This window comes from Aeromonas sp. QDB68 (genome assembly GCF_027707405.1).
GTDB classification, from domain to species: Bacteria; Pseudomonadota; Gammaproteobacteria; order Enterobacterales; family Aeromonadaceae; genus Aeromonas; species Aeromonas caviae.
Genome location: NZ_JAPCIQ010000025.1, coordinates 1 through 47,300 on the forward strand (window position 1 = coordinate 1; position 47,300 = coordinate 47,300).

The 47,300-nt window shown below is 60.5% G+C and carries 58 protein-coding genes and 1 rRNA gene; 45 read left to right on the top strand and 14 right to left on the bottom strand.

The annotated features are described in order from the left end of the window. The first annotated feature begins 272 nt into the window (after positions 1–272). On the top strand, positions 273–1,145 hold the full coding sequence (locus PG892_RS09915; protein WP_160837838.1) for a virulence factor BrkB family protein: 873 nt from the start codon (positions 273–275) through the stop codon (positions 1,143–1,145). Between the two features lie 126 nt (positions 1,146–1,271). Continuing rightward, entirely contained in the window at positions 1,272–1,709 is a 438-nt protein-coding gene (gene dtd, locus PG892_RS09920) for a D-aminoacyl-tRNA deacylase (protein WP_039039510.1), read from the top strand. 65 nt (positions 1,710–1,774) lie between these two features. Here dtd and PG892_RS09925 read toward each other — a convergent pair whose 3' ends face one another. Then, positions 1,775–2,455, bottom strand: coding sequence for a methyltransferase domain-containing protein (locus PG892_RS09925; protein ID WP_160837840.1), 681 nt, complete (start codon positions 2,453–2,455; stop codon positions 1,775–1,777). A 173-nt stretch (positions 2,456–2,628) separates the two neighbouring features. Between PG892_RS09925 and PG892_RS09930 the strand changes: the two genes are divergently transcribed. Further along, entirely contained in the window at positions 2,629–3,537 is a 909-nt protein-coding gene (locus PG892_RS09930) for a bifunctional GNAT family N-acetyltransferase/hotdog fold thioesterase (RefSeq protein WP_010672532.1), read from the top strand. 46 nt (positions 3,538–3,583) lie between these two features. On the opposite strand, the gene PG892_RS09935 is transcribed toward PG892_RS09930, so the two are convergent. The 4 genes from PG892_RS09935 to PG892_RS09950 form a co-directional block, all read right to left on the bottom strand. Then, the gene (locus PG892_RS09935) at positions 3,584–5,644 is read right to left on the bottom strand and encodes an AsmA-like C-terminal region-containing protein (protein ID WP_270825380.1); all 2,061 of its coding nucleotides are present in this window, start codon (positions 5,642–5,644) and stop codon (positions 3,584–3,586) included. Between the two features lie 254 nt (positions 5,645–5,898). After that, on the bottom strand, positions 5,899–7,968 hold the full coding sequence (gene recG, locus PG892_RS09940) for an ATP-dependent DNA helicase RecG (RefSeq protein ID WP_201934772.1): 2,070 nt from the start codon (positions 7,966–7,968) through the stop codon (positions 5,899–5,901). A 176-nt stretch (positions 7,969–8,144) separates the two neighbouring features. After that, a complete protein-coding gene (gene pssA / locus PG892_RS09945) occupies positions 8,145–9,494 on the bottom strand; it encodes a CDP-diacylglycerol--serine O-phosphatidyltransferase (RefSeq protein ID WP_182976165.1) in 1,350 nt (449 codons plus the stop codon). Positions 9,495–9,646: 152 nt separating this feature from the next. Next, positions 9,647–11,008, bottom strand: coding sequence for a GntP family permease (locus tag PG892_RS09950; protein WP_223918078.1), 1,362 nt, complete (start codon positions 11,006–11,008; stop codon positions 9,647–9,649). 165 nt (positions 11,009–11,173) lie between these two features. On the opposite strand from PG892_RS09950, the gene PG892_RS09955 reads away from it, so the two are divergent. The 4 genes from PG892_RS09955 (at position 11,174) to PG892_RS09970 (ending at position 15,022) form a co-directional block, all read left to right on the top strand. Further along, positions 11,174–11,683 (top strand): gluconokinase, encoded by a 510-nt coding sequence (locus tag PG892_RS09955; protein ID WP_270825382.1) that lies wholly within the window; start codon positions 11,174–11,176, stop codon positions 11,681–11,683. Between the two features lie 60 nt (positions 11,684–11,743). Beyond that, positions 11,744–13,540, top strand: a complete 1,797-nt coding sequence (gene edd, locus PG892_RS09960; RefSeq protein ID WP_270825383.1) for a phosphogluconate dehydratase — start codon at positions 11,744–11,746, stop codon at positions 13,538–13,540. Between the two features lie 9 nt (positions 13,541–13,549). After that, positions 13,550–14,191 carry a bifunctional 4-hydroxy-2-oxoglutarate aldolase/2-dehydro-3-deoxy-phosphogluconate aldolase gene (locus PG892_RS09965; protein ID WP_039039502.1) on the top strand — a complete coding sequence of 214 codons (642 nt, stop codon included), beginning with the start codon at positions 13,550–13,552 and terminating at the stop codon, positions 14,189–14,191. A 138-nt stretch (positions 14,192–14,329) separates the two neighbouring features. Further along, positions 14,330–15,022: a helix-turn-helix domain-containing protein gene (locus PG892_RS09970; RefSeq protein ID WP_104452033.1), complete on the top strand. Its 693-nt coding sequence runs from the start codon at positions 14,330–14,332 to the stop codon at positions 15,020–15,022. A 55-nt stretch (positions 15,023–15,077) separates the two neighbouring features. Here the strand turns inward: PG892_RS09970 and PG892_RS09975 are convergent, their stop codons facing one another. Further along, entirely contained in the window at positions 15,078–15,467 is a 390-nt protein-coding gene (locus PG892_RS09975; protein ID WP_104452032.1) for a nuclear transport factor 2 family protein, read from the bottom strand. Positions 15,468–15,576: 109 nt separating this feature from the next. Then, complete coding sequence (locus PG892_RS09980) at positions 15,577–16,584, bottom strand: substrate-binding domain-containing protein (protein WP_039039499.1); 1,008 nt, start codon at positions 16,582–16,584, stop codon at positions 15,577–15,579. Between the two features lie 88 nt (positions 16,585–16,672). Here PG892_RS09980 and PG892_RS09985 point away from each other — a divergent pair, with 88 nt between their 5' ends. Continuing rightward, the gene (locus tag PG892_RS09985) at positions 16,673–17,323 is read left to right on the top strand and encodes a Qnr family pentapeptide repeat protein (RefSeq protein ID WP_270825384.1); all 651 of its coding nucleotides are present in this window, start codon (positions 16,673–16,675) and stop codon (positions 17,321–17,323) included. Between the two features lie 205 nt (positions 17,324–17,528). Here the strand turns inward: PG892_RS09985 and PG892_RS09990 are convergent, their stop codons facing one another. Together PG892_RS09990 and gpmM are read right to left on the bottom strand one after the other, a co-directional pair. Next, positions 17,529–18,932, bottom strand: coding sequence for a peptidoglycan DD-metalloendopeptidase family protein (locus tag PG892_RS09990; RefSeq protein WP_039039497.1), 1,404 nt, complete (start codon positions 18,930–18,932; stop codon positions 17,529–17,531). Positions 18,933–18,941: 9 nt separating this feature from the next. Then, positions 18,942–20,471 carry a 2,3-bisphosphoglycerate-independent phosphoglycerate mutase gene (gene gpmM, locus PG892_RS09995; protein ID WP_052816405.1) on the bottom strand — a complete coding sequence of 510 codons (1,530 nt, stop codon included), beginning with the start codon at positions 20,469–20,471 and terminating at the stop codon, positions 18,942–18,944. A gap of 348 nt (positions 20,472–20,819) precedes the next feature. On the opposite strand from gpmM, the gene PG892_RS10000 reads away from it, so the two are divergent. The 3 genes from PG892_RS10000 to gpsA are packed head-to-tail and all read left to right on the top strand — an operon-like array spanning position 20,820 to position 22,776. Then, a complete protein-coding gene (locus tag PG892_RS10000) occupies positions 20,820–21,251 on the top strand; it encodes a rhodanese-like domain-containing protein (protein WP_010672546.1) in 432 nt (143 codons plus the stop codon). A 47-nt stretch (positions 21,252–21,298) separates the two neighbouring features. Then, entirely contained in the window at positions 21,299–21,769 is a 471-nt protein-coding gene (gene secB, locus PG892_RS10005; protein WP_010672547.1) for a protein-export chaperone SecB, read from the top strand. A 2-nt stretch (positions 21,770–21,771) separates the two neighbouring features. Then, positions 21,772–22,776, top strand: coding sequence for an NAD(P)H-dependent glycerol-3-phosphate dehydrogenase (gene gpsA, locus PG892_RS10010; RefSeq protein ID WP_010672548.1), 1,005 nt, complete (start codon positions 21,772–21,774; stop codon positions 22,774–22,776). 69 nt (positions 22,777–22,845) lie between these two features. Here gpsA and nfuA read toward each other — a convergent pair whose 3' ends face one another. Both nfuA and PG892_RS10020 read right to left on the bottom strand, forming a co-directional pair. Beyond that, on the bottom strand, positions 22,846–23,424 hold the full coding sequence (gene nfuA, locus PG892_RS10015) for a Fe-S biogenesis protein NfuA (RefSeq protein WP_010672549.1): 579 nt from the start codon (positions 23,422–23,424) through the stop codon (positions 22,846–22,848). Positions 23,425–23,572: 148 nt separating this feature from the next. Next, the gene (locus PG892_RS10020) at positions 23,573–24,301 is read right to left on the bottom strand and encodes a ComF family protein (RefSeq protein ID WP_202211730.1); all 729 of its coding nucleotides are present in this window, start codon (positions 24,299–24,301) and stop codon (positions 23,573–23,575) included. Positions 24,302–24,339: 38 nt separating this feature from the next. On the opposite strand from PG892_RS10020, the gene bioH reads away from it, so the two are divergent. From bioH to PG892_RS10035, 3 genes are all read left to right on the top strand, one after another. Further along, on the top strand, positions 24,340–25,104 hold the full coding sequence (bioH, locus tag PG892_RS10025; protein ID WP_202211731.1) for a pimeloyl-ACP methyl ester esterase BioH: 765 nt from the start codon (positions 24,340–24,342) through the stop codon (positions 25,102–25,104). Positions 25,105–25,176: 72 nt separating this feature from the next. Continuing rightward, the gene (locus PG892_RS10030) at positions 25,177–25,410 is read left to right on the top strand and encodes a hypothetical protein (RefSeq protein WP_010672552.1); all 234 of its coding nucleotides are present in this window, start codon (positions 25,177–25,179) and stop codon (positions 25,408–25,410) included. A 1-nt stretch (position 25,411) separates the two neighbouring features. Then, positions 25,412–26,173: a putative metalloprotease CJM1_0395 family protein gene (locus PG892_RS10035; protein ID WP_042877962.1), complete on the top strand. Its 762-nt coding sequence runs from the start codon at positions 25,412–25,414 to the stop codon at positions 26,171–26,173. Between the two features lie 58 nt (positions 26,174–26,231). Here the strand turns inward: PG892_RS10035 and PG892_RS10040 are convergent, their stop codons facing one another. Beyond that, on the bottom strand, positions 26,232–28,538 hold the full coding sequence (locus tag PG892_RS10040; protein WP_202211733.1) for a Tex family protein: 2,307 nt from the start codon (positions 28,536–28,538) through the stop codon (positions 26,232–26,234). Positions 28,539–28,806: 268 nt separating this feature from the next. Then, positions 28,807–29,280, bottom strand: coding sequence for a transcription elongation factor GreB (gene greB, locus PG892_RS10045; RefSeq protein ID WP_039039492.1), 474 nt, complete (start codon positions 29,278–29,280; stop codon positions 28,807–28,809). A gap of 202 nt (positions 29,281–29,482) precedes the next feature. Here greB and ompR point away from each other — a divergent pair, with 202 nt between their 5' ends. Together ompR and envZ are read left to right on the top strand one after the other, a co-directional pair. Continuing rightward, positions 29,483–30,202, top strand: coding sequence for an osmolarity response regulator transcription factor OmpR (gene ompR, locus PG892_RS10050; protein ID WP_010672556.1), 720 nt, complete (start codon positions 29,483–29,485; stop codon positions 30,200–30,202). Continuing rightward, a complete protein-coding gene (envZ, locus tag PG892_RS10055; RefSeq protein ID WP_202211734.1) occupies positions 30,199–31,509 on the top strand; it encodes a two-component system sensor histidine kinase EnvZ in 1,311 nt (436 codons plus the stop codon). The genes ompR and envZ overlap by 4 nt, the downstream gene beginning before the upstream one ends. Before the next feature lie 35 nt (positions 31,510–31,544). On the opposite strand, the gene PG892_RS10060 is transcribed toward envZ, so the two are convergent. Next, positions 31,545–32,459 (bottom strand): DMT family transporter, encoded by a 915-nt coding sequence (locus PG892_RS10060; RefSeq protein WP_041214072.1) that lies wholly within the window; start codon positions 32,457–32,459, stop codon positions 31,545–31,547. Between the two features lie 355 nt (positions 32,460–32,814). On the opposite strand from PG892_RS10060, the gene rpsJ reads away from it, so the two are divergent. From rpsJ to PG892_RS10205, 29 genes are all read left to right on the top strand, one after another. Beyond that, positions 32,815–33,126, top strand: coding sequence for a 30S ribosomal protein S10 (rpsJ, locus tag PG892_RS10065; RefSeq protein ID WP_005307944.1), 312 nt, complete (start codon positions 32,815–32,817; stop codon positions 33,124–33,126). 22 nt (positions 33,127–33,148) lie between these two features. Further along, complete coding sequence (gene rplC, locus PG892_RS10070; RefSeq protein WP_010672559.1) at positions 33,149–33,781, top strand: 50S ribosomal protein L3; 633 nt, start codon at positions 33,149–33,151, stop codon at positions 33,779–33,781. 17 nt (positions 33,782–33,798) lie between these two features. Then, positions 33,799–34,404 (top strand): 50S ribosomal protein L4, encoded by a 606-nt coding sequence (rplD, locus tag PG892_RS10075; RefSeq protein WP_005340616.1) that lies wholly within the window; start codon positions 33,799–33,801, stop codon positions 34,402–34,404. Next, complete coding sequence (gene rplW, locus PG892_RS10080; RefSeq protein WP_005307955.1) at positions 34,401–34,703, top strand: 50S ribosomal protein L23; 303 nt, start codon at positions 34,401–34,403, stop codon at positions 34,701–34,703. The genes rplD and rplW overlap by 4 nt, the downstream gene beginning before the upstream one ends. 15 nt (positions 34,704–34,718) lie before the next feature. Next, positions 34,719–35,540, top strand: coding sequence for a 50S ribosomal protein L2 (gene rplB / locus PG892_RS10085; protein ID WP_244053341.1), 822 nt, complete (start codon positions 34,719–34,721; stop codon positions 35,538–35,540). A 22-nt stretch (positions 35,541–35,562) separates the two neighbouring features. Beyond that, the gene (rpsS, locus tag PG892_RS10090) at positions 35,563–35,841 is read left to right on the top strand and encodes a 30S ribosomal protein S19 (RefSeq protein WP_005307960.1); all 279 of its coding nucleotides are present in this window, start codon (positions 35,563–35,565) and stop codon (positions 35,839–35,841) included. Between the two features lie 10 nt (positions 35,842–35,851). After that, positions 35,852–36,196: a 50S ribosomal protein L22 gene (gene rplV / locus PG892_RS10095; RefSeq protein ID WP_010672561.1), complete on the top strand. Its 345-nt coding sequence runs from the start codon at positions 35,852–35,854 to the stop codon at positions 36,194–36,196. A gap of 3 nt (positions 36,197–36,199) precedes the next feature. Further along, positions 36,200–36,913 carry a 30S ribosomal protein S3 gene (rpsC, locus tag PG892_RS10100; protein WP_005331168.1) on the top strand — a complete coding sequence of 238 codons (714 nt, stop codon included), beginning with the start codon at positions 36,200–36,202 and terminating at the stop codon, positions 36,911–36,913. 13 nt (positions 36,914–36,926) lie between these two features. After that, positions 36,927–37,340 carry a 50S ribosomal protein L16 gene (gene rplP / locus PG892_RS10105; protein ID WP_010672562.1) on the top strand — a complete coding sequence of 138 codons (414 nt, stop codon included), beginning with the start codon at positions 36,927–36,929 and terminating at the stop codon, positions 37,338–37,340. Further along, positions 37,340–37,531 (top strand): 50S ribosomal protein L29, encoded by a 192-nt coding sequence (rpmC, locus tag PG892_RS10110; protein WP_005307965.1) that lies wholly within the window; start codon positions 37,340–37,342, stop codon positions 37,529–37,531. Before rplP ends, rpmC begins: the two co-directional genes overlap by 1 nt. Next, complete coding sequence (rpsQ, locus tag PG892_RS10115) at positions 37,531–37,779, top strand: 30S ribosomal protein S17 (protein WP_005307966.1); 249 nt, start codon at positions 37,531–37,533, stop codon at positions 37,777–37,779. Before rpmC ends, rpsQ begins: the two co-directional genes overlap by 1 nt. Before the next feature lie 148 nt (positions 37,780–37,927). Beyond that, the gene (rplN, locus tag PG892_RS10120) at positions 37,928–38,296 is read left to right on the top strand and encodes a 50S ribosomal protein L14 (protein ID WP_005307975.1); all 369 of its coding nucleotides are present in this window, start codon (positions 37,928–37,930) and stop codon (positions 38,294–38,296) included. Between the two features lie 11 nt (positions 38,297–38,307). Continuing rightward, positions 38,308–38,625, top strand: a complete 318-nt coding sequence (rplX, locus tag PG892_RS10125; protein ID WP_005307977.1) for a 50S ribosomal protein L24 — start codon at positions 38,308–38,310, stop codon at positions 38,623–38,625. Between the two features lie 13 nt (positions 38,626–38,638). Further along, complete coding sequence (gene rplE, locus PG892_RS10130) at positions 38,639–39,178, top strand: 50S ribosomal protein L5 (RefSeq protein ID WP_005331162.1); 540 nt, start codon at positions 38,639–38,641, stop codon at positions 39,176–39,178. Between the two features lie 10 nt (positions 39,179–39,188). Next, positions 39,189–39,494 (top strand): 30S ribosomal protein S14, encoded by a 306-nt coding sequence (gene rpsN / locus PG892_RS10135; protein ID WP_005331161.1) that lies wholly within the window; start codon positions 39,189–39,191, stop codon positions 39,492–39,494. A gap of 19 nt (positions 39,495–39,513) precedes the next feature. Then, complete coding sequence (gene rpsH, locus PG892_RS10140; protein WP_010672564.1) at positions 39,514–39,906, top strand: 30S ribosomal protein S8; 393 nt, start codon at positions 39,514–39,516, stop codon at positions 39,904–39,906. 13 nt (positions 39,907–39,919) lie between these two features. Next, positions 39,920–40,453 carry a 50S ribosomal protein L6 gene (rplF, locus tag PG892_RS10145; protein WP_010672565.1) on the top strand — a complete coding sequence of 178 codons (534 nt, stop codon included), beginning with the start codon at positions 39,920–39,922 and terminating at the stop codon, positions 40,451–40,453. 9 nt (positions 40,454–40,462) lie between these two features. Then, complete coding sequence (gene rplR, locus PG892_RS10150) at positions 40,463–40,816, top strand: 50S ribosomal protein L18 (protein WP_010672566.1); 354 nt, start codon at positions 40,463–40,465, stop codon at positions 40,814–40,816. Positions 40,817–40,830: 14 nt separating this feature from the next. Beyond that, positions 40,831–41,331: a 30S ribosomal protein S5 gene (rpsE, locus tag PG892_RS10155; RefSeq protein ID WP_005340605.1), complete on the top strand. Its 501-nt coding sequence runs from the start codon at positions 40,831–40,833 to the stop codon at positions 41,329–41,331. Positions 41,332–41,337: 6 nt separating this feature from the next. Beyond that, positions 41,338–41,517 carry a 50S ribosomal protein L30 gene (gene rpmD / locus PG892_RS10160; protein ID WP_005307985.1) on the top strand — a complete coding sequence of 60 codons (180 nt, stop codon included), beginning with the start codon at positions 41,338–41,340 and terminating at the stop codon, positions 41,515–41,517. A gap of 2 nt (positions 41,518–41,519) precedes the next feature. Further along, the gene (gene rplO / locus PG892_RS10165) at positions 41,520–41,957 is read left to right on the top strand and encodes a 50S ribosomal protein L15 (protein ID WP_005307987.1); all 438 of its coding nucleotides are present in this window, start codon (positions 41,520–41,522) and stop codon (positions 41,955–41,957) included. A gap of 8 nt (positions 41,958–41,965) precedes the next feature. Next, positions 41,966–43,294, top strand: a complete 1,329-nt coding sequence (gene secY / locus PG892_RS10170; protein ID WP_010672567.1) for a preprotein translocase subunit SecY — start codon at positions 41,966–41,968, stop codon at positions 43,292–43,294. Between the two features lie 27 nt (positions 43,295–43,321). Then, positions 43,322–43,435 carry a 50S ribosomal protein L36 gene (rpmJ, locus tag PG892_RS10175; protein ID WP_005319705.1) on the top strand — a complete coding sequence of 38 codons (114 nt, stop codon included), beginning with the start codon at positions 43,322–43,324 and terminating at the stop codon, positions 43,433–43,435. 139 nt (positions 43,436–43,574) lie between these two features. Further along, a complete protein-coding gene (gene rpsM / locus PG892_RS10180) occupies positions 43,575–43,931 on the top strand; it encodes a 30S ribosomal protein S13 (RefSeq protein ID WP_005307991.1) in 357 nt (118 codons plus the stop codon). 14 nt (positions 43,932–43,945) lie between these two features. Beyond that, positions 43,946–44,335, top strand: a complete 390-nt coding sequence (gene rpsK, locus PG892_RS10185; protein ID WP_005319702.1) for a 30S ribosomal protein S11 — start codon at positions 43,946–43,948, stop codon at positions 44,333–44,335. Positions 44,336–44,374: 39 nt separating this feature from the next. After that, positions 44,375–44,995, top strand: coding sequence for a 30S ribosomal protein S4 (rpsD, locus tag PG892_RS10190; RefSeq protein WP_010672568.1), 621 nt, complete (start codon positions 44,375–44,377; stop codon positions 44,993–44,995). A gap of 25 nt (positions 44,996–45,020) precedes the next feature. After that, positions 45,021–46,010: a DNA-directed RNA polymerase subunit alpha gene (locus PG892_RS10195; protein ID WP_005307997.1), complete on the top strand. Its 990-nt coding sequence runs from the start codon at positions 45,021–45,023 to the stop codon at positions 46,008–46,010. Positions 46,011–46,053: 43 nt separating this feature from the next. Then, on the top strand, positions 46,054–46,437 hold the full coding sequence (rplQ, locus tag PG892_RS10200; protein ID WP_005307999.1) for a 50S ribosomal protein L17: 384 nt from the start codon (positions 46,054–46,056) through the stop codon (positions 46,435–46,437). 798 nt (positions 46,438–47,235) lie between these two features. After that, a 16S ribosomal RNA gene (locus PG892_RS10205) occupies positions 47,236–47,300 on the top strand; the annotation flags it as partial.

Here is a 47,300-nt window from a genome sequence, read left to right on the forward strand (position 1 = left end):
CGGTATAACCTGGCCAGAAGGAGGCAATATCAATATGATGCACGGCGACAGCAGGGTGATGGTGGTGGTGTGTTTGGCGACAACCAGTTTACCAGCACCCTGTCTGTCAACTTCCACTTTCCCAGGATCCCGCGAAGAACCTTTTTTATGGGCTCGACATGAGGGTGCATGGGGCCTTAGTTCGATGGAGGCGCATCCGGCCGGTCTGCGGGTGGCCAAATGACCACCCTATCTGACACAATGTCTGCATGATCACGCTTACGAGAAACAAGATGCAGCAGCAGATCCGCGGCCGTCTGGCCCATGCACTCTCCTTCTTGCGCCACGATGGTGCCCACTTCGCCCAGTTTGTCTGGGGCCGCTTCCAGCAGGACAGATTGACGGTGACCGCCGGTTACCTGGCCTATGTCACCCTGCTCTCCCTGGTGCCCATGATCGCCGTGGTGTTCGGCATGATGTCGGCCTTTCCGGTGTTCCAGAGCCTGAAGCAGGCGATGGAGCAGTTCGTCTATCACAACTTCGTCCCCACCGCCGGCGAGATGCTCAAGGAGTACATCGACGGCTTCGTGGCCAACGCCACCAACACCACGGCCGTCGGTATCGGTGCCCTGATCGTGGTGGCCCTGATGCTCATCTCGGCCATCGACAAGAACCTCAACTACATCTGGCGATCCACCCGAAGCCGGCCCTTGGCCCAGGCATTCGCCATGTACTGGATGATCCTGACCCTGGGCCCCGTGCTCATCGGGGCCAGCATCGCCATCTCCTCCTACATTCTCTCGCTCAAGTTGTTCGCGGCTGACAGCCTGTTCGGTATCGGCTATCTGCTGCTGCGCAGCCTGCCGTTCCTCTTCTCCGTGCTCACCTTCCTGCTGATCTATACCGTGGTGCCCAACTGCCGCGTGCGGCTGACCCACGCCTTCATCGGTGCCCTGGTGGCGGCCACCCTGTTCGAGCTTGCCAAGCGCGGCTTTGCCATCTACATCACCAACTTCCCCTCCTACCAGGCCATCTATGGCGCCCTGGCGACCATTCCCATCCTGTTCGTCTGGGTGTATCTGAGCTGGCTGGTGGTGTTGCTGGGGGCCGAGACCACCGCCTGTCTCGGGGAGTACGAGAAGCCCGGTGCAGAGGAGCTGGCCTGACGCCGGTCGGCCATCACACCGGATCCCGACACAAAGACGTTAGCCCGGGCAGGGCATTTATTGGTAGCATCGACGACCGCTCATCCCGCAGGATGGGCGGTCGTGCTGTTTTGAGAGGAGAGGGATGTGATTGCACTGATTCAGCGGGTCAGCGAGGCCAGCGTAACGGTAGAGGGAGAGGTGACTGGGGCCATCGGCCAGGGGTTGCTGGTGCTGCTCGGGGTGGAGCAGGGGGATGACGAGGCCAAGGCGGACAAGCTGCTGCACAAGGTGAGCGGCTATCGCATCTTCTCTGACGAGAACGGCAAGATGAACCTCAACGTGAGTCAGGTGGGTGGCAGCCTGCTGGTGGTCTCCCAGTTCACCCTGGCGGCGGATACCGGCAAGGGGATGAGACCCAGCTTCTCCGGTGGCGCCCATCCCGCAGATGCCGAGCGACTCTATGAGTACTTCGTGGCCCGCGCCAGGGAGAGCGGCGTGCCGACCGAAACCGGCCGCTTCGCCGCCGACATGAAGGTCAGGCTGCTCAACGACGGCCCCGTCACCTTCTGGCTGCAGGTATAAGGGTGGCAGGCAGGTCAGGATTCACCGGAGGGCAGGACGCGATGCCTGCACACTTCGCAGGTTCTTCACCCTGCCGGTGCTCGCCCGCCTAGGCTAAGCTGACGGGTCGCGTGCAGGATGACGTTGCGGTAGCCGGGCACGTCGTGGACGTGGGTCGGGCCTATCCACTCCTCTGCCAATCGTAGAGCCTGTGCCTGTTCGAGCCGGGTGCGGGGCAGCAGATTGATGATGAGGGTGCCGCTCAGGCGGCTGGCCAGCGCCTGATAGAGCGGGGCCTGGAACAGCAGCAGGGGGTTGCCGTCCTGGCTGAACAAGTCCAGCAGCACCAGATCGTAGCTCTCCTGGCGCTGGTGCAGGAAGTGCAGCGCATCGGCGTGATGCAGCCGAGGCGAGCCCCCTGACGAGGGGAGGAAGAACTGCTGGAACAGGGTGAGGATCTCGGCATCCAGATCCACGCAGTCGTGGTGGGCATCGGGCCAGCGTGCCGCCAGGTGACGGGTGAGATCCCCTCCGCCCAACCCCAGCTCCAGGATCCTGCTTGCCTGCTTTGGCAACTGCTCCGCGATGCTCCGTTGATGAGGCAGACAGAGGCGGGCCGGTTGGTGGAGGCTCATGGCGGATTGCACCACGCCGTCCATTTCCAGCCAGCGATGACGGGCATTTTCAAGCACCGAAACGCGGCGTTCGGGTTTGGCGCTGAGGTGCAATAAGTGATCGGCTTGGTACGCTTGCAGATTGAAGTCCATGAATTTGCACGGCAAGATGGCTTTCGACCAGTGTAACTCAAGGATGTTGTTATGTACCGGGTGGTCACCCCCCAAACGGCAGCCGAGCTGGATACCTACTACAGGCTGCGCCGGGAGAAATGGTTGCGTCAGTCCTTCCATCTGCCAGTCGGCGCACACTCAAGGATCGCTTTATGTACCGGGTAGTCACCCCAGAAACACCAGCGGAGCTGGATGCTTACTATCAGTTGCGCTGGGAACTGCTGCGCAAACCCTTCAATCTGCCCCTTGGCTCCGAGCGTGACGAGTACGATACCGTCGCCATTCACCGGCTGATGCTCTCACCCGACGGAACGCCCATCGCCGTGGGTCGCCTCTTTGTGGGCGGCGATGAAGCCCAGATCCGCTTTATGGCGCTGCGACCCGAATTTCGCGGCCAGGGGCTGGGCGCCCGCATGGTGGAAGATCTCGAGCAGCTTGCCCGCGACGAGAAGGTGAAACGGCTGGTGATGAACGCCCGCCAGGAGGCAGTGGAGTTCTATCGCCGCTGCGGCTTCCTCGAGGTAGGGGAAGGCCCCGTCTCCTTCGGCCGCATCCCTCACCGCCAGATGATCAAGTCCCTGAGTCCCATGCAGACCATCCAGTACCGTCCGGAGTGGTGCCAGGATCTCACCACCCGCTGGTCGCGGGGTATTCCCATCAGCGAGAAGATGGGGGTGCACATCACCCACTACGATGGCCAGACCTTCCACCTCAAGGCCAACCTGGCGGCCAATCTCAACGTCCACGACACCATGTTCGCCGGCAGCATCTACAGCCAGTGCGTGCTGGCGGGCTGGGGTCTCATCTGGTTGCAGCTCAAGGAGGCAGGGCTGGGAGGGGATACCGTGCTGGCCGAGGGCAACATCAAGTATTACCGGCCGGTGAGCGAAGAGCCGGAGGCGCGGGTGGCCCGGGAGGGCATGCCCGCCGTGCTCGAGCCGCTGAGGGGCGGAGAATCCGCCAAGTTCAGCCTGCGGGTGCAGTTGTTCAGTGGCCGCAAGCTGGCGGTGGAGTTTGTCGGTCAGTACGTGGTGCTGCCCATCAAGCGCGGCGCACGCTGATCCCTGATGTTCACAGCAACAAGGCCTCTTCGCGAGGCCTTGTTCGTTATTGGGCGGCGGGTGGCCGTGGGCGCCAGAGCGGGCCGCTTCGTCCCTGGGCGGGGTAGCGCACACCCGCCTCCCAGCCACAGGCGTCCTGTCCCGTGGGGAAACTCCAGCCCAGGTCGGGCGCATTGAGGGGGCCGCGCCAGCGGGCGAGCAGCTCGGCGCAGCGTCCCTTGTTCAGGACCCCGAGGTCGAGCTGCCACTGGTCTGCGGCCAGGTCGACACCCCCTTGCAGTGCCAGCAGGTGGGTGATGGTGGAGGCACCGCCTTGCTCGATCCGCACCTTGCCCTGCTCCGCCCTGGCATCCAGCCTGATCTGATAGAAGGGGGTGTCCCCGCGTTGCATCGCCTGCCACAGCGTCTGCGGTGTCAGATCGGGGGGGGTCTGCTCCCTGAACCAGTCATCCAGCAGGGGGTCGATGCCGACCTTGTCCCAGAAGGGATCCTTGCTCTCCAGGCTCAGGCTGCCCTGAAGGGTCCGGCGCCAGTTGGCCGTCTGCTCGCCGGGCTGCCCGTTGAGGTCGGCCTGCAGATCTGCCGCCAGATCCACCTTGCCCGCGAAGGAGACGGGGGAGTGCAGTAACTTGCCCCACTGCACCAGATCCAGCTGCTTGCCCTGCAACTGCAGGCGGCTCTCCTGCCCGGGCGTCCTGCCCCACTGGCCGCTCAGGTTGAGGGAGCCCTCGTCGGGCAGGGAGGTGGCGAGGGTGTTGAGCTGCCAGGAGCTGGGGGTCAGCTCGCCATCCAGGGTGCCGTTGCGAGCACTGAGACCGTCCCACACCAGCTCGAACCACTTGCTCTCGATGCGGGCACGCCCCAGCAAGGTGCCTAGCTGGTTGCCCCGCAGGGCGAGATCGTTCAGGTAGAGTTGCCAGCCGGTCAGGGAGAGGGGCAAGGTGTCGTCGAAAGAGAGCACCTTGAGCTTGTCGAAGGCCAGTTTGCGGATGTCGATCTGTTGCGGGCGCCAGCCCTGCCAATCCTGCCACCACCCCTGGGGCAAGCTGATGTCCATGCCGCTCAGGGCCAGATCCTTCAGGATGAGCTTCTGCTGCTGGGTGTCGAGGGCCAGCTCGACGTTGAACTCCCCTTCGTATGCCTTGCCCCGCAGCTCGGCATCCAGCTGCCGGGGGGAGAAGGCGAGCTTGCCCTCGATGGCCTCAAGCTGGAACAGGCCGCGGCCCATGTCGCCCAGGGTGCCCGCCAGATAGCCGCTGGGCTGGCTGCCCGCCTGCCAGTCGAAGGCGGTGAGCTGGCCGTTGAAGTTGTTGAGGGAGAGCTCCTGATCGATGGCATTGATGCTCACCTGGGCAAGCTGACCCCTGTCCAGGGTGATGCGGCGCAGGGGGAACTCGCCAGGGGGAATGTCACCAAGCTCGAGTCGCATGGCGCGGGCCTTGAGATCGTGCAGTTGCAGGCTGCGCTCTGGCCAGTTCAGCACCATGCCGGTCTCGAGCAGGCCGTCGAACAAGTTGGTGGTCAGTCTGTCGGTACTGAGCACCTGCCCCTCCAGCCGCCCCTTTAGGCTGAGACGGGCCAGGGTGAACATGGGGGTCTCCAGCTGGTTGATGCCCAGGGTGAGGTTGGCCTGGGGCTGGCGTCTCGGGTCGATCAGTTCCCAGTCACTCAAGGACGCACTGAGGCCGCGCAGGGTCAGGGCCTCGCTCTGCAGGCTCAGGTTGTCGATGGTGCTGTCGCTGATGGTGAGGGAGTGAACCGGCAGGCTTGGCAGCTGGTTGGGGAGCGGCAGCTTGATGACGGGACGGATGAGGTCTAGGTGGGCGATGCGCACATCCCGGTTAAACCAGTCGATGTGCTCGATCTCCAGATAGAGTTTTTCCAGCTGTACCGCATCCCCATAGCGCACCTGTTCCGCCAGCAGGGTGTAGGGGTGCAGCGGATTGAACACCAGCCGGCCTATGGTGACGGGCACCCCGGTCTGCTGGCTGAGCCAGTTGGCGATGGGGCCTTTGGCGCGCTCGGCATCGAACAGGCCGAGACCAACCCAGACAAAGAGCAGCAGGAAGGCAAAGGTGTAGAGCAGGCCGCGGAGCCAGGAATTCATCAGTGCTTTCCTCCTGTTTCTGTTGCTTGGTCAGGCATTCGAGTAGTGATCCCGTAGACCGAGCCAGCATCGTATCAAGGGTTCGACATGGCTCGGGTGTTTATCCATCAGGCAAGGTGACCCTCTTCTGCATCTGCCTTGGTCAAGCATTGGAGTAGTGGTCTCGCAGGCCCAGCCAGCGGCGGATCAGGGGCTCGACATGGCTCGGGTGTTTATCCATCAGGCAAGGTGACCCTCTTCTGCATCTGCCTTGGTCAAGCATTGGAGTAGTGGTCTCGCAGGCCCAGCCAGCGGCGGATCAGGGGCTCGACATGAGCCGGGTGTTTGTCCATCAGGAAGCGCGCCATCTTCTGCACCTGAGGGATGAGCGGCTGGTCGCGCACCAGATCGGCGATCTTGAGATCGGCCAGGCCGGTCTGGCGGGTACCGAGCAGCTCGCCTGGGCCACGCAGCTCCAGATCCCGCTGGGCGATGAGAAAGCCGTCGTTGGTCTCCCGCAGCACCCCGAGGCGGCTCTGGGCCGTCTTGGACAAGGGGGCATGATAGAGCAGCACGCAGTGGGAGGCCACCGAGCCACGCCCGACCCGGCCGCGCAGCTGGTGCAACTGGGCCAGCCCCAGTCGCTCCGGGTTCTCGATGATCATCAGGCTGGCGTTGGGCACGTCCACCCCCACCTCGATGACGGTGGTGGCGACCAGCAGTTGCAGTATGCCCGCCTTGAACTCCTCCATCACCCGCTGTTTCTCGACCGGTCGCATCCGGCCGTGCACCAGCCCGATGTGCAGGCCGGGCAGCAGGGTTTGCAGCTCGGCGGCAGTGTCTTCGGCGGCCTGGCACTCCAGCACCTCCGACTCCTCGATCAGGGTGCAGACCCAGTAGGCCTGCTTGCCCTCCTCGCAGGCGAGCCTCACCCGCTCGATCACATCCTGGCGGCGACTGTCTGGCAGGGCGACCGTGGTAATGGGAGTGCGGCCCGGCGGCAGCTCGTCGATGATGGAGGTGTCGAGGTCCGCATAGGCGGTCATCGCCAGGGTGCGGGGGATGGGGGTGGCGGTCATGATGAGCTGGTGGGGATGCACCCCTTCCCGCTCCCCTTTTTCTCGCAGGGCGAGGCGCTGATGCACGCCGAACCTGTGCTGTTCATCGATGATGACCAGGGCGAGGCGCTGGAATACCACCTGCTCCTGGAAGATGGCGTGGGTGCCCACCACCATCTTGACGCTGCCGTCCGCGATGGCGGCCAGCGCCTCTTCCCGCGCCTTGCCCTTCTGCTTGCCCGCCAGCCAGCCCACCTTGATGCCGAGTGGCTCCAGCCACTTGGCGAAGTTGATGGCGTGCTGTTCCGCCAGCAGTTCGGTCGGCGCCATCAACCCCACCTGGCAGCCGTTGCCGATGGCCTGCAGGGCGGCCAGCGCCGCCACCAGGGTCTTGCCTGAGCCCACGTCCCCCTGTACCAGCCGCATCATGGGGTGGCTCTGTTGCAGATCCCTGGCTATCTCCGCCACCACCCGGCTCTGGGCGCCGGTGGGGGTGAACGGCAGGGCGCCGAGCAGCTGCCGGGCCAGCTTGGGTGCGGGTTTGAGGGCGCGGGCCAGCTGGTTCTGAGCCTGGGCGCGTACCTTCAAGACCGAGAGGTTGTGGGCCAGCAGCTCTTCCAGTACCAGCCGCTGCTGTGCCGGGTGCTGGCCGCTCTCGAGCAGGGCCAGCGCCACCGAGGGAGGCGGGCGGTGCAGCAGCTTCAGGGCCGCGGCCAGATCGATCTGCTGGGGATAGAGGCCGGCAGGCAGCAGCTCCTCGACCCCGTAGAGGTCGAGCTGGGCCAGGGCCTGATCCGTGAGGCTGCGCAGGGTGAGCTGGCGCAGCCCCTCTGTGGTGGGGTAGACGGGGGTGAGGGCCTCTTCGGTCTGGCCGGCCTGCTCCTCGCCGAGCAGCTTGTACTCGGGGTGGGCCATCTCCAGGCCGTACTTGCCGGGACGGGTCTCGCCGAAGCAGCGGATAAGGCGGCCCTGGGCCAGGCTGTTTTTCTGGGCAGCGGTGAAATTGAAGAAGCGCAGGGTCAGGCTGCCGGTGCCGTCGCTGATACGGCACACCAGCATGCGGCGGCGCCCCATCACCAGCTGGGTGTCCTGGATCTCGCCCTCGACGGCACCGTGCAGGCCGGGCGGCAGATCGCCGATGGGCCACACCTGGGTGCGGTCCTCGTAGCGCAGGGGGAGGTGGAACAGCAGATCCTGCACCGTGGCCAGCCCCAGCCGCTCGAGTTTCTCCAGCATCTTGCTGCCGACACCCTTGAGGCTATCGAGAGAGATTTTATCCAATTTCATCAATTAGATGCCCGAAAACACTGTAAATATGTCCAGATGATAGGGGTTGTTGCGGCCTCGATGCAAGCCGCGTTGTGCCGTTCCGGGCTGGTGGGCAAGGGAGTGGGGGGAGGGTCATCCATGAAAAAGGCCTGCCGGAAACGGCAGGCCTTTTCACTGACGGGGCGCCCTGGCGGTCAGATGATGCGCTTGAGCAGGAGGTGAGCCTTGACCCTGTGGATCCGGGCCAGCAGCTTGCGCACCTGATCCGGGTAATCCTTGATCTGCTCTATCTGGTCGAAGTGACTGATGCGGCGGGTGTGGGCCAGGATGTTCTCCCGCTCCGCACTGAACTGCTCGCGCAGGTGATGGTGCTGGTCGTGTACCAGCAGGCCGTTCTCCAGATCCAGCGCCCAGGCTCGGGGATTGAGGTTGTTGCCGGTGAGCAGGGCCCACTCCTCATCCACGAAGATCCCCTTGAGGTGATAGGAGTTCTTCTCGCAGCACCAGAGCATGAGGTTGAGCCGGCCGTTGTCGATGTGGTGCTGGTTGCGCTCGGCAAACTTGCGCAGGTTGGTCTCGTAGAGATAGGGCAGACCGCCGATGGTGGAGAACTTCTCCTCCGGGGGGATGAAGAAGTCGTTGGCGGTCTTGTCGCCCACGACGATGGTCACCTTGCAGCCGCGTTTGAGCAGCGCCTCCACGTCCTTGTTCAACTCCTTGGGGGGGTTGAAGTAGGGGGTGCAGATGAAGATCTCCCGCTCGGTGGCCCGCACCAGGTTGCGGATCATCCGGTTGAGCTGGTTGTCCCGCTTGCCCAGGCCCACCATGGGGGTCACGGCGATCTCCCGATCGTTGGGCTGGATGCTCTCGAAGCGGTACTGGCAGAGGCGCAGACGCTGCTTGAAGCGGCGGATCGGTCCCTTGAGCTGCTTGGCGCCGGGGATGCCGGTGCGATCCAGCCGCTGGACGGCCTCGCTGCCGAGGAAGACGTCATCCACGTAGTTGACCATGCTGCGGGTCAGTGCCGGGCTGTGGATCTGGTGATAGCGATCGAAGCGGTAGCGCTCCTGCTGGTGCAGGTAGATGTCGTTGAGGCTGGCGCCGGAGTAAAGCAGGGTGTCGTCGAAGATGAAGCCCTTGAGGTGCAGCACCCCGAGCAGCTCGCGGCCCTTGACCGGCACGCCGTAGATCTCGATCTGGTGTTGGTGGCTGGCGGCCATGGCCTGGTACATCAGGTGGTTGCCCCCCTGCTTGCCCTTGCCGATCAGGCCGCGCTGGGCGCGGTGGAAGTCGACGAACACCTTGATGTCGAGAGAGGGATTGCGCTGCTTGGCGGCATAGAGGGCGGAGAGGATCTCCCGTCCCGCCTCGTCATCCTGCAGATAGAGCGCGATCAGATAGATGCGCTGTGTCGCATGGGCGATGAGCGACAGGATCCGGCTCTTGAAGTCTTTGGCGCTGCTGAGTATCTGGAACTGATCCGCGGCAACCGCGATCTGGGGTAAGCGGGTCAGCAACTGTCGATAATGTGCCGATGAATGCATAGAGAAGCCTGAAATCACGGGATGAAGCGTTCCACTCGGGGCGAAGAATAGGCAATTCTAGCAATCTGTGGCGATGGGCCCAAGCAAGAATCCGTAAAAAGTCGGTGCAATATCACATCGGGGCCGACGGATGCGGCCCCGATGTGTTTCCGTCAGAGGATGGCGCTGGCCGTGGCCACGATGAGGAAGGCGATGGTACCGAGCAGGGTCTCCATCACGGTCCAGGTCTTGAGGGTGGTCTTCTCGTCCATGTTGAGGAAGCGGCTGACCAGCCAGAAGCCGGAGTCATTGAAGTGGGAGAGCACGGTGGCCCCCCCGGCGATGGCGATGACGATGAAGGTCAGGTCCAGCTCGCTCAGGCCGGTGGTGGCGGCCACGGTCGGCGCCATCAGGGCGGCGGTAGTGGTCAGGGCCACGGTGGCGGAACCCTGGGCGACCCGCAGCGCGGCGGACACCAGGAAGGCTGCCAGGATCACCGGCATGCCGGTATCGGAGAGGACGTCGGCCAGCGCGGTGCCGATGCCGCTCGCCCGCAATACGCCGCCGAACATGCCGCCGGCACCGGTGACCAGGATGACGGCGCAGACCGGGGCCAGGGCGTCGTTGCAGAACTTCTCGAGCTGCACCTTGCCCTGGCTCTGGCGGAACATCCAGAGGGCGTACAGCACAGTGATGAGCAGGGCGACCGGGGTCTTGCCGACCATGCGCAGCACGTTGACCCAGTCCGCACCCTTGTCGATGACGCCCATGACGCTCAGGGTATTGAGGCCGGTATCCATGAAGATGAGCACCAGCGGCAGCAGCAGGATGGAGATCACCTGGCCGAAGCTCGGCGCCTTGTCGGAGAGCTGCTCGGCACTGGCAGTGAAGCTCGGGGGCAGGGGCAGCTCAAACTTCTTGCCGGACCAGAGCCCGAACAGGTAAGCACCCAGATACCAGGTGGGCAGCGCGACCAGCAGGCCCACGATGGTGAGCAGACCGATGTTGGCACCCAGCAGCTCGCTGGCGGCCACCGGGCCCGGGTGGGGCGGCAGGAAGGCGTGCATCACCGCAAAGGCACCGGCGGAGGGCAGGGCATACTTGAGGACGGAGCCGCCGAACTGCTTCGCCACGCTGAAGATGATGGGCAGCATGACGATGAGACCGGCGTCGAAGAAGATCGGGAAGCCGAACAGCAGGGAGGCCACACCCAGCGCGAAGGGGGCGCGGTGGGAGCCGAAGCGGTTGATCAGGGTATCGGCCAGTACCTTGGCGCCCCCCGTCATCTCCAGGATCCGGCCTATCATGGCGCCGAGGCCGACCAGCAGCGCGACCGAGGCCAGGGTGCCGCCGAAACCGGTCAGCATGGTGGGGATCACCTGGTCATAGGTGACCCCGGTGGCCAGGGCCGTCAGCATGCTGACCAGGGTCAATGCCACGAAGGCATGTACCTTGAATCGCATGATCAGCACCAGCAACATGACAATGGCTCCGCCCGCTACCGAGAGCAGATAGGCGACATCGGGTGTGTTCATTGCTCCGTCCATAAAATTGTCCTCAAATGGTTCTAGTTGTTGTTCTGCACATTTCTGTGCTGCACTTCACATTGCGAAACGTTACCGGTAACATGTTACCGGTAACGTGGTAGCTTAGAACCCATCAGGCGAACGTTTTTTGAAAAGTGAGAGAGAGGTCAAATAATGACGGGCAAGTGCATTATCGTGATGGGTGTGTGTGGCAGCGGCAAGTCCAGCATCGGCCTCAAGGTGGCCAATGCCCTGGGGGCCAAGTTCATCGACGGCGATGATCTGCACCCTCGCGCGAACATCCAGAAGATGGCGGCGGGCAACCCGCTCAACGATGAAGACAGAGCCCCCTGGCTGGAGCGGATCCGCGATGCGGCCTACAGCCTGGAGCGTAAGAACGAGCTCGGTGTCATCGTCTGCTCGGCCCTCAAGAAGCAGTACCGCGACCAGATCCGCGAGGGCAACGACTCGGTGAGTTTCCTGTTTCTGGATGGCAGCCAGTCCCTCATTCTCGAACGGATGCGGGCACGGCAGGGCCATTTCATGCGCGAAGCCATGGTACAAAGCCAGTTTGATACCCTGGAGCGACCGGATGGCGAGCCCGGCGTGTTTCGCATCGATATCGACGGGACCTTCGAACAGGTGGTCGACCGTGCCGTCACCGCGCTGACGCAGGCGCAATGAGCCATGTCGCGCGCCCGGCTGAGGCCGACCGCGCCCGTATATAGAGTTGGAGAGAAAGCTATGACCCATCCCGTGATCACCCAGGTGACCAACCGCATCCGCGAGCGCAGCACCGCCCGCCGTGCCCGCTTCCTGGCCCGCATCCAGCGCCAGGCCGATCAGGGCAAGACCCGCGCCTCCCTCTCCTGCGGCAACCTGGCCCACGCCGTGGCCGCCTCGAGCTGTGACGAGAAGGGGCGGATCCTCGACATGACCCGCGCCAACGTGGCCATCGTCACCGCCTACAACGACATGCTGAGTGCCCATCAGCCCTATCAGGGCTACCCGGACATCATCAAGGGCGCCCTGGCGGAGCTCGGCCACAGTGCCCAGGTTGCCGGCGGCGTACCCGCCATGTGCGACGGCGTGACCCAGGGTCAGCCGGGGATGGACATGTCCCTCTTCTCCCGGGATCTCATCGCCCAGGCCACCGCGGTCTCCCTCTCCCACAACACCTTCGACGCCACCCTGCTGCTCGGTATCTGCGACAAGATTGCCCCGGGCCAGATCATGGGGGCGCTTTCCCACGCCCACCTGCCCACCGCCTTCGTGCCTGCCGGCCCCATGGCGAGCGGCATCAGCAACGACGAGAAGGTGAAGGTGCGCCAGCAGTACGCTGCCGGTGAAGTGGGCCGCGACGCCCTGCTCAAGATGGAGTGCGGCGCCTACCACGCGGCGGGCACCTGCACCTTCTACGGCACCGCCAACACCAATCAGCTGGTGTTCGAAGCCATGGGCCTGATGCTGCCGGGCTCCGCCTTCGTACATCCGCACAGCGAGCTGCGCCACGCCCTCACCGAGGAAGCGGCCCGCCGCATCAGCGCCATGATCCCGGGCTCCCCGGCCTATCGCCCCCTGAGTGCGGTGATCGACGAGCGCGCCCTGGTCAACGGCCTGGTGGCCCTGCTCGCCTCCGGCGGCAGCACCAACCACAGCATTCACATGGTGGCGCTGGCCCGCGCCGCCGGGCTGGAGCTGACCTGGGACGACCTGAGCGATCTCTCCGACGTGGTGCCGCTCCTGGTGCGCATGTATCCGAACGGCCCGGCGGACGTCAACGCCTTCGAACAGGCGGGGGGCGTGCCCGGCCTGATGCGTCGTCTGGCCGAAGAGGGGCTGATCCACATGGATGCAACCCCGGTCTTCGGCGAGATGCAGAACTACCTCAGCCGTCCGGCACTGGTGGATGGCAAGCTGGTGTGGCAACCGGTGGGCGAGAGCGCGGATCCGAGCGTGCTCTCCCCCTCTGGCAGCGAGTTCCAGGCCACCGGCGGCACCAAGCTGCTGGCGGGCAACCTGGGCCGCGCCGTGGTCAAGGTTTCCGCCGTCGCGCCCGAGTATCGGGTCATCGAGGCCCCGGCCCGGGTCTTCTCCTCCCAGCATGCGGTGGAGGCGGCCTACAAGGCTGGTGAGTTGAACCAGGACGCCGTCATCGTGGTGCGCCACAACGGCCCGGCCGCCAACGGCATGCCGGAGCTGCACAAGCTGATGCCGGTGCTTGGCAACCTGCAGAAGGCGGGTCACAAGGTGGCCCTGGTCACCGACGGCCGCCTCTCCGGCGCCTCCGGCAAGATCCCGGCCGCCATCCACGTCACCCCGGAAGCCCTGCACGGCGGGGCCATCGGCCTGCTCGCCGATGGCGACCTGCTGCGGGTGGATGCCGAGTCTGGCCGCCTCGACTGCCTGACCGATTTGAGCGGCCGTACCCAGGCCGAGATCGACCTCACCCTGGAACAAGAGGGGTGGGGCCGTGAACTGTTCAGCGTGATGCGTCGCGCGGTATCGAGCGCCGAGTGCGGCGCCACCATCTTTGACTAAGGAAGAGCTATGCAGAACTGGAAAGTGACCCCTGCCGAGGTGTTTGCCGCCTCCCCCCTGGTACCCGTGATGGTCATCAACGACCTGGAGCAGGCCCTGCCGATGGCCAAGGCCCTGCTGGATGGCGGCATCTCGGTGTTCGAGATCACCCTGCGCACCCCGGTGGCGCTGGACGCCATCGCCCTCATCGCCAAGGCGATGCCGGATGCCATGGTCGGTGCCGGTACCGTGCTCAACTGCGCGCAGTTTGATGCCGCCGTCGCTGCCGGTGCCCGCTTCGTCATCTCCCCGGGCATGACCCCGGCCCTGCTGGCCCACGCGGCCAAGAGCACGGCGCCGCTGATCCCGGGCGTGGCCACCCCGTCCGAGGTGATGCAGGCGCTGGAAGCGGGCTACGACCACCTCAAATTCTTCCCGGCCGAGGCGAACGGCGGCACCAAGGCACTCTCCGCCATCGCGGCGCCCCTGCCCCAGGTGAAATTCTGCCCCACCGGCGGCATCGGCCCGAAAAACGTGGCCGACTACCTGGCGCTGAAATGTGTGGCCACCGTCGGCGGCTCCTGGATGCTGCCGGCAGACGCCGTCAAGAGCGGCAACTGGGAGGAGGTGACCCGCCTCTCCCGGGAAGCGGTTGAATTGGTTAAACGCTAAGCAAATATCGTTTAGAAAAATTAAACAGGCCACCCCCGGGTGGCCTGCTGTTTTTCCGCCCCCGGAGGGGGTGGGCCGTTTGCTTCCGGCCTCGCCCTGGCTTAAGGTCGGGGGCCGCCCCTCTCCCCTGGAGCCTTCATGTCCTGTCTGCATCCATCCTACCCGCAAGGGCACTTCACCGCGCTGCACTGCCACCCCCATGCCCAATACTGCTATCTGCACGACGGGGGCGGCATCATCACGGGGCGAGGGGAGGGAGAACTGCTGGTGGCGGGCCAGATCTGCTTTATTCCGGCGGGGTGGGAGCACGAGTTTCGCGTGCTGCGCCGCTCCCGACTCTCCCTCCTCTATGTGCCGACGCCGGCCCGTACCGCCTTCGGCCCCTTGCAGGCCAGCCCGCTGCTGGCGGGCCTCTTCGCCCGCCTGTCCGAGCTGGCCGAGGAGGAGGTGAAAGGGGCCTATCTGACGGTGCTTGGCCAGGAGCTGGAGCGCGCCGACCCGCTCGCGGCGCGCATTCCCCTCGCCGGGGCGCTGGACCCGCGCCTGCTGCGGGTGCTGGACAGGGTGTGCCAGGCACCCGCCATCCATCTGACGCTGACGGCGCTGGCGGCAGATTGCGGCGCCTCGGTGCGTACCCTCAACCGGCTCTTCCTCCAGCAGCTGGGGTGCAGCTTTCGCCAGTGGCGGGAGCAGGTGGTGCTGGGACGGGCGCGCCAGTTGCAGCACCGGGGGCTCACGCTGGCCCAGATCGCCGATCGGCTCGGCTACGAGGATCCCGGCGCCTTGTCCCGCGCCCTCCAGCGCCTTGCCCGGCGCGAACCGGCGGCCTGAGGGCGCATTATCTGCCTTCCTGCCCGCCATGGCGGTGTCTGCGGGTTGCCGGCAGTCAGCGCCGCGAGCCGATATCCGCATCCTCCTTGCTGCCTGCCAGCAGACAGGTCACCTCGTCGGTGTGGCAGATCCGATCGCCGCGAAAGGTGAAGAGGCCGCTCACCTTGCAGACCAGGGTGCCGCCGTCCTGGCGGGTGGCCCGCACCACATGGGTCGAGTGCACCCGCTCCCCCTGCGCCAGGGTGGCGACAAACTCGATGCTCGCCCCGGCCAGATGGCGGCGCAGTGTGGCGATGTGCTGGTGAAACGCCGGGTAGTCGAGCCGCTCGCCGTTCACCTCCTGGCAGTAGTCGGGGGTGAACCAGGCGTTGAGCTCCGCCAGGGGGAAGGCGGGATCGCAGATGACGCGCTGCAGGCAGGCTTTCAATCGTTCGGTGTGGTGCATGGTCTGCTCCTGACAGGGTGGATGGAGGAGCCAGCATAGGCCAGGGGAGGCGAGGGGAGAGGGGAGAAGGCGCCATCATGGCGGTCGAACGCGCCATGATGGCCGGGGATCAGCCGAGGCTTTCCCCCTCATAGAGGGAGAAGCCGATGTCCTTGCACCTGGTCGCCAGCGGCTGGCCGCCGAGGCGGGCTAGCAGCATGATGGCGGCTTCGCGACCTATGGTCTCGCGGGGGGTGACGATACTGGCGAGCTTGGGGGTCATGGCGTGGCCGATGTCGAGGGCGTTGCTGCCGGCAATGGCCACCTGCTGGGGCACCGGGATCCACCTGGCCTGGCATTGCAGCAGGGCCCCCACCGCCAGGTCGTCGTTGGTGCAGAACAGGCCGTCGAGGTCGGGGAAGCGCGCCATGGCCTGGGCCAGTAGCTCTCCCCCCAGGGTGAAGCTGGAGGATTGCTCCGTCAGCAGGTGCTGGCCGGTCAGACCGAAATCGGCCATCGCCTGGTAGTAGCCTTCCATTCGCAGCTGGGTGCGCACGTCGAGCCGGGCGCCGAGGTAGATCACCTTGCGCCGTCCCCGGCGCAGCATCTCTGTTACCATGGCCCGGGCGGCGGCCCGGTGATCCATGCCCACCACCATGTCGATGGGGGAGAGGGGCAGATCCATGGTCTCCACCACCGGGATGCCGGCGGTGGCGATCATCTTGCGGGTGCGCTCGGTGTGCTGGGTGTCCGAGAGGATGAGCCCGTCCACGTTGTAGGAGAGGAGGGAGGCGACCTGCTCCTCCTCCCGCTCCGGGCTGTAGCCGTAGTGGGCGAGCAGGGTCTGGTAGCCGGCGGGCCGGGTCACCGCCTCGATGCCGTGGATCACCGCTGAGAAGACCTGGTTGGAGAGGGAGGGGATCAGGATGCCGATCGCCTTGCTGGTGGCGTTCGACAGCATGTCCGGCGCCCGGTTCGGGATGTAGCCGAGCTCCTCCACCGCGGCGGCGATGCGCTCGCGGGTCCCTTCGGCCACGGCGGACGGGTCGCGCAGGTAGCGGCTGACGGTCATCTTGGTGACACCGGTCAGGTCGGCAATGTCCTGCAGGGTAGGGCGGCGCTTGCGGGTGTCGTTCATCTGGGGATCCGGCAAAAAATGTTACACGTAACATTACCGTTTTTGCACGGCAATGTCAGCATATGACGCCATCAACAGGGGCCAGGGGATGATCAAGGGCAGGTGTTTCGAGGGGGTCCACTTCGAGCAGCAGGAGGTGGAGGGGGAGCAGTTCCAGGGGTGCCGCTTCATCGGCTGTCACTTCTCCTGGCTCGATCTCGGGGAGAGCCGCTTCGTCGACTGCAGCTTCTATGACAGGGAACGGGAGCTGGGCTGCCTGTTTCAGGGCTGCGATCTGAGGGAGGCGAGCTTCCTGCGCTGCGATCTCACCCTGGCGGACTTCGGCCGCAGCCAGTGTCTTGGGCTGGAGATGCGCGACTGCCAGGCCATGTGGATCAACTTCGCCCATGCCAGCTTCGCCAACCGGATCACTGCCAAAAGCTACTTCTGCGAGGCCCACCTCACCGGCAACAACTTCAGCTACGCCAACTTCGAAAGCTGCCTGCTGGAGCGGTGCGAGCTTGCCGGAAACCGCTGGCAGGGGGCCAACCTGCTGGGCGCCTCCCTGGCAGGCTCGGATCTCAGCGGCTCCGAGTTCGGGCAAATCGACTGGACCAGCTTCAACCTGCAAGGCTGCGATCTGCGCCAGTGCGATCTGCCCGGTCTGGATCTGCGCCGGGTCAACCTCGCCGGGGTGCAGATCAATGAAGATCAGCAGCAGGGGCTGCTGGAGCAGATCGGGCTGGTGGTCTTCCCCTGAGCGGGGTGGAAAAGAGGTAAGTTTTCATCATCGGGGCGGGCGGTGTGGTGCCCCCCCTGGCAAGCAAAAGTCTGCGCGATGCAGACTTTTTGTCAGGTGAAGTGGTAAACGACGCGGTGTTGCTGTCTTTTGCTCCCTGCCCCCCTCGCGGGAGAAGGGCTGGGGATGAGGTAGCGGACTCCACTCGGGCACCGCCAAGGCGGGCTTAGCGTCTGGCCAGCCACTTGGTCGGGTTGATGGCCTCGCCCTGATAGCGGATCTCGAAGTAGAGGCCGGAGCGCTCCTGTCCGCCGCTGTCGCCGACCAGGGCCACGGGCTCACCCTGCTCCACCTTTTGTCCCACCTGGCGCAGCAGCGACTGGTTGTGGCCGTAGAGGCTCATGTAGCCCTTGCCGTGGTCGATGACCAGCAGCATGCCGAATCCGTCGAGCCAGTCGGCGTAGACCACCTGTCCCGGTGCCACCGCCTTGACCTGGGTCCCTTCGCTGGCGCCGATCAGGGTGCCCTTCCACTTCAGCTCGGCGGTACGTGGCGAGCCGTAGGAGATGAGGATGGGGCCCTGCACCGGCCAGCGCAGGTTGCCACCCGTGCTCAGACCGCCGTAGCCGTTGCTGCTTGCCTTGGCGCTGTTGCGGGCGGCCGCTTGCTGCTGCGCCACCTTGGCCTGCTGTTCGGCGACGCGTTGCTGCTGGGCCGCCAGCCGCTGCTGTTCGCCGACCTGGCGCTGCTGGGCCGCGATCCGCTGCTGCTCCTCAATGCGTTTCTGTTCGGCTGCCAGGCGCTGGGCCTCCAGACGGCGCTGGCGCTCCTGCTCGGCCTTGATCTTGGCAAGGCGCTCCCGCTCGGCCCGTTCGCGGCGTTCCTTTTCTTCCTGCTGACGACGCAGCTCTTCCAGCCGCGCCTTGAGCGCCTTCTCCGCCTTGACCAGCTTGTCGAGCTTCTGCTCGTCGGCCTGCACCGATTGCTGCAACTGGTTGCGCACCTTGGCACGGCTCTGCTGGCTGGCCAGCAGGCTCTGGTGATGTTCCTGCTGCTCGCCGAGCAGGGTCTGGAGGCGGTTCTCGGTCTCTCTGGTGGCCTGCTGGTTCTTGGCCAGCTTGTCACGGGTTGCGCGCAGGGCTTCAATGGCCTCGATGCGGGCCTTGTTGAGGTAGTCGAAGTAGTCGAGGGCGCGGCTCAGCTTGGCCGGATCCTGCTGGTTGAGCAGCAGTTTGAGGTAATCGTGGTTGCCCGCCTGGAAGGCGCTTTCCGCCTGCTTGGCCAGCAACTGTTTCTGATGTTTTGCTTGTTGCTCCAGTGCCAGCTTGTCCTGCTGCAGGGACGCCAGCTTCTGCTGGTTCTGCCGGAGTTGCTGTCTGGTCTGCTCGAGTTTGGCGGCGGCAGCCGAAATGGCCTGCTCGTCAGCCTTGAGCTGGGTGTTGAGCTTGGCAAGCTCCTGCTTGCTGAGCTTGAGGGTCTGTTGCTGTTCCTTGATCTGGGACTGCATGGCCCCCAACTGCTGGTTCGCAGCCTGGGCTGTGCCGGTACCGCCGATCAGGCAAAAAAACAGCGCGCCGGCCAACAGGCCGACGCGACTGGTTTTCTGTGAAATAATTTCGCATCCCCGCATGGGGCAGGATTATTTCAGAATCATCAGGGGCTTGCCAGTCATTTCCGGCGGCACCGGCAGACCCATCAGGGTCAGCATGGTGGGGGCCAGATCGGACAGTTTGCCACCTTCGGCGACCTCGGCTTTACGACCGAAGTAGATGAGGGGAACCGGCAGATTGGTGTGGGCGGTGTGGGCCTGACCAGTCTCTTCGTCCATCATCTTCTCGGCGTTGCCATGGTCGGCGGTGATGAGGCACTCGCCGCCCACTTCCGCCAGGGCGTCGGTGACGCGACCGATGCAGTGGTCGACCGCTTCACAGGCTTTGACGGCCGCATCGAACACGCCGGTGTGGCCGACCATGTCGCCGTTCGGGTAGTTGCAGATGATGACGTCGTACTTGCCGCTCTTGATGGCCGCAACCAGCTTGTCGGTCAGCTCTTCGGAGCTCATCTCCGGCTGCAGGTCATAGGTAGCCACTTTCGGGCTCGCTACGATTTCGCGATCTTCGCCAGTGAAGCAGGCCTCTTCGCCACCGTTGAAGAAGAAGGTGACGTGGGCGTACTTCTCGGTCTCGGAGATGCGCAGCTGGGTCTTGCCCTGCTTGGCCAGCCACTCACCCAGGGTATTGACCAGGGCGGTGGGCGGATAGGCGCAGGCGGTTTTGATGTCGGCCGCGTATTCGGTCAGCATCACGAAGTGCAGGGCCGGGGTGGCGGTGCGGGCGAAGCCGGTGAAGTCGGTATCGACGAAGGCGCGGGTGATTTCGCGGGCGCGGTCGGCGCGGAAGTTCATGAAGATCAGCGCATCGCCGTCGATCATCGGTACAGCGTCGCCGATGCGGGTGGCTTTGACGAACTCGTCGTTCTCGTCGCGGGCATAGGCGGCGGCCAGCGCGTCGGTGGCGTTGTCGGCGGTGAATTCGCCCTTGCCCTGGGTCATCAGGTCATAGGCCTGCTGCACGCGATCCCAGCGGTTGTCGCGGTCCATGGCGTAGTAACGACCGATCATGGAGGCGAAACGACCCTTGCCCAGTCGGGCAAACAGGGCGTCGAACAGCTCGATGGAGGACTGGGCACTGCGCGGCGGGACGTCGCGGCCATCCAGGAAGGCGTGGAAGTAGATCTGCTCGGCGCCACGCTTGGCGGCCATCTCGATCATGCCCATGATGTGCTCTTCGTGGCTGTGTACGCCACCCGGGGACATCAGACCCATGATGTGCACGGCCTTGCCCTTGGTCACGGCAGCGTCGACAGCCTTGGCCAGCTCGACGTTCTGGAAGAAGTCGCCGTCCTGGATGTCCTTGGAGATGCGGGTCAGCTCCTGATAGACGACGCGACCGGCACCGATGTTGGTGTGGCCCACTTCGGAGTTGCCCATCTGGCCGTCCGGCAGACCCACGTCCAGGCCGGAGCCGGAGATCAGGGTGCTGGTGTAGTCACGGGCCAGGCGATCCAGATTGGGGGTCTTGGCAGCAGCAACGGCGTTGTACTCTTGCTTGGTGCTGTAGCCCCAACCGTCCATGATGACCAGAACCAGCGGTTTCTTAGCTGTTGACATAAGGCTATGTCCTCTCGGATAGGAATGAATTGCGGGAAGTGAAACTAGCGTAATATTACTACATCTGCCGAAATAGTCACCTGATAGCCAAGTCCCTCTCCAGCCTCGCTTTTTAACTGTTATCCCGCTGTTTTAGGCATGTTGCCGGCTTGTCTGCCGCGGCGGGGGTTCCTCTGTTTCCCCCCTCATTTCGGCATGGCGCATCCTCTCGTTCGGCGCGGTTGGAGGAGGAAGAATCGGCAGCCATCCCTGATGGGAGCTTGCTCTCGCTTTGCCGCCAAGATGGCTGATCTTATGCAGGGCCCCATGTATACTCGGGCCCTTGTCTTGGTCCCTGGATAGTAGAAGATGCAAGAGTATTTGGATTTCGCGGCCCGCAATCCGCTGCTGACCGCAGCCTGGTTGGGCCTGGCAGGCACTCTGGTGTATACCACTGTGCGTGCTCGTTTTTCTCCGGTGAAGGCGGTCAACAACCACGCCGCTACCCTGCTTATCAACCGTGAAAATGCCACCGTCGTGGACATTCGCAGTCAGGATGAATTTGCCAAGGGCCATCTGGCCGGGGCCCATCACCTGCCGCTCGCCCAGATCCAGGCGAATAATCTGGGTCCGGTTGAAAAGCACAAGGATGCCCCCATCATAGTGGTGTGCGAGTCGGGGATGACCGCTGGTGGCGCGGGTCGCCAACTGAGCAAGGCCGGTTTCAAGCAGGTGTATGTGCTCAGCGGTGGCATGGCCCAATGGCGTGCAGACAATCTGCCGGTGACCAAAAAACGCTGATTTAAGGGCCTGCGCCCACTCATTATCTTAAAAAGGAATCAAACGAAATGGCTGACGAAATCAACAACCAGGAAGTACAACCGGAATTCCACATCCAGCGTGTCTACACCAAGGATGTCTCCTTCGAAGCCCCGAATACCCCGCACATCTTCCAGAAAGAGTGGCAGCCTGACGTCAAGCTGGACATGGACACCAAGACCAATGTCCTGGCCGACAGCGTCTATGAAGTGGTGCTGACCCTGACCGTCACCTGCAAGCTGGAAACCGAGACTGCCTTCCTGTGTGAAGTGCAGCAAGCCGGCATCTTCACCATCGGCAACCTGCCGGAGCCGCAACTGGCCCACTGCCTGGCGGCCTTCTGCCCGAACATCCTGTTCCCGTATGCCCGCGAAGCGGTGTCCAACCTGGTGAGCAAGGGTTCCTTCCCGCAACTGAACCTGGCTCCGGTCAACTTCGACGCTCTGTTCGCCCAGCACATGGCGCAGGTACAGGCCCAGCAGGCGACTGCGGAAGCCTGATAATGGCCGACCAGATCGCAATCTCGGTCCTGGGGGCGGGGTCTTATGGCTCCGCCCTTGCCATTTCTCTGGCGCGCAATGGTCATCCGACCCTGCTGTGGGGTCACGACCCTGCCCATGTCGCCGAGCTGGAACAGGATCGCTGCAACAAGGCATTCTTGCCGGATGTCCCCTTCCCGGCCGATCTGCAACTGACGTCGGATCTGCAGGCGGCGGTGCAAGCCGCTCCCGTGCTGCTGCTGGTGGTGCCGAGCCATGTGTTCGGCCAGGTACTGGCCCGGGTCAAACCCTTCCTGCGCCCGGATACCCGGATCGCCTGGGCCACCAAGGGGCTGGAGCCGGACAGCGGCCGTCTGCTGCAAGAGGTGGCGCGCGAGGTGCTGGGGGATGCCATTCCACTGGCGGTCATCTCGGGCCCGACCTTCGCCCGCGAGCTGGCTGCCGGTCTGCCGACCGCCATCTCGGTGGCCTCCACCCACGACGACTTTGCCGACGATCTCTCCCACCTGCTGCACTGCGGCCGCTCGTTCCGGGTCTATACCAATCCGGACTTCATCGGTCTGCAGCTGGGCGGGGCGGTCAAGAACGTCATCGCCATCGGTGCCGGTCTCTCTGACGGACTCGGCTTTGGCGCCAACGCCAGAACCGCGCTCATCACTCGGGGCCTGGTGGAGATGCAGCGTCTGGGCGCCGCCCTCGGGGCCGACGCCAAGACCTTCATGGGGATGGCGGGGCTCGGGGATCTGGTGCTGACCTGTACCGACAACCAGTCGCGCAACCGCCGTTTCGGTCTGGCGCTGGGAGCGGGCAAGTCGGTTGACACCGCCATGGCCGAGATAGGCCAGGTGGTGGAAGGCTATCGCAACACCAAGGAGGTGCATCTGCTGGCGGCCCGCTGTGGCGTCGAGATGCCCATCTGCGAACAGATCTTCAAGGTGCTGTACGAGGGCAAGAATCCGAAAGAGGCGGCCATCGCCCTGCTGTCGCGAGACAAGAAGGACGAGTGATCTGCCAGCCGCAGAATGCAAAAGGCCCCGCCAGCTGGCGGGGCCTTTTCTTTGCCGCAAGGGGGCAAATCAGTAGTAGGAGTGGTCGCCGCGCTGGTGCTCGGTGGCATCCTTGACGCCGTTGAGCTCGCCCGGGAATTTCTCCAGCAACTGCTTCTCGATCCCCTCTTTCAGGGTGTAGTCGACCATGGAGCAACCGTTGCAACCGCCGCCAAACTGCAGGATGGCCAGTTTGTCGTCGGTCAGCTCGACCAGGGTGACTTTGCCGCCGTGACCGGCCAGCATGGGGTTCACCTCGGACATCAACACGTACTCGATACGGTCGATCAGCGGGGCGTCGTCGGCCACCTTGCGCATCTTGGCGTTGGGGGCTTTCAGGGTGAGCTGAGAGCCCATCTGATCGGTGACGAAGTCGATGGTGGCATCCACCAGGAAGGGGGCGCTCAGGGGATCGACCAGGCAGTCGAAGCCGCTGAAGGGCAGGTGCTGATCTTCCGGATCGACCGCGTCGGGTGGGCAATAGGATACGCCGCACTCGGCATTCTGGGTTCCCGGATTGACCACAAACACCCGGATGTTGGTGCCATCAGGCTGCTTCTCCAGCAACTTGCGGAAGTGGGCCTGGGCGGTGTCGGAAATGCTGATCATCACTATCCTCATAAACCTGAGTGTACGACTAGGGTATTCATGATAACTCGCTTGGCGGGGCTTGGGTAGCGTGCCGATGGCGAGCCTGTGAGCCCGGGCGTATCGGAATCATGCCGCCAGCGGACTCCCGGGCCGGATCCCTGCCCGGTTATTTCAGGTGTCGGAGGGTACGGCAGATGGCCCACACCTCTACCGTGGTGACGCCGTGCTCATGAAGCAACCGGGTGAGCTGACCTGCGGTGGCGCCCGTGGTGACCACATCATCAAGCAGTGCCACATGCCGGTAGTGGTGAGGTTCTATTTCGAAGGCGCCACGCAGATTGCGTCGCCGCTGGCCGGCACTGAGCCGGGTCTGTTGCGGGGTCGACCTTGTCCGGCGCAATACGCGGGTGTCGCAAGGAATGCCGGTGAGTGCGCTCAGGGCCTGGCCGATTTCTTCTGCCTGATTGAAGCCGCGCCACCACTGGCGCCACCAGTGCAGGGGAACCGGAATGATGACCTGTGGCGGGTTGGCGAGGTCCAGATGGTCTGCCAGCAGGCGGGCAAGCAGCGGCGCGAGCAGGATCTGACCGGAATACTTCAGCCGGGGGATGAGTTGGGCATAAGGTGCCTGATAATCGCCGATCACCTGCAAACGCTTCCAGGGGGCGGGTCTGCGCTGGCAGCGACCGCACAGCAGTTCGCTCTCGCGATGTTGCTCCGGCAGCGGTGCTGCACACATCAGGCATCGTCTGTCGTGTTGGCGCTGGGCGTGGCGACACCAGGAGCACAACAAGGGCGTGTCATCACAGGGTTGGCGACAGAGCAGGCACAGACCGAGCCAGTCGGACTGGGTGCCAAGGATCGGACTTGCTTTGGCGAGCAGCCGCTTTAACATGCAGGCTCCAAGCAGATAAACAGGGATCTTGAGTCTAGATGAGCGTATCGGTTGAGCGGTTTGGCCAGGGCCCGGACCTGGTGTTGTTGCATGGCTGGGGCATGAACGGGGCCGTCTGGCACGGTATTGCCCAAGAACTGGCTGCCCACTATCGGCTGCATCTGGTGGACCTGCCCGGCTTTGGCAACAGCCCCCTGCAAGCAGGGACAGACTACACCCTGCCCTGGCTGGCAGAGCAGGTGGCGGCCATATTGCCTGAAAAATGCCATCTGCTCGGCTGGTCCCTCGGTGGTCTGGTGGCGAGTCAGTTGGCGCTGACCATGCCTGAACGCCTTCACTCTCTCATTACCGTAGCCAGTTCTCCCTGCTTCATGGCCCGCGTCGAGTGGCCCGGGATTGCCCCCAAGGTGCTGGCGGGGTTCAACCAGATGCTGGCCGGCGACTTCATGCAGACCATAGAGCGCTTCCTCGCGATCCAGGCCATGGGCAGCGAGCACGCCAGAAACGACATTCGCCAGTTGCGTCACTGGCTGGCGGAGCGACCCGCTCCCCGGCGTGCGGCCCTGGAGGCGGGTCTGGGCCTGCTGGCCGAGGTCGATCTGCGGGATGAACTGATCGGCCTGGATCTGCCCTGGCTGCGTCTTTACGGCAGGCTGGATACCCTGGTGCCGAAGGCCGCCATTCCCTTGCTGGATGCGCGTTACCCTGCCAGCCACAGTCTGGTGCTGGAGAAGGCATCCCATGCCCCCTTCATCTCCCATCCAGAGCAGTTCATCACCCTCCTGCGGCAGTTCATTGACTGAGATTTGAGCGGCAGGCTTCAATAACTCGTCAGGTTGATGGATAATTAGCCAACCCTACAGAGGAGTGTGCCAATGCGTATCGAATCAGCCATGACGGCGGGCGTGCAGGGGTTCCAACGGGCCGAGCAGTTGGCGGGCCAGGCGTCCAGCCAGATCGCCCGTCTCAATACGCCAGCGGGTGATCAGGTGCAGTTGCCGGATGAACTGGTGAATCTCAAGGTGGCCGAGCTGCATGCCGGGGCATCCGCCAAGGTGATCCAGACGGCCAGCGACATGCTGGGCACCCTGATCGATATCCGGGTGTGACATGAACATCAACGTCAGTCTGCCGACCATCATTCCGAATCAACTGCAGCCGCAGACGGAATCGGCACAGACTGACAACCGCCGCGCAGAACTGGTACCCCCCAGCCGCCAGAGCGAAGCGTCCAACGCCGAGTCCGGCGTCGGTTCCCAGAAAGAGAGAGCCCGGGCCGCCCAGGCCAATCCCGCCGCCCCATCCTCGTCCACGAAAGAGAACAGCCAGACTGGCCCCGTGATGGTGGCGCACCGTTTTGTCGAGGCAACGGGGGAGGAGGGGGAGCGTCGACAACGTCAGGAGGGTGAACAGCAGGAGCAGCAAAAGCAGCAGCGTCAGGTGGCTGCGCTGGTCGAGCGGGATCTCGAAGTTCGCAAGCACGAGCAGGCGCACCAGGCAGCCGGCGGCGAGCATGCGGGGAGCCCTACCTACCAGTTTTCCCGTGGGCCGGATGGCAAGCGTTATGCCACCGGGGGGGAGGTGGTCATCGACATGGGGACCATTCCCGGGGATCCCGCCGCGACCATCGCCAAGATGCAGCAGGTGCGTGCCGCTGCACTGGCTCCCGATGAACCATCGTCACAAGACCTGAGTGTGGCCCGTGCCGCCTCTGGCAAGGAGGCACAGGCCCGCAAGGATCTGATGACCCTCAGGCAGGAAACCACAGGCCCGCTCGGTGCTTATATGGACAATCGAAACCAGGTGATTGCCAGGCACTATCAGCAAGCGGTGAGGCCAGCCTCCCCGCATAGCCTGAGTCAGGACGTTTGATCCCGCTCCGTGCAGGCATGAAAAAGCCCCTTTCGGGGCTTTTTTGCATTCTGGGGACTTATTTCTTCAGTTTCGACAGGGCAGCCGCGAAGGCGTTGCCCATGGCACCCTCGGTCGGAGCGCTCTGACGGGGCGCCTGTTTCGGTCGGGCGTTGCCGGTGTGACGCGGCTCGGCCGGTTTGCGTGCAGGCTGGTCGGCTTTTTCATCCAGACGCATGGTCAGACTGATGCGTTTGCGCGGTACGTCGACTTCCAGCACCTTGACCCGGACGATGTCACCGGCCTTGACCACCTCGCGGGGATCCTTGACGAAGCGATCGGTGAGGGAAGAAATGTGCACCAGCCCGTCCTGATGGACGCCGATGTCGACGAAGGCACCGAAGTTGGTGACGTTGGTGACCACACCCTCCAGCACCATCTCGGGCACCAGATCGCTGATTTTCTCCACCCCTTCCTTGAAGGTGGCGGTCTTGAACTCGGGACGCGGGTCACGGCCCGGCTTGTCCAGCTCGCCAATGATGTCGGTGACGGTAGGCACCCCGAACTGCTCGTCGGTGTAGTCGGTGGGCTTGAGGGTGCGCAGCAGGCTGCTGTTGCCGAGCAGGCTGTCCACGGTCTGCTCCAGCTTGGCGAGGATCCGCTCCACCACCGGGTAGGATTCCGGGTGCACCGCCGAGCCGTCCAGCGGATTGCTGCCGCCGCGAATGCGCAGGAAGCCGGCGCATTGCTCGAAGGCTTTGGGTCCGAGTCGGCTCACTTTCAACAACTGCTGACGACTCTTGAAGGCGCCGTTTTCGTCCCGGTAGGCGACGATGTTCTGGGCCAGGGTCTGGGAGAGGCCGGAAACCCGATTCAGCAGGGCGACCGAGGCGGTATTCACATCCACCCCGACCGCGTTCACGCAATCCTCGACCACGGCATCGAGGCGGCGGGCCAGCTGGCTCTGGCCGACGTCGTGCTGGTACTGGCCGACACCTATGCTCTTGGGATCGATCTTGACCAGCTCGGCCAGCGGATCCTGCAGCCGGCGAGCGATGGAGACGGCGCCACGAATGGAGACGTCGAGATCCGGGAATTCTTGGGAGGCGAGCTCGGAGGCGGAGTAGACCGATGCCCCCGCCTCGCTCACCACGATTTTCTGCGCCTTGGCGGCCGGGTAGCGTTCGAACAGATCGCTCACCAGGCGGTCGGTCTCCCGCGAGGCGGTGCCGTTGCCGATGCTGATGAGCTCGACCTTGTGCTTCTGGCACAGCTCGCTCAGGGTCTTGAGACTCTGGTCAACCTGGCGCTTGGGTTCGAACGGATAGATGGTCGCGTGATCGACCAGCTTGCCGGTGGCATCGACCACCGCCACCTTGACGCCGGTACGGATGCCGGGATCCAGCCCCATGGTGCAACGCATGCCGGCCGGTGCCGCCATCAGCAGATCCTTGAGGTTCATGGCGAACACCTTGATCGCCTCCTCCTCTGCTGACTCGCGGATGCGACCGATCAGTTCGGTTTCCATCTGCAGGGACAGCTTGATCTTCCAGGTCCAGCTCACCACCCCTTGCAGCCACTTGTCGGCCGGGCGATTTTGCAGGTTGAGCTTGAGGTGATGGGCAATAATCCCCTCGCAAGGGCTGGTACCCTCATCCTCGCCGGTGACCAGCGCCAGGTTGAGGATCCCCTCGTTGCGGCCGCGCAACATGGCCAGCACCCGGTGGGAGGGGGCCTTGTGCAGGGGTTCGTCGTGTTCGAAGTAGTCCTTGAACTTGGCCCCTTCCTGCTCCTTGCCGGCCACCACGCGGGCACGCAGGGTGGCGTTCTGCCACAGGTAGTCCCGCAGCTTCTCAAGGAGATCGGCCTGCTCGGCGAAGCGCTCCATCAGGATGTAACGGGCACCGTCGAGGGCGGCCTTGCCGTCGGTGATCCCCTGCTCGGCATTGAGGAAGCGAACCGCCTCCTGTTCGGGATCCTTCATGGGGTCACCCAGCAGCAAATCCGCCAGTGGCTCCAGCCCCGCCTCGATGGCCATCTGTCCCTTGGTGCGGCGCTTGGGCTTGTAGGGGAGGTAGAGGTCTTCCAGACGGGTCTTGCTGTCGGCCTCGTTCAGCTCGCGGGCCAGCTCGGGGGTCAGTTTGCCCTGCTCTTCGATGGAGCGCAGGATCACCTGGCGGCGATCCGCCAGTTCGCGCAGGTAGCCGAGGCGGCTCTCCAGGGTACGCAGCTGGCTGTCGTCCAGACCGCCGGTCACCTCTTTGCGGTAACGGGCGATGAAGGGAACGGTCGCGCCTTCGTCCAGCAGGCGAACGGCTGCCTGCACCTGTTCCGGGCGGGCATTCAGCTCACCGGCGATCTGATGTTCTATTACGTGGCTTTGCATGGAGGGTCTCTTGGTCGGGTCCTGTCTAACTGGTCAGCGTGGGGCAATGTCGCCGAACAGGGGGTCTGTCCTGGCGATACTTTAGATACCTGCCAGGCCACTGCCGCGCGGGCCGGTTGGCGCCGCAAGGCGCCGGGTGTGAGCACTATATGGGGTCGGGCAGCGGGATGCCACCCCGGCAGAAATGACGTTTCTCATACCCGGTGGGCGGACATGCTCGGTCTCTCCTGGCCTTGTCAGCCGATTTGGCAGTGAGGGTCGGCCTGGCTTATTTGGGATAGCTGATCTCATTGATGTACCAGCAGGCGTCACCCACTGGCGTTTGAACCATGGCTTCATCGCCCACCTCTTTCTTGAGCAGGGCACGGGCCATGGGGGAGTCGATGGAGATGTAATCCTTGCGGCCGAAGATCTCGTCATAGCCGACGATGCGAAAGCGCTTGGTCTCACCCTCGTCGTTTTCCACCTCGACCCAGGCGCCGAAGAAGACCTTGCCCTCCTGGGAGGGGGAGTAGTCGACTATGGTCAGCTCTTCCAGGCACTTGCGCAGGTAGCGAACCCGGCGGTCGATCTCCCGCAGGCGTTTCTTGTTGTACTGGTAATCGGCATTCTCGCTGCGATCACCCAGGCTCGCCGCCCAGGCCACTTTTTTGGTGACATCGGGCCTCTCCTCCCGCCAGAGCATGTCGTGCTCCTGCCGGAGCCTGGTGTAGCCTTCACGGGTAATAAGTTTGGTTTTCATGGGGTTATCACTCCCTCGCCAATTGCATCCGGTTGCCCGGGATCTTAGTCATTGTCGCCGCGCTGTCGAGCAAAAAGCAGAGCTGGCCATCCATCCTTCCCGGCTCCGGGACCGAATGAGGGCAATAACCGGTAACATATTTATGCTTTGTGGTTGCAGGGGGCGGCTCTAGTATGAGGGGAGACAGAAAAGAGAGGTGGCAATGAGTCAGCAATACAAGGTCCTGGTGGTGGACGACGATCTGAAACTGCGTTCCTTGCTGGAGCGCTACCTCACCGAGCAGGGGTTTGTAGTGCGAGGTGTCGCCAACGGGGAGCAGGCCGATCGCCTGCTGACTCGTGAAAACTTCAGCCTGATGGTGCTTGATCTGATGCTGCCGGGGGAAGACGGCCTCTCCATCTGCCGCCGCCTGCGCGAGGCCGGCAACCAGATCCCTGTCTTGATGCTCACCGCCAAGGGGGACGAAGTGGATCGCATCGTCGGTCTGGAGATGGGGGCCGACGATTATCTGCCCAAGCCGTTCAACCCCCGTGAGCTGCTGGCCCGGATCCGCGCCGTGCTGCGCCGCCATACCGTGGAGCTGCCCGGCGCCCCTTCCGCGGCGGAGAAGATGGTGAGTTTCGGGGCCTACCAGCTCAATCTGGCGACCCGTGAACTGAGCCGTGATGGCGAACCGGTTGCCCTGACCAGCGGGGAGTTCGCCGTGCTCAAGGTGCTGGTGAGTCATCCTCGCGAACCGCTCTCCCGTGACAAGCTGATGAACCTGGCCCGTGGTCGCGAGTACACGGCCACCGAGCGCAGCATCGATGTGCAGGTCTCCCGCCTGCGCCGCTTGCTGGAACAGGACCCGGCCCAGCCCCGCTATCTGCAGACCGTCTGGGGTCTGGGGTATGTGTTCGTACCGGACGGTGAGAACGCATGAAGAAAGTGGGCAGCATGTTCTCCCGCATGCTCTGGTTTCTGGCTGCCGTGCTGGTGGTCTATCAAGTCGTCTCCTACGTTACCTTCTACAACTACCTGCTGGCGCCGACCGTCAAGCAGATCAGCCACCTGCTGGCAAACCAGGTCAAACTCATCTTTCCGGTGGACAACAACCAGCTGGCGCTCAGTGAAGATGCCGAGGCGCTGGTCTATGTGACCACTGGCAGCGACATCTATACCCAGAGCGAGGCGGAGCAGCACGGGCTGAATGATTCCAAGCCCTACACCTATCTGGAGCAGAGCATCAGCCGCGAATTGAAAGGGGATACCAGGGTCAGAGTTGAAATCCAGGATCACTACATCATCTGGATCCAGCCTCCCCAGGCAAGCCAGATGTGGGTGCGCATTCCCCTGACGGAAATTGAAGATGACGACATCGAACCGCTCATCCTCTATATGAGCGTCTTGCTGGTGGTGACCCTGTTTGCAGCCTGGCGTTTTGCCCGTCAGCTGGTGCGACCGCTGGAGGATCTGGAAGCGGGGGCCGTGGCGGTGGCGCGCGGCAACTTTCCCGATGCCCTGGGGGAGCAGGGCTCGCGGGAGGTGCGCCGCCTGACCCGCACTTTCAACCACATGTCGAGCTCCATCAAGGGGCTGATCGAGGAGCGCAACCTGATGATGGCCGGGGTATCCCACGATTTGCGCACCCCTCTCACCCGCATTCGTCTCGCAACCGAGATGATGTCCTCGGGGGATGAGTACCTCAAGGAGAGCATCAATGCGGACATCGATGAGTCGAACGGTATCATCGATCAGTTCATCGACTACATTCGCCCGAACGAGGGGCTCGATGCCCGACCCGTCGACCTGACCCAGCTCATTCACGATGCGTTGCTGATGCAGACCGATCAGGGACTGGAAGTGGAGCTGCTCCTGCCGGAGGAGGCGGTGCGTGTGGCCTGCCATCCCATCAGCATTCGCCGTATCCTCAACAATCTGTCGGGCAACTCCCTGCGCTATGGTGCGACTCGGTTGCAGGCCGAGCTCAGGGATGATGGCCACTGGGTGCGGCTGCGACTCTCCGACAATGGCCCGGGGATTGCAGAAGAGGACTACTCCCGGGTGCTCAAGCCCTTCACCCAGGGCAATGTGGCGCGCACCGGTGGCGGCAGCGGGCTGGGGCTGGCCATCGTTGCCAAGATAGTCTCCCAGCATCACGGCACCATTAGGTTGGGGCGCTCCGAACTGGGGGGCTTGCAGGTGGAGATCCGGCTACCCAAGAACCAGCCTCTGGAGTGGATGGATTGAAAGCAGGGCATATCGAGGGATACGCCCTTTGTCTGTCAGGGGTGGGGGTCGCTCACCTTGCGGTAGCGCTTGCCATATTTGAGTTGCTGGATAAGCAGGGCGGCGACGATGAGAACCAGCCCGATGGGGGTTGCCGGGTGAATGGTTTCGCCGATCAACAGGTTGAGCAGCACCAAAGAGGCAAACGGCGAGATGAAGATGAGGTTGCTGATGGGGGCCGTGTTGGTGGCGTGGCGCAGGGCCATCAGCCAGAGCACGAAACCGAAACCCATCTCGAACAGCCCCACATAGATGGCGCCAGCCCATCCCTGCCAGGCGGTCATGGCAAAGTCCGAGAGCAACCAGGTCGCCACGATGATGAAGGGCAGGCTGATGAGGAAGCCGAGCAGCAGGCTGACGACGGGGTCCCCCTGATTGCGGGTGTTGAGGATCCAGTAACCGGCCCAGATCAGGGTCGACACCAGCGCCAGCGTGACGCCGAGGGGGCTGTCGAACTGCAGACCGAACACGTCCCCCCTGGTGGCGATCACCAGGGCGCCGAAATAGCCGAGCACGATGGCGACGCCATCGCGGCGGCGCAGCTTTTGACCGAGGAAGGGAACGGCCAGCAGGCTGAGGGTGATGGCCCAGGTGTAGTTGAGAGTCTGTGCCTGCTGGGCGGGCAGCAGATCATATGCCTTGAACAGCAGCAGGTAATAGAGAAAGGGGTTCAGGACCCCGAGAGCGAGGTAGTAGAGGGGGCGACTCTTGATGTAGTCGAGCAGTAGTGGCAGTTTGCCCTGACAGGCCACAATGCACCCCAGGGTCAGGGTCGAGGTGCAGGCCGCGACCAGCAGCAGCTGTACCGGTTCAAAGTAGGCGAGGGAGATCTTGAAGGCGCTGGCCACCGTGGACCAGAGGGCGACGGCACAGAGCCCGTACTGGTAGGCTTTCTTCTGATTCTTGAGCATGGGATGGGTTCCGCAGACAGGGACGAGGGCGCAGTCTATCAGCCTGTTTGCAACATTGTCGTTACCCCTGCCAGGCAAGGGCTTGCCCAGCCGTTGGCGAGATCCATCTGTCACATAAAATTGCGCACAATCTGTCCGCCTTCACTTGCGTGAGTGGAAAAAATCCGTATAATCCTCTCCGCTTGCCCATGAGGCAGCCAGACGATATGTCTGCTTGCTAAGCTTCCCGTTTACGAGTTGCCAGCCATACAGTCCTCCCGATATGGGAGGAAACGTGAAAAATCACACCTCTGGCGGGAGTAATCCAGGTCGGGCGGTGTTGATTTATGTTCTTTTATCTATTGGAGCTCTGTCAATGCAGAACCAAAGAATCCGTATCCGCCTGAAGGCTTTTGATCATCGCCTGATCGATCAATCCACTGCGGAAATCGTTGAAACTGCTAAGCGCACTGGCGCGCAGGTTCGCGGTCCTATCCCGCTGCCGACTCGCAAAGAGCGTTTCACCGTTCTGATCTCCCCGCACGTCAACAAAGACGCGCGTGATCAGTACGAGATCCGCACTCACAAGCGTCTGGTAGACATCGTTGAACCGACTGACAAGACCGTTGACGCTCTGATGCGTCTGGATCTGGCAGCTGGTGTAGACGTCCAGATCAGCCTGGGTTAATTACGGAAAGAGGTTGATAACAATGACAATCGGTCTTGTAGGTCGCAAAGTGGGTATGACTCGCATCTTCACTGAAGATGGCGTTTCTATCCCGGTGACTGTTATCGAAGTTGAAGCTAACCGTGTAACTCAGGTCAAATCTGTAGAAACCGACGGCTACAACGCTATTCAGGTTACCACTGGCGCCAAGAAAGCCAGCCGCGTAACCAAGCCGGAAGCTGGCCACTTCGCCAAAGCTGGTGTAGAAGCCGGTCGCGGTCTGTGGGAATTCCGCCTGAACAACGGTGAAACTTTCACTGTTGGTAGCGAGCTGAAAGTAGATCTTCTCGCTGACGTTAAGCTGGTAGACGTTACCGGCACATCCAAGGGTAAAGGTTTTGCCGGTACTGTTAAGCGCTGGAACTTCCGTACCCAGGATATGACCCACGGTAACTCCCTGTCCCACCGTGTACCTGGCTCCATCGGTCAAAACCAGACCCCGGGCCGTGTATTCAAGGGCAAGAAGATGGCTGGTCACATGGGTGCTGAGCGTGTAACGACTCAGAACCTGGAACTGGTTCGTGTTGACGCTGAACGCAACCTGCTGCTCATCAAAGGCGCAGTACCGGGTGCAACCAACGGCAACGTGATCGTTAAACCTGCCGTCAAAGCGTAACGTCTGAGGAGATAGTAATGGAATTGGTAATGAAAGACGCCAAGAGCGCTCTTGAAGTTTCCGAGACTACCTTCGGGCGCGAATTCAACGAAGCTCTGGTTCACCAGGTTGTCGTTGCATATGCCGCTGGTGCCCGTCAGGGTACTCGTGCGCAGCTGACTCGCTCTGAAGTGTCTGGTGGCGGCAAAAAGCCGTGGCGTCAGAAGGGTACTGGTCGTGCCCGTGCTGGCTCCATCCGTTCGCCCATCTGGCGTTCCGGTGGTGTGACCTTTGCTGCTAAGCCGCAAGATCACAGCCAGAAAGTAAACAAGAAGATGTACCGCGGCGCTATCCGTAGCATCCTGTCCGAGCTGGTACGTCAAGAGCGCCTGATCGTTGTTGAGAAGTTCGGCATCGAAGCGCCGAAGACCAAAGAACTGATCGCCAAGCTGAAAGAAATGGAACTGACTGACGTTCTGATCGTGACTGCTGAAGTCGATGAGAACCTGTTCCTGGCTGCTCGTAACCTGTACAAAGTTGACGTGCGTGACGTTGCCGGTATCGACCCGGTCAGCCTGATCGCTTTCGACAAGGTTCTGATGACTGCTGACGCAGTTAAGCAAATCGAGGAGATGCTGGCATGATCCGTGAAGAGCGTCTGCTGAAAGTTCTGAAGGCTCCGCACATCTCTGAAAAGAGCACCATGGTCGCAGAAAAGCAGAACACTATCGTGTTCAAAGTTGCTGTTGATGCCACCAAGGCGGAAGTCAAAGCTGCAGTTGCGAAACTGTTCGAGGTCGAAGTTGAGACCGTCCGTACCCTGAACATGAAGGGTAAGACCAAGCGCGCAGGTGCACGCGTAGGCCGTCGTTCCGATTGGAAAAAGGCTTATGTGACCCTGAAAGCTGGTCAGGACATCGACTTCATGGGCGCAGCCGAGTAAGAGGAGTTCTGAAAAATGGCAATCGTTAAGTGCAAGCCTACTTCTCCGGGCCGCCGCCACGTCGTCAAGATCGTCAACCAAGAGCTGTACAAGGGCAAGCCCTTCGCCGCTCTGCTGGACAGCAAAAGCAAGTCCGGTGGCCGTAACAACAACGGTCGTATCACCACTCGTCACATCGGTGGTGGTCACAAGCAACACTACCGTCTGATCGACTTCAAGCGCGACAAAGACGGCATTCCGGCCAAAGTTGAGCGTCTGGAATACGATCCTAACCGTACCGCAAACATCGCCCTGGTGCTGTATGCAGACGGTGAGCGTCGTTACATCCTGGCTCCGAAAGGCCTGAAAGCTGGTGATGCAATCGCCTCTGGTGCTGATGCTGCCATCAAGGTAGGTAACACCCTGCCGATGCGCAACATCCCGGTCGGTTCTACCGTTCACGCCGTAGAGATGAAGCCTGGTAAAGGTGCCCAGATGGCTCGTTCCGCTGGTACTTTCATCCAGATCCTGGCTCGTGAAGGTAACTATGTAACTCTGCGTCTGCGTTCCGGCGAAGTACGTAAAGTTCTGGCCGAGTGCCGCGCTACCATCGGTGAAGTGGGTAACTCCGAGCACATGCTGCGTCAACTGGGTAAAGCCGGTGCTAACCGCTGGCGTGGTATTCGTCCGACCGTTCGCGGTATGGCGATGAACCCGGTTGATCACCCGCACGGTGGTGGTGAGGGTCGTAACAAGGGCATGCAGCCTGTGTCCCCATGGGGCCAGAAGGCTAAGGGCTTCAAGACCCGTAAGAACAAGCGTACCGACAAGTACATCGTACGTCGTCGTAACAAGTAATTGTTAACATAGAGGAATCACCATGCCACGTTCTCTCAAGAAGGGTCCATTTATCGACCTGCACTTGCTGAAGAAGGTAGAGAAAGCGGTGGAAAGCGGGGATAAAAAGCCGGTTAAGACCTGGTCCCGTCGTTCAATGATCATCCCGAACATGATCGGTTTGACCATCGCTGTCCATAATGGTCGTCAGCACGTTCCGGTTTTCGTTACCGAAGAAATGATCGGTCACAAACTGGGTGAATTCGCACCGACTCGTACTTATCGCGGCCATGCTGCTGATAAGAAGGCTAAGAAGCGCTAAGGGATAAATGATGGAAGCTATCGCTAAACACCGTTATGCCCGTACTTCTGCCCAGAAAGCTCGTCTGGTAGCCGATCAAGTACGTGGTCTGTCCGTAGACAAGGCTCTGAACATCCTGACCTTCAGCCCGAAAAAGGCTGCTGTTCTGGTGAAGAAAGTGCTGGAATCTGCCATTGCCAACGCTGAGCACAACGAAGGTGCCGATATCGACACCCTGCGTGTTGCCACCATCATGGTAGACGAAGGTCCCTCCATGAAGCGCATCCGCCCGCGTGCCAAAGGTCGCGCGGATCGTATCCTCAAGCGTACCGCTCACATCACTGTAGTGGTATCCGACGCTAAGGCTGGGAGATAAGCAATGGGTCAGAAAGTACATCCTAATGGCATTCGCCTGGGTATTACCAAGCCTTGGAATTCTACCTGGTTCGCGAACACCAAAGACTTCGCTGACAACCTGTACAGCGATTTCCAAGTACGCCAGTTCCTGACCAAGGAGCTGAAAAACGCTTCCTTGTCCAAGATCACTATCGAGCGTCCGGCCAAGAGCATCCGTGTGACCATTCACACCGCTCGTCCGGGTGTCGTGATCGGCAAGAAAGGCGAAGACGTTGAAAAACTGCGCAAAGCTGTAGCCGCAATCGCTGGCGTGCCTGCTCAGATCAACATTTCCGAAGTCCGCAAGCCGGAGCTGGATGGCAAACTGGTTGCCGACAGCATCACTTCCCAGCTGGAGCGTCGCGTAATGTTCCGTCGTGCTATGAAGCGCGCCGTACAGAACGCCATGCGCCTGGGTGCCAAGGGCATCAAAGTGGAAGTTTCCGGCCGTCTGGGCGGCGCTGAAATCGCGCGTACCGAATGGTACCGTGAAGGTCGTGTGCCCCTGCACACCCTGCGCGCCGACATCGACTACGCAACTTCTGAAGCCCACACCACTTACGGTGTGATCGGCGTTAAAGTTTGGATCTTCAAGGGCGAAGTTCTGGGCGGTCTGGCTGCAGTCAATGCTGCCGCTGCTCAAGAGCAAGCTCCTGCGAAGCCCAAGCGTGACAACAAGCGCCGCGCTGCCAAGTAAGGAGATTCGGTAAATGTTGCAACCTAAGCGTACTAAATTCCGCAAGACCCACAAGGGTCGTAACCGCGGTCTGGCCAATGCCGGTAACGAAGTATCCTTCGGTACCTTTGGCCTGAAGGCGACATCTCGTGGTCAACTGACTGCTCGTCAAATCGAAGCAGCCCGTCGTGCCATGACCCGTCACGTTAAGCGTCAAGGCAAGATCTGGATCCGTGTGTTCCCGGACAAGCCCATCACCGAAAAGCCCCTCGAAGTTCGTATGGGTAAAGGTAAGGGTAACGTGGAATACTGGGTTTGCCCGATCCAGCCTGGCAAGGTTCTGTACGAGATGGATGGTGTACCTGAGGCTCTGGCGCGTGAAGCGTTTGCCCTGGCCGCAGCTAAGCTGTCTGTTCAGACCACTTTCGTAATTAAGACGGTGATGTGATGAAAGCCCAAGATCTGCGTCAAAAGAGCGTCGAAGAACTGAACCAGGAGCTGCTGGGTCTGCTGCGTGAGCAATTCAACATGCGCATGCAAGCTTCCACCGGCCAGCTGGCTCAGACTCACACTCTGAAACAAGTGCGTCGTGACGTCGCACGTATCAAGACTGTACTGACTGAGAAGGCAGGTGCGTAATGACTGACAAGATCCGTACTCTGCAAGGTCGTGTAATCAGCGACAAGATGGACAAGTCCATCACCGTCGCTATCGAGCGCAAGGTAAAGCACCCGATCTACGGTAAGATCATCAAGCGTACTACCAAGCTGCACGTGCATGACGAGAACAACGAGTGCAAGGCTGGCGATCTCGTGGAAATCCGCGAGTGCCGCCCGCTGTCCAAGACCAAGTCCTGGACCCTGGTTGCTGTCGTAGAAAAGGCCTAATTCGGTACTTTTTAGCCCAAACGGCCCCCCATCGGGGCCGTTTGTTTTTTAGGCTACCTTTTCAAAAATAGCTGTGTTATAGTTTCGCGCCTTTTGAAGGCAGCCAGATCCCATCAGGGATAAGAAGTAAACAAAGCGGAGCACTAAGATGATCCAGATGCAAAGTATGCTGGGTGTTGCCGACAACTCCGGCGCTCGCAGTGTAATGTGTATTAAGGTTCTGGGTGGTTCGCACCGCCGTTATGCCGGCATCGGCGACATCATCAAGGTTTCCATCAAGGAAGCCATTCCTCGCGGTAAAGTGAAGAAAGGTGATGTGTATAACGCGGTGGTCGTACGCACCCGTAAAGGCGTTCGTCGTCCGGACGGCTCTGTCATCCGTTTCGACAACAATGCGGCTGTGTTGCTTAACAACAACCAACAGCCAATCGGTACTCGTATTTTTGGCCCGGTGACCCGTGAACTCCGTAACGAGAAGTTCATGAAGATTGTGTCCCTGGCACCCGAAGTACTGTAAGGAGTCGAACGATGGCAGCTAAAATCCGTCGCGAAGACGAAGTAATTGTTCTTACCGGCAAAGACAAGGGCAAGCGTGGCAAAGTCACTCAAGTCCTGATTGCAAAAGGTAAGGTAATCGTGGAAGGCATCAACCAGGTGAAGAAACACCAAAAGCCGGTACCCGCACTGGGTCAGGCTGGCGGCATCGTCACCAAAGAAGCCCCCATCGATGTATCTAACGTCGCGCTGTTCAACTCTGCCACTGGCAAGGCTGACCGCGTTGGTTTCCGGATTGAAGACGGCAAGAAAGTCCGTTTCTTCAAATCCACCGGCGAACTTGTGAAGTAATTGGAGTTTAACGATGGCGAAACTGCATGATTACTACAAATCCGATGTAGTAAATGAACTGTCCAAGCAGTTCGGTTACAAGACTATCATGCAAGTCCCTCGGATCGAGAAAATCACCCTGAACATGGGTGTTGGTGAAGCGATCTCTGACAAGAAGTTGCTGGAAAATGCTGCTGCCGATATGGCTGCCATTTCCGGTCAGAAGCCGCTGATCACCAAAGCACGCAAATCTGTTGCGGGCTTCAAGATTCGTGAAGGCTACCCGATAGGTTGTAAAGTAACCCTGCGTGGCGAGCGTATGTGGGAGTTCCTGGAACGGCTGATTTGCATCTCCGTACCGCGTATCCGTGACTTCCGTGGTCTGAACGCCAAGGCGTTCGATGGCCGTGGTAACTACTCCATGGGCGTGCGTGAGCAAATCATCTTCCCGGAAATCGACTATGACAAGGTCGATCGCGTCCGTGGTCTGGATATCACCATCACCACTTCCGCGAATACCGACGAAGAAGGCCGTGCTCTGCTGGCTGCCTTTAACTTCCCATTCCGCAAGTAAGGTTAGGGTTATGGCTAAAACATCCATGAAAGCACGTGAAGCAAAGCGTGCGAAGCTGGCAGCCAAGTTCGCGACCAAGCGTACCGAGCTGAAAGCTATCATCGTTGATATGAACGCTTCTGAAGAAGCGCGTTGGGATGCTGTCTTGCAACTGCAACAGCTGCCCCGTGATTCCAGTCCGTCCCGCCAGCGTAACCGTTGCAACATCACTGGTCGTCCGCACGGTTTCCTGCGGAAGTTTGGCCTCTCTCGCATCAAGGTGCGTGAGCATGCCATGAAGGGCGAAATTCCGGGCCTCAAAAAGGCCTCTTGGTAAGAATCTCGGGAGTTAGACTATGAGCATGCAAGATCCGATCGCGGATATGCTGACCCGCATCCGTAACGGTCAGGCGGCGAGCAAAGTTGCGGTTTCCATGCCTTCTTCCAAGCTGAAAGTGGCTATCGCCAAAGTGCTGAAAGAAGAAGGTTACATCGCTGGCTACAACGTAGCTGGTGACGTGAAACCGGAACTGGAAATCGAACTGAAGTATTTCCAGGGCAAGCCGGTTGTAGAACTGATCCAACGCGTGAGCCGTCCCGGCCTGCGTATTTACAAGCGCACTACTGATCTGCCGAAAGTCATGGGCGGTCTCGGTGTTGCTATCGTGTCCACGTCTAAAGGTGTGATGACCGACCGTGCTGCCCGCAAGGCAAGCATGGGTGGTGAGATCATCTGCTACGTCGCTTAATAGGAGGTCGGAAATGTCTCGCGTTGCTAAGGCACCCGTCACTATTCCTGCTGGCGTAGAGGTGACTCTGAACGGCCAAGAACTGTCCATCAAAGGTGGCAAGGGTTCCCTGGTTCGTTCCATCCACGCCGGTGTAGAAGTGACCAAAGAAGACAATGTACTGAAGTTCGCCCCGCGCGATGGCATCGCTGGTGCTGACGCTCAGGCCGGTACTGCCCGTGCATTGGTCAACAACATGGTAGTCGGTGTTACCCAAGGCTTCGAGCGCAAGCTGCAGCTGGTTGGTGTAGGTTACAAAGCCTCCATCAAGGGCAATGCTGTTGCGCTGGCACTGGGCTTCTCTCACCCGGTAGAGCATGCGCTGCCGGCTGGTGTCACCGCTGAATGTCCGTCCGCCACCGAGATCGTTCTGCGTGGTGTGGACAAGCAGCTGGTTGGCCAAGTCGCCGCCGATATCCGTGCTTACCGCGCTCCGGAGCCCTACAAGGGCAAGGGTGTACGCTATGCCAACGAGCAAGTGCGTACTAAAGAAGCTAAGAAGAAGTAAGGTAACACTATGGACAAGAAAGCAGCTCGTCTCCGTCGTGCTACTCGTGCTCGGAAAAAGATGCAGGAACTGGGAGCTACCCGTCTGGTTGTTCACCGTACCCCGCGTCATATCTATGCGCAGGTTATTGCAGCCAACGGTTCCGAAGTTCTGGCCTCTGCTTCCACAGTAGAGAAAGCCATCAGTGAAGCTCTGAAATACACCGGTAACGCAGATGCTGCTACCGCTGTAGGTAAGGCTATCGCTGAGCGTGCTATTGCCAAAGGCGTTCAGAACGTATCTTTCGATCGTTCCGGTTTCAAGTATCACGGTCGTGTAGCCGCTCTGGCTGCCGCTGCTCGTGACGCTGGTCTTCAGTTCTAAGCTAGGAGTCGAAGATGGCTAAAGTCGAATCTCAAGCCGGCGAACTGCAAGAAAAGCTCATTGCAGTAAACCGTGTTTCGAAAACTGTTAAAGGTGGTCGTATCATGTCCTTCACCGCGTTGACCGTGGTGGGTGATGGTAACGGCCGTGTAGGTTACGGTTACGGTAAGGCCCGTGAAGTTCCGGCCGCCATTCAAAAGGCGATGGAACAGGCTAAGCGTAACCTGAACAAGGTTGAGCTGAACAACGGCACCCTGCACCACCCGGTGCGTGGCGTTCACTCTGGTTCCACCGTGTTCATGAAGCCGGCCTCCCAAGGTACTGGTATCATTGCAGGCGGCGCCATGCGTGCCGTACTGGAAGTTGCTGGTATCCACAACGTGCTGGCCAAGACCTACGGTTCCACCAACCCAATCAACGTTGTTCGCGCAACTGTCGACGCTCTGGTTCACGGTCAATCACCGGAACAGATCGCGGCCAAGCGTGGTCTGCGCGTTGAAGAAATTCTGGGGTAATGCGACATGGCTAACACTGTAAAAGTAACTCAAACTCGCAGCTCTATCGGCCGTCTGCCAAAGCACAAGGCGACTCTGCGTGGTCTGGGTCTGCGTCGCATTGGTCACACCGTTGAGCTGGAAGATACTCCCTGCGTACGCGGCATGATCAACCAGGTTTATTACATGGTTAAGGTGGAGGGCTAAGCATGCGTCTGAATACTCTGTCTCCGGCCGCTGGCTCCAAGCGCGTCAAGCACCGTCCGGGCCGTGGTATCGGTTCTGGTCTGGGCAAGACCGGTGGTCGTGGTGTTAAAGGTCAGACCTCTCGTTCCGGTGGCGGCAAGGTCCGCAACGGTTTCGAAGGCGGCCAGATGCCTTTGAAAATCCGTCTGCCGAAGTTCGGTTTCTTCTCTCGCAAATCTTTGGTTTCTGCCGAAGTGCGCCTGAACGAAATCGCCCTGGTAGAAGGTGATGTGGTCGACGTGAGCACTCTGAAGCAAGCCGGTGTTATTACCAAAAACATCGTGTTCGCTAAAGTTGTTCTGTCTGGCAACATTGACCGTGCTGTGACCGTTCGTGGTCTGTCCGTCACCAAGGGTGCACGTGCAGCCATCGAGGCCGCTGGCGGTAAAATCGAGGAATAATCAGTACAATGGCTAAGAAACCAGGATTGGATGTTAAAGCACAAGGTGGTCTGAGCGAACTGAAGAGCCGTCTGCTCTTCGTTCTCGGGGCAATTATCGTGTTCCGTGCAGGCTCTTATGTGCCGATCCCTGGTATTGACGCCGCCGTACTGGCCGAGTTGTTCCAACAACAGAAGGGCACCATCATTGAGATGTTCAACATGTTCAGTGGTGGTGCACTCTCGCGTGCTTCTATTCTTGCACTGGGGATCATGCCGTACATTTCGGCGTCGATTATTATCCAGCTGCTGACTGTGGTTCACCCTGCTCTTGCTGAACTCAAGAAAGAAGGTGAATCCGGCCGTCGCAAGATTAGCCAATATACCCGTTGGGGCACGCTGGTTTTGGGAACGTTCCAGGCCATTGGTATTGCAACAGGTCTGCCGAATATGATGCAAGGACTCGTGACTCATCCGGGTTTGGGCTTCTATTTCACAGCCGTTGTGAGTCTGGTCACCGGTACCATGTTCTTGATGTGGTTGGGTGAACAGATTACCGAGCGTGGGATTGGTAATGGTATCTCGTTGATTATCTTCACAGGTATCGTCGCCGGTCTGCCTCATGCCATTGGCGCTACGGCCGAACAGGCACGTCAAGGGGAATTGCACATCCTGCTGTTGTTGTTGCTGGGCTTGATTGTTTTCGCTGTGACTTACTTTGTGGTGTTCGTGGAGCGTGGTCAGCGTCGTATCGTCGTTAACTATGCCAAGCGTCAACAAGGCCGCCAGGTATTCGCTGCGCAAAGCACACACCTGCCGTTGAAAGTGAATATGGCCGGTGTGATTCCTGCGATTTTCGCATCCAGCATCATCCTCTTCCCGGGTACCATTACCTCCTGGTTTGGTCAGGGCGAGGGCAAGATCGCTGACATTCTGCAACAGGTCTCTATGGTCCTGCAGCCGGGTCAGCCCTTGTACGAGATGCTCTATGCAGCAGCCATTATCTTCTTCTGCTTCTTCTATACCGCGCTGGTGTTCAACCCCCGCGAGACAGCAGATAACCTGAAGAAGAGTGGAGCCTTTATCCCGGGGATCCGCCCGGGCGAGCAGACAGCACGTTACATCGATAAGGTTATGACTCGCCTGACATTGGCAGGTGCGCTCTATATTACCTTTATCTGTCTGGTACCCCAGTTCCTGATGACTGCCTGGAACGTACAGTTCTACTTCGGTGGCACCTCGCTGCTGATTATCGTGGTAGTTATCATGGACTTCATGGCTCAGGTTCAGACCCATATGATGTCTCATCAATATGGCGACGTCCTGAGGAAGGCCAACCTGAAGGGCTACGGCCGCTAAAGGTCGGCGTAGTTACGGAGTTAAGCAATGAAAGTTCGTGCTTCCGTTAAGGCAATCTGCCGTAACTGCAAAATCATCAAGCGTCACGGTGTGGTGCGTGTGATTTGCAGCGAGCCAAAGCATAAACAGCGCCAAGGCTAATTTTTTACGGTTAGTACTTGCAACAAATAGTTGTGCTGGCTAATATAGCCAGCCAACTTTTGTTGTGTATTGGTTGACCGCCACGTATCCGCTCACGGGCTTTGTGGTGGTCGTTATCTACTATATGTAGGAGTGAATAGTGGCCCGTATCGCTGGCATTAACATTCCTGACCATAAACATGCAGTCATTGCGTTGACTGCTATTTATGGCGTCGGTCGTACCCGCTCCAAGGCCATCTGTGCCGCAGCCGGTATCGCTGAGAATGTGAAAATTAAAGACCTGGACGAAGCTCAGATCGAGAGTCTGCGTGAACAAGTAGGTAAATTCACCGTCGAAGGTGACCTGCGTCGTCAGATTTCCATGAACATCAAGCGATTGATGGATCTGGGTTGCTACCGTGGTTTGCGTCACCGTCGTAGCCTGCCTGTTCGTGGTCAACGTACCAAGACCAACGCTCGTACCCGTAAGGGTCCGCGCAAGGCTATCAAGAAGTAACGGGAAGGTAGAAAATGGCTAAAACTCCGACTCGTGCTCGCAAGCGCGTTAAAAAGCAAGTGAGCGACGGTATTGCGCACGTTCATGCATCTTTCAACAACACAATCGTGACCATTACTGACCGTCAGGGCAATGCTCTGTCTTGGGCTACCTCTGGTGGCTCCGGTTTCCGTGGTTCCCGTAAGTCCACTCCGTTTGCTGCCCAGGTAGCTGCTGAGCGTGCTGGTGAGATCGCCAAAGAATACGGCGTGAAGAACCTGGAAGTCATGGTCAAAGGTCCGGGTCCCGGTCGTGAGTCTTCCATCCGCGCTCTGAACGCGGCTGGTTTCCGCATCACTAACATTACTGATGTGACTCCGATCCCGCACAACGGTTGTCGTCCTCCCAAGAAGCGCCGCGTGTAACGCTGTAGCTACTTGGTCTAGGATTGTTGGAGAAAGAAGATGGCAAGATATATCGGTCCTAAGCTTAAGCTTAGCCGTCGTGAGGGCACCGACCTCTTCCTGAAGTCTGGTGTTCGTGCGATTGATTCTAAGTGCAAGATTGACACCGTTCCTGGTCAACACGGTGCGCGTAAAGCGCGTCTGTCCGACTACGGTGTGCAACTGCGCGAGAAACAAAAAGTACGTCGTATCTACGGCGTATTGGAAAAACAGTTCCGCAACTACTACCGCGACGCTGCCCGTCAAAAGGGTAACACCGGTGAAAACCTGTTGCAGCTGCTGGAAGGTCGTCTGGACAACGTCGTCTACCGCATGGGCTTCGGCGCCACTCGTGCTGAATCTCGTCAGCTGGTGAGCCACAAAGCCATCATGGTAAACGGCCGCGTTGTGAATGTTCCTTCTTTCCAGGTATCCCCTGAGGACGTGATCTGCGTTCGCGAGAAGGCTAAGAAGCAAGCGCGTATCAAAGCTTCCCTGGAAGTTGCTGGTCAGCGCGAGAAGCCGACTTGGGTAGAGGTTGACGCTGCTAAGATGGAAGGTGCCTTCAAGCGCCTGCCGGAGCGTTCCGACCTGTCTGCCGACATTAACGAACAGCTGATCGTCGAGCTTTACTCCAAGTAAAGCTAGCTTCTAAAGAGAGGACACAATGCTGGGTTCTGTAACAGATTTTCTTAAACCGCGGCTAGTTGACATCGAGCAAGTTAGCCCGACTCACGCGAAAGTGACTCTCGAGCCGCTTGAGCGTGGCTTTGGCCACACGTTGGGCAATGCCCTGCGTCGTATTTTGCTGTCATCTATGCCCGGTTGTGCGGTTACTGAAGTCGAGATCGACGGAGTACTGCACGAGTACAGCAGCAAAGAAGGTGTACAGGAAGACATTCTTGAAATCCTGCTCAACCTGAAAGGTATCGCTGTGAAGCTGGAAGGCAAGGACGAGGTAACTCTGTCCCTGACCAAGTCTGGAACAGGCCCCGTTACCGCTGGTGATATCACTCACGGTGATGAAGTCGAGATCGTAAACCCGGAGCACGTAATCTGCCACCTGACTGGTGCCAATGCTGAGATCAGCATGCGCCTGAAAGTTCAGCGCGGTCGTGGTTATGTGCCTGCTTCTGCTCGTGTTCACAACGATGATGAAGAGCGTCCTATCGGTCGCCTGCTGCTGGACTCCGCGTTCAGCCCCATCGTTCGCATCGCCTACAATGTCGAGGCGGCACGTGTGGAACAGCGCACCGACTTGGACAAGCTGGTTATCGACATGGAGACCAATGGTACTCTGGATCCGGAAGAAGCCATCCGTCGTTCCGCCACTATTCTGGCAGAGCAACTGGAAGCCTTCGTGGATCTGCGCGATGTCAGCGTGCCCGAGAAGAAAGAAGAGAAACCCGAGTTTGATCCGATTCTGTTGCGTCCTGTCGATGATTTGGAGCTGACAGTTCGTTCAGCGAACTGTCTGAAGGCAGAAGCTATCCACTATATTGGTGATCTGGTACAGCGTACCGAAGTTGAGTTGCTTAAGACTCCTAACCTCGGTAAGAAGTCCCTGACTGAGATCAAGGACGTGTTGGCCTCCCGTGGTCTGTCTCTTGGCATGCGCCTTGAGAACTGGCCGCCCGCCAGCATCGCTGACGAGTAATCCAGATTACGGGTTTCACAGATTTAGTTAGAAGGATAAGGTCATGCGCCATCGTTTGAGTGGTCGTCAACTGAACCGGAACAGCAGCCATCGTCAGGCTATGTTCCGCAACATGGCCAGCTCCCTGGTTCGTCATGAGATCATCAAGACGACTCTGCCTAAGGCAAAAGAGCTGCGTCGTGTAGTTGAACCGCTGATCACCCTTGCCAAGACTGATAGCGTTGCTAATCGTCGCCTGGCATTTGCCCGTACTCGCGATAACGCGATCGTGGCTAAGCTGTTCAATGAACTGGGCCCGCGCTACCTGGAGCGCGCCGGCGGTTATACTCGCATTCTGAAATGCGGTTTCCGTGCTGGCGACAACGCTCCTATGGCTTACATTGAGCTGGTAGACCGCCCGGCAGCTGCTGAAGCAGCTGCTGAGTGATAAAAGAAAAAGCCGGGCTTGTCCCGGCTTTTCTTTTAGTGGATTTTGATACTGCCTCTACTGCCTCTACTGCCTCTACTGCCTCTACTGCCTCTACTGCCTCTACTGCCTCTACTGCCTCTACTGCCTCTACTGCCTCTACTGCCTCTACTGCCTCTACTGCCTCTACTGCCTCTACTGCCTCTACTGCCTCTACTGCCTCTACTGCCTCGTTTTGTAAGTGAGAGATGATTTTTCAATAGTCTCTATATTTAAGTCGTTTATCTCTGCCTAAACGACAGGGGTTCTGTTGCATAGCCCAGAGTAGGGCAATGTCATCGTTCATTTGTCGTATAAGTAGGCCATGAGTCATGGAGTGTGGCGGCTATAGTGCCGTTGAGGGCTTGTTTCTGTGGATAAGTTTGTATAAAAGCTGTGCCTGGATATGAATAACTAAAAAAGTGCCGATTTCTGCAATTTTATTGCAGAGGAGGGGTTGCCAGAACGAATTCGCTCCCTATAATGCGCCTCCATCGACAGGGCAAGCGGCAACGCAAACAAGCCGGTCGGTAGCCTCGAAAAGCCTCGTAAAATAAGGCTTGACTCGAGAAGGCGGTTGAGTAGAATGCCACTCCCGCAGCAGCCAAAAGCTGCGTCGCTCTTTAACAATTTGAATCAAGCAATCTGTGTGGGCACTCACAGCATCGAGCATCAAAAACAATTTTTGATTTTCAATGTCTGATGAAGTGACCAAAGCAACGAAAGTTGCAGCAGTTAATTCAGCAATTCATTGAGCCGCTTTTCGAAGCAACCAAACTTAAATTGAAGAGTTTGATCATGGCTCAGATTGAACGCTGGCGGCAGGCCTAACACATGCAAGTCGA

What these genes read in the sequence shown, in the direction of transcription:
- rpsQ (WP_005307966.1), top strand. Translation starts at nt 37,531, where the DNA reads ATGACTGACAAGATCCGTACTCTGCAAGGTCGTGTAATCAGCGACAAG.
- PG892_RS10030 (WP_010672552.1), top strand. Translation starts at nt 25,177, where the DNA reads ATGCGTATCGAATCAGCCATGACGGCGGGCGTGCAGGGGTTCCAACGG.
- PG892_RS10195 (WP_005307997.1), top strand. Translation starts at nt 45,021, where the DNA reads ATGCTGGGTTCTGTAACAGATTTTCTTAAACCGCGGCTAGTTGACATC.
- gpmM (WP_052816405.1), bottom strand. Translation starts at nt 20,471, where the DNA reads ATGTCAACAGCTAAGAAACCGCTGGTTCTGGTCATCATGGACGGTTGG.
- PG892_RS09935 (WP_270825380.1), bottom strand. Translation starts at nt 5,644, where the DNA reads ATGAATTCCTGGCTCCGCGGCCTGCTCTACACCTTTGCCTTCCTGCTG.
- PG892_RS09990 (WP_039039497.1), bottom strand. Translation starts at nt 18,932, where the DNA reads ATGCGGGGATGCGAAATTATTTCACAGAAAACCAGTCGCGTCGGCCTG.
- rplV (WP_010672561.1), top strand. Translation starts at nt 35,852, where the DNA reads ATGGAAGCTATCGCTAAACACCGTTATGCCCGTACTTCTGCCCAGAAA.
- rpmC (WP_005307965.1), top strand. Translation starts at nt 37,340, where the DNA reads ATGAAAGCCCAAGATCTGCGTCAAAAGAGCGTCGAAGAACTGAACCAG.
- PG892_RS09970 (WP_104452033.1), top strand. Translation starts at nt 14,330, where the DNA reads ATGTCCTGTCTGCATCCATCCTACCCGCAAGGGCACTTCACCGCGCTG.
- PG892_RS09965 (WP_039039502.1), top strand. Translation starts at nt 13,550, where the DNA reads ATGCAGAACTGGAAAGTGACCCCTGCCGAGGTGTTTGCCGCCTCCCCC.
- rpsK (WP_005319702.1), top strand. Translation starts at nt 43,946, where the DNA reads ATGGCTAAAACTCCGACTCGTGCTCGCAAGCGCGTTAAAAAGCAAGTG.
- rplD (WP_005340616.1), top strand. Translation starts at nt 33,799, where the DNA reads ATGGAATTGGTAATGAAAGACGCCAAGAGCGCTCTTGAAGTTTCCGAG.
- PG892_RS09915 (WP_160837838.1), top strand. Translation starts at nt 273, where the DNA reads ATGCAGCAGCAGATCCGCGGCCGTCTGGCCCATGCACTCTCCTTCTTG.
- secY (WP_010672567.1), top strand. Translation starts at nt 41,966, where the DNA reads ATGGCTAAGAAACCAGGATTGGATGTTAAAGCACAAGGTGGTCTGAGC.
- secB (WP_010672547.1), top strand. Translation starts at nt 21,299, where the DNA reads ATGGCTGACGAAATCAACAACCAGGAAGTACAACCGGAATTCCACATC.
- rplP (WP_010672562.1), top strand. Translation starts at nt 36,927, where the DNA reads ATGTTGCAACCTAAGCGTACTAAATTCCGCAAGACCCACAAGGGTCGT.
- PG892_RS10020 (WP_202211730.1), bottom strand. Translation starts at nt 24,301, where the DNA reads ATGTTAAAGCGGCTGCTCGCCAAAGCAAGTCCGATCCTTGGCACCCAG.
- envZ (WP_202211734.1), top strand. Translation starts at nt 30,199, where the DNA reads ATGAAGAAAGTGGGCAGCATGTTCTCCCGCATGCTCTGGTTTCTGGCT.
- rplB (WP_244053341.1), top strand. Translation starts at nt 34,719, where the DNA reads ATGGCAATCGTTAAGTGCAAGCCTACTTCTCCGGGCCGCCGCCACGTC.
- rplX (WP_005307977.1), top strand. Translation starts at nt 38,308, where the DNA reads ATGGCAGCTAAAATCCGTCGCGAAGACGAAGTAATTGTTCTTACCGGC.
- bioH (WP_202211731.1), top strand. Translation starts at nt 24,340, where the DNA reads ATGAGCGTATCGGTTGAGCGGTTTGGCCAGGGCCCGGACCTGGTGTTG.
- rpsD (WP_010672568.1), top strand. Translation starts at nt 44,375, where the DNA reads ATGGCAAGATATATCGGTCCTAAGCTTAAGCTTAGCCGTCGTGAGGGC.
- rpsJ (WP_005307944.1), top strand. Translation starts at nt 32,815, where the DNA reads ATGCAGAACCAAAGAATCCGTATCCGCCTGAAGGCTTTTGATCATCGC.
- pssA (WP_182976165.1), bottom strand. Translation starts at nt 9,494, where the DNA reads ATGCATTCATCGGCACATTATCGACAGTTGCTGACCCGCTTACCCCAG.
- PG892_RS09980 (WP_039039499.1), bottom strand. Translation starts at nt 16,584, where the DNA reads ATGAACGACACCCGCAAGCGCCGCCCTACCCTGCAGGACATTGCCGAC.
- rpsN (WP_005331161.1), top strand. Translation starts at nt 39,189, where the DNA reads ATGGCTAAAACATCCATGAAAGCACGTGAAGCAAAGCGTGCGAAGCTG.
- nfuA (WP_010672549.1), bottom strand. Translation starts at nt 23,424, where the DNA reads ATGATCAGCATTTCCGACACCGCCCAGGCCCACTTCCGCAAGTTGCTG.
- rplW (WP_005307955.1), top strand. Translation starts at nt 34,401, where the DNA reads ATGATCCGTGAAGAGCGTCTGCTGAAAGTTCTGAAGGCTCCGCACATC.
- rplN (WP_005307975.1), top strand. Translation starts at nt 37,928, where the DNA reads ATGATCCAGATGCAAAGTATGCTGGGTGTTGCCGACAACTCCGGCGCT.
- PG892_RS09930 (WP_010672532.1), top strand. Translation starts at nt 2,629, where the DNA reads ATGTACCGGGTAGTCACCCCAGAAACACCAGCGGAGCTGGATGCTTAC.
- rpsE (WP_005340605.1), top strand. Translation starts at nt 40,831, where the DNA reads ATGGCTAAAGTCGAATCTCAAGCCGGCGAACTGCAAGAAAAGCTCATT.
- PG892_RS09925 (WP_160837840.1), bottom strand. Translation starts at nt 2,455, where the DNA reads ATGGACTTCAATCTGCAAGCGTACCAAGCCGATCACTTATTGCACCTC.
- rpsC (WP_005331168.1), top strand. Translation starts at nt 36,200, where the DNA reads ATGGGTCAGAAAGTACATCCTAATGGCATTCGCCTGGGTATTACCAAG.
- PG892_RS09950 (WP_223918078.1), bottom strand. Translation starts at nt 11,008, where the DNA reads ATGAACACACCCGATGTCGCCTATCTGCTCTCGGTAGCGGGCGGAGCC.
- greB (WP_039039492.1), bottom strand. Translation starts at nt 29,280, where the DNA reads ATGAAAACCAAACTTATTACCCGTGAAGGCTACACCAGGCTCCGGCAG.
- rpsS (WP_005307960.1), top strand. Translation starts at nt 35,563, where the DNA reads ATGCCACGTTCTCTCAAGAAGGGTCCATTTATCGACCTGCACTTGCTG.
- recG (WP_201934772.1), bottom strand. Translation starts at nt 7,968, where the DNA reads ATGAAATTGGATAAAATCTCTCTCGATAGCCTCAAGGGTGTCGGCAGC.
- PG892_RS09955 (WP_270825382.1), top strand. Translation starts at nt 11,174, where the DNA reads ATGACGGGCAAGTGCATTATCGTGATGGGTGTGTGTGGCAGCGGCAAG.
- PG892_RS10035 (WP_042877962.1), top strand. Translation starts at nt 25,412, where the DNA reads ATGAACATCAACGTCAGTCTGCCGACCATCATTCCGAATCAACTGCAG.
- gpsA (WP_010672548.1), top strand. Translation starts at nt 21,772, where the DNA reads ATGGCCGACCAGATCGCAATCTCGGTCCTGGGGGCGGGGTCTTATGGC.
- edd (WP_270825383.1), top strand. Translation starts at nt 11,744, where the DNA reads ATGACCCATCCCGTGATCACCCAGGTGACCAACCGCATCCGCGAGCGC.
- rplF (WP_010672565.1), top strand. Translation starts at nt 39,920, where the DNA reads ATGTCTCGCGTTGCTAAGGCACCCGTCACTATTCCTGCTGGCGTAGAG.
- rplO (WP_005307987.1), top strand. Translation starts at nt 41,520, where the DNA reads ATGCGTCTGAATACTCTGTCTCCGGCCGCTGGCTCCAAGCGCGTCAAG.
- PG892_RS10060 (WP_041214072.1), bottom strand. Translation starts at nt 32,459, where the DNA reads ATGCTCAAGAATCAGAAGAAAGCCTACCAGTACGGGCTCTGTGCCGTC.
- rpmD (WP_005307985.1), top strand. Translation starts at nt 41,338, where the DNA reads ATGGCTAACACTGTAAAAGTAACTCAAACTCGCAGCTCTATCGGCCGT.
- PG892_RS10040 (WP_202211733.1), bottom strand. Translation starts at nt 28,538, where the DNA reads ATGCAAAGCCACGTAATAGAACATCAGATCGCCGGTGAGCTGAATGCC.
- PG892_RS10000 (WP_010672546.1), top strand. Translation starts at nt 20,820, where the DNA reads ATGCAAGAGTATTTGGATTTCGCGGCCCGCAATCCGCTGCTGACCGCA.
- rpmJ (WP_005319705.1), top strand. Translation starts at nt 43,322, where the DNA reads ATGAAAGTTCGTGCTTCCGTTAAGGCAATCTGCCGTAACTGCAAAATC.
- rpsH (WP_010672564.1), top strand. Translation starts at nt 39,514, where the DNA reads ATGAGCATGCAAGATCCGATCGCGGATATGCTGACCCGCATCCGTAAC.
- PG892_RS09975 (WP_104452032.1), bottom strand. Translation starts at nt 15,467, where the DNA reads ATGCACCACACCGAACGATTGAAAGCCTGCCTGCAGCGCGTCATCTGC.
- ompR (WP_010672556.1), top strand. Translation starts at nt 29,483, where the DNA reads ATGAGTCAGCAATACAAGGTCCTGGTGGTGGACGACGATCTGAAACTG.
- rplQ (WP_005307999.1), top strand. Translation starts at nt 46,054, where the DNA reads ATGCGCCATCGTTTGAGTGGTCGTCAACTGAACCGGAACAGCAGCCAT.
- rplR (WP_010672566.1), top strand. Translation starts at nt 40,463, where the DNA reads ATGGACAAGAAAGCAGCTCGTCTCCGTCGTGCTACTCGTGCTCGGAAA.
- PG892_RS09985 (WP_270825384.1), top strand. Translation starts at nt 16,673, where the DNA reads ATGATCAAGGGCAGGTGTTTCGAGGGGGTCCACTTCGAGCAGCAGGAG.
- rplC (WP_010672559.1), top strand. Translation starts at nt 33,149, where the DNA reads ATGACAATCGGTCTTGTAGGTCGCAAAGTGGGTATGACTCGCATCTTC.
- rplE (WP_005331162.1), top strand. Translation starts at nt 38,639, where the DNA reads ATGGCGAAACTGCATGATTACTACAAATCCGATGTAGTAAATGAACTG.